The organism is Brachymonas denitrificans, from assembly GCF_907163135.1.
Classification (GTDB): Bacteria; Pseudomonadota; Gammaproteobacteria; order Burkholderiales; family Burkholderiaceae_C; genus Brachymonas; species Brachymonas denitrificans_A.
In genome coordinates, this window is the sequence record NZ_CAJQUA010000001.1 from 2,323,577 (window position 1) to 2,375,925 (window position 52,349).

The following is a 52,349-nucleotide window of genomic DNA, read 5'->3' on the forward strand; positions in this document are numbered from 1 at the left end:
CGGTGATCCGGCAGGCATGCCCAGCACCCGGCCCCTCGGCGAAGCCGGCGCTTTCAACCTATCCCGGAGTCATCTCATGAAACACCTCGCCCTTGCTCTCGCCCTGTTTGGCGCCGCCACACTGGCACAGGCCGATGTCACCGTCAGCGATCCCTGGGTGCGCGGCACCGTGCCGGCACAGCGTGCCACCGGTGCCTTCATGCGCCTGCAGGCCGACCAGGATCTGCGTCTGGTTGCCGCCAGTTCACCTGTGGCCGGCGTGGCCGAGATCCACGAGATGGTGATGCAGGACAACGTGATGAAAATGCGCCGCGTGGACGGCATTGCGCTGGGCAAGGGCAAGCCGCTCGAGCTGAAGCCGGGCGGCTACCACGTGATGCTGATGGACCTCAAGCAGCCGCTCAAGGCGGGCGAGCAGGTGCCGCTGACACTGACCTTCGAGGGCGCAGCCAAGGGCAAGACCATCACCAAGCAGGTGCAGGCCACCGTGCAAAGCCTGGCGCCCCAGGGGAGCCAGGGGCACGGCGCCATGATGAAGCACTAAGCCCGCTCCGTGGCCGGGGGGCTGGCCATGTCGCCCATTCCCCTGGCAAGGGCTTGACGCCCCCAGCGGCTGTTCAGCGCAGCACTTCGCGCAGCGCCTTCAGCGTGCGTGCGCGTGCCAGCGCGTCGGCGGCAGCAGCGTAGTGATCGCCGCGCGGACGCGAGAAAGCATGCTGCACCCCCGGATAGTCGTAAATGGCCACATTCGCACGGCCTTCGGCGGCGGCGCGGATTTGCGCCTGCGCCTCGGGCGGGCAGTATTCGTCATTGCCGGCAAAGTGCAGCACCAGCCGGCCCTGGATGTTGTCCATTTCGTCCAGCCTGTTCTCGATGCCGGTACCGTAGTAGCCGACCGACACCGCTGCGTCGGTACGACAGGCTGCCAGATAGGCCATCTTGCCACCCAGACAATAGCCGACTACGCCGGCCTTGTCGTGCTGCTGGCATTCGGGCAGGGCGCGTGCAGCGCGCAAGGTGGCGGCAATGTCCTGCGTCCCCACGTCCTGGTCGAAGCTGTTGAAGAAGCCGAACGCGCTCTGCCAGCCTTCCGGCGTGTAATCCAGCTCGACGCCGGGCTCCAGGCGCCAGAACAGATCCGGCACCACGGCCACGAAACCCTCCTGTGCAAATCCGTCGGCAACCTCGCGCATGGTGGCGTTCACGCCAAAGATTTCCTGGCAGATGACCAGTGCCGGCCCCTTGCCGGAGGGCGGAACGGCGACATAGGCACTGAACGTGCCGGTGCCGTCGGTGGACTGGATGTCGATGGTCTGGCTGTTGCTCATGGGTGTCTCCTCTCGATGGATGAATGCCGCCGGGGATGGCGGTCTGGGTGCCAGGGCACTTGCGGCTGATTATGCCGGCTGCTTCGCTGCACGGCGCTCCGGGCCGGCAACTCCCGGCAACAGGGCCGTGATTGCACCAAAGCAGTGCAAGCAATTGCAACAAGGGTGTGCATGGGAAACCGGAGCACGGGCTTGCAAGGGGGCAGTCCCGGCGTGGGGCACCGAAAAAATGAAGTTGGCATGTTTTGTGCTTGGCTTGGGATGTCTCTCATCCACATCCTGAAAGGAAGTTCCATGCCGGGAAATTTTGCCCTCCGTTCAAGTGCCGTCCTGATTCCGTCCCTGTTCCTGACGCAAGCCTGCCTGGCGCAGCTTGCCACCAGCCCTGCTCCCGAGGCGGCCCCTTCGCCCCTGAGCGTCAACGTCGGGCTGGTCAGCCTCTACAAGTATCGGGGCCAGGACCAGTATGTCTCCGACAGCGGCAAGACCCGCGCCGTGCGCCCGGCGCTGCAGGGCGGGCTCGACTACAGTTTTGCCAACGGCTTTTATCTGGGCAACTGGAATTCCAGCGTGCGCCTGAACAAGGATGCCCGCGTAGAAATGGATTTCTATGGTGGCTACCGTACCAGCACGGGCCCGGTGAACTGGGATTTCGGCCTATTGCGCTACCAGTATCCGGGAGATGCACGCCTCAACACCACCGAAGTCTACGCGGCCGGCAGCTGGGAAGAACTGACGCTGAAGTACTCGCACACTGTGTCGCGTCGCTATTTCGGACTCGACGGCGGTCGCGGAACCGGCTATGTGAACCTTGCCTGGAGCCACCCGCTGGGTTCCGGCCTGGGCTTGCAGGCAGCACTCGGCCACACCTTCCTGCCTGCGCAGGTGCGCGCCGGCGGCCTGTCGGACTATTCGGACTACAGCCTGGGACTGGCCTGGGAATTCCAGCCGCACCTGACCCTGACTGCCGGGATTGCGGGTGCCGACCGGCGCACCAGCTGGGGCGATATCAACCGTCCGCGCGCCATTGCCGGACTCAAGGCCGTTTTCTAGTCAACATCACATTCACACTCAGGGGAAGCAACATGAAACTCATCACCGCCATCATCAAGCCCTTCAAGCTCGATGAAGTCCGCGAGGCCCTGTCCGAGATTGGCGTGCAGGGCATTACCGTCACCGAAGTGAAAGGCTTTGGCCGCCAGAAGGGCCATACCGAACTATACCGGGGCGCCGAATACGTGGTCGACTTTCTGCCCAAGGTGAAGCTTGAGGCCGCCGTGGATGACGCGCTGCTGGAGCAGGCGCTCGAGGCGATCGAGAGCAGCGCGCGCACCGGCAAGATCGGCGACGGCAAGATTTTTGTCACTAGCCTGGAACAGGTCATCCGCATTCGCACTGGCGAGAGCGGCAGTGTTGCCCTGTAACTGGCAGAAACTCGGGAGGATCCTGATCATGAGAAAGCCCATTTTTTTCCTGCTCGCCGGCCTGTCCGGCATGCTGCTTGCCCCCGCCGTCTGGGCGCAGGCAGCGCCCGCTGCGGTCGCTGAGGCCAGCGTCAACAAGGGCGATGTCGCCTGGTTGCTGACGGCCACACTGTTGGTCGTGATGATGAGCATTCCCGGTCTGGCGCTGTTCTACGGCGGCATGGCGCGCGCCAAGAACATGCTGTCGGTGCTGATGCAGGTTTTTGTCGTGTTCGCGCTGGTCAGCGTGCTCTGGCTGGTATTCGGCTACAGCCTGGCCTTCAGCGGTGGCAATGCCGTGCTGGGTGACTTCGGCAAGCTGTTCCTCGCCGGTGTGAACGCCGCCAGCCTGTCGGACACCTTCAGCGCGCAGTCCAAGCTGCCTGAACTGGCATTCGTTGCCTTTCAGGGCTCGTTTGCCGCGATCAGTTGCGGCATCATCGTCGGCGCATTTGCCGAGCGCGTCCGCTTTTCTGCGGTACTGGCGTTCATCGTGCTGTGGCTCACGTTCAGCTACCTGCCGATTGCCCACATGGTGTGGTCGGGGCAGGGCTATCTGTTCGGCAAGGGCGCGCTGGATTTTGCCGGCGGCACCGTGGTGCACATCAATGCCGGCGTGGCCGGCCTGGTGGGAGCGAGACTGGTGGGCCGGCGTATCGGCCTGGGACGCGAAGCGCTGATGCCGCACAGCCTGACCCTGACCATGGTGGGCGCTGCGCTGCTGTGGGTGGGCTGGTTCGGATTCAACGCCGGTTCCGCACTCGAAGCCAGCGGCGTGGCGGCGCTGGCATTCGTCAACACGCTGGGTGCGGCCGCTGCAGCCACCCTGTCGTGGATTACCACCGAACGCCTGCTGGGACGCAAGCCGTCCATGCTGGGTGCCGCCTCGGGCGCCATCGCCGGCCTGGTGGTCGTCACGCCGGCTGCCGGTACCGTCGGCCCGATGGGCGCCATTGTGCTGGGCATCGCCGCCGGCCCCGTGTGTTTCTGGGGCGTGACCGGACTCAAGCGCCTGCTGGGCGTGGACGATGCCTTTGATGCTTTCGGCGTGCACGGCGTGGGCGGCATTCTGGGGGCCTTGCTCACCGGGGTGTTCAGCGCTCCGGCACTGGGCGGCACGGGCGCAGCCGATTACGCCATGCTGCACCAGTTGTGGGTGCAGGCCGAGGGCGTGCTGATCACGCTGGTCTGGTCTGCAGTGGTCTCGCTACTGGCCTTTGTGCTGGTCGACAAGCTGATCGGACTGCGCGTGAGCGAGGAGGACGAACGCGTCGGTCTCGACATCAGCAGCCATGGCGAATCTGCCTACGTCCGTTGAGGGCATGTGCGGCCGGCCACGCGCCGGCCGCCGGAATAAAAAAAGCCGATACCGTTCAGGTATCGGCTTGGTGCATGGTGCACTCGATTTGGTTTGTCTCCTCATCCCTCGCCACTGCTGCGGATTGCCGAAGCAGCGAGTAACTCAACTATATCCACTGGGCTTACATGGGCCTGTCAAGGTTTTCCCTGAATTACCCTGAATACCACATGGGGATTACCCGGGATCGCCATCTCGGGCGTGTGTTGCGGCAATCCATTGCGCCGCCTTCTCGGCAATCATCAGCGTCGGGCTGTTGGTATTGCCGCTGGTGATGGTGGGCATGATGCCGGCATCCACCACGCGCAGACCGGCAATCCGGCCGCCGCGCCCGTCGCGCACGCGCAGGCGGCTGTCCACCACGGCCAGGGGATCGTCGTCGCGTCCCATTCTGGTGGTGCCTACGGGGTGGAAGATCGTGCTGGCAATATCGCCGGCCAGCCGCGCCAGCTCCTCGTCCGTCTGGTATTGCACGCCGGGCTTGAATTCTTCCGGCGCATACGGCTGCAGCGCCGGCTGCGCCACGATGCGCCGCGTCACGCGCAGGCTGTCTGCGGCCACCTTGCGGTCTTCTTCGGTAGCGAGATAATTGGGTGCGATTGCCGGCGCATCGCTGAAGCGCGGGCTCTTGATGCGCACCGTGCCGCGGCTGCCGGGGTTCAGGTTGCAGACGCTGGCGGTGAAGGCATCGAAACCGTGCAGCGGTTCGCCGAAAGCCTCCAGCGACAGCGGCTGCACGTGGTATTCGATATTCGGCCAGGCATAGTCCTCGCTGCTGCGGGTGAAAGCGCCCAGCTGGCTGGGTGCCATGCTCATCGGGCCGCTGCGCCGCAGCAGGTATTCCAGCCCGATGCCGGCCTTGCCACGCAGACTGGCCGACAGCGTATTGAGCGTGCGCACGTCGCGCACCTTGTAGACCGAGCGGATCTGCAGGTGGTCCTGCAGATTGGCGCCGACACCGGGCAGCTCGGCGACGGGTGCAATGCCGTGCTGCTGCAGCAGGTCCGCCGGCCCAACGCCCGAGAGCTGCAGCAGCTGGGCCGAGCCGATGCTGCCGGCGCTCAGGATGACCTCGCCGGCAGCCATGGCCGTTACGCGTTCGCGCCCGTTCCAGACCTCCACACCGGTGCAGCGCGGGGGCTGGTTCCCCTGGGCCGGCTCGAACAGCAGGCGTGCCACCTGGCTCCCGGTCCACAGCGTGAAATTGGGTCGGCGCAGGCAGGTCGGGCGCAGAAAGGCCTTGGCCGCGTTCCAGCGCCAGCCGGCCTTCTGGTTGACCTCGAAATAGCCGACCCCCTCATTGCTTCCCCGGTTGAAATCCGTGCTTTCGGCAATCCCGGCCTGGCGTGCCGCCTGAGCAAAGGCTTCGAGGATGGGCCAGTGCAGCCGCTGCTTGTCCACCCGCCATTCGCCGCCTGCCCCCTGCTCGCGCAGGGTGCGAAAGTAGGGCGTATCCTGCTGCAGCAGCTCGGGAAGCGTGCCCTGGGCGCCATGGTGCGCATCGGCGCCCTTGTGATAGTCCTCGTGCAGGCGGAAGTAGGGCAGGCACTGGTCCCAGCGCCACGCCGCGTCGCCCGTCAGTTCGGCCCACCGGTCGTAGTCGCGCGACTGGCCACGCATGTAGATCATGCCGTTGATGCTGCTGCAGCCGCCCAGCGTCTTGCCGCGCGGATAGCGCAGCACCCGGCCGTTCAGTCCCCCATCGGGCTCGGTCTGGTAGAGCCAGTCGGTACGCGGGTTGCCGATGCAGTACAGGTAGCCGACCGGAATGTGGATCCAATGGTAGTCGTCCTTGCCGCCGGCCTCGATCAGCAGCACGCGGCGCTTCGGGTTGGCGCTGAGCCGGTTGGCCAGCAGGCAGCCGGCGGTGCCGGCGCCGACGATGATGGTGTCAAAACTTGGACTTGACGAAGAGGATGCAGCAGGTCGGGCCATCGGCACATGCTAGCGCGCCAAGCGCTCCCGATTCCTCGGGATTCACCCTGTGGGGCAGCGCGGTCCTCACCGATCCGAATCCAGGTAGCGCTTGCGCCAGAACCACAGGCTCAGCCCCAGCGCAATCAGTGCCATGGTGCCGGTCGCTACCCAGAAGCCGATGCGCCAGTCCAGCAGCGGCATTTCCTTGAAGTTCATGCCGAACACGCCGGCGATCAGATTGAGCGGCAGGAAAATGGCCGTCAAGGTGGTGAGCACGCGCATGATGTCGTTGGTGCGGTTGCCCTGGGCGCTGAAGTGGATCTGCACCACGGTTTCGGCCGACTGCTGCAGCCGGCGTGCATGCTGCATCACGCGCTCGATATGCTCCACCACGTCGCGCGCACGAGCCACCAGCATGTCGCGCTGTTCCTGGGCCTGGGCAGGCTGGCTGTGGAAGGACTCCAGCGGCTGCTCGCGCAGGCTGTCCAGCCATTCCTGCATGGCATCGAGCTGTTCTTCGCACAGGTCTTCCAGCACGTGCAGCTGGCTGCGCGCATGCATCAGCGCGTTCCAGTCGGTATTGCGCGCATCGTTGCGCAACAGGTGCGCCTGCCAGCGTTCCAGTTCGGCCGTCAGGTCGCGGCGCAGCTCGAGGTAGCTGTCCACCATGCCGTTGATCATGCGCAGCACCAGATCGGCCGGGCTGGTGGGGCGGCGCGAGCGTGCCGTAGCGGCATCCATGCCCTGCTGGATATCTGCCAGGAAGCGCTTGACGAAGCCGCGCGCCGTCGGGCAGCCCGCCGGATGCACGCTGATCAGCAGCCGGTCGAAAATCACGAAGCCCACCGCCTGCGAGCGGATGCGGCCGAAGGTGGCCAGCCGGCTTTGTGACTGGCCCGGCGTGCCCGGTGGAGCCTCGCTGCGGTCGCCGGCCAGGTCGTCCCCGCTCTCTCCGGGCAGTGCCAGCCGCCGGAACACGATCAGATCGTAGACCGAGGTGTAGTCGTAATTCGAGGGGTGGATGTCCAGCCCCAGATCCAGGGTGTGCAGATCGAGCAGCTGCGAGCCTCCCAGCGTCTGCGCTGCCCGCTGCAGCAGCGGCAGGGCGAGGTCCAGCTCGTCGCGCTCGAGATAGATCCACACGAAGCCGTCCTCCGGCGCTGCCTGCGGCAACCGGTCGGCCACACGCAGGCTGCCGGCGGTGAACTCGATGACCTTCAGCGAGTCCGGTGCCCCCGAATCAGGAGCTTCAGCCATGCTGGCGCAGCCACTCGGCTGCCTCGAGCGCAGAATAGGTCAGGATGCCGTCGGCACCCGCGCGCTTGAAGGCCAGCAGCGATTCCATCATCACCGCATCATGGTCGATCCAGCCATTCTGCGCCGCGGCCTTGAGCATGGCGTATTCGCCGCTCACCTGGTAGGCAAAAGTCGGCATCCGGAAGGCCTCCTTCACGCGCCAGACGATGTCCAGATAGGGCAGCCCGGGCTTGACCATCACCATGTCCGCGCCTTCGGCAATGTCCAGCGCCACTTCGCGCAGCGCTTCGTCGCCATTGGCCGGGTCCATCTGGTAGTTCTTCTTGTTGCTCTTGCCCAGGCTGGCGGCAGAGCCTACCGCCTCGCGGAACGGGCCGTAGAAGGCACTTGCATACTTGGCGCTGTAGGCCATCAGGCGGGTGTTGACCAAGCCTTCCTCCTCCAAAGCGTCGCGCATGCTCAGGATGCGGCCATCCATCATGTCGCTGGGCGAGATGATGTCGGCACCCGCCTGCGCATGCAGCACCGCCATGCGCGTCAGGATCTCCACCGTGGTGTCGTTCAGGATATAGCCGCTCTCGTCGATCACGCCATCCTGGCCGTGGCTGGTGTAGGGGTCCAGTGCCACGTCGGTCATCACGCCCAGTTCGGGAAACTCCTTCTTCAGCGCCTGGATCGCGCGCGGCACCAGCCCGTCCGGATTCAGCGCCTCGCTGCCGTCCACATCCTTGCGTTCGGCATCGATCGCCGGGAACAGGTCGATGCAGGGCACGCCCAGCTCCAGGCAGCGCTCGGCTACCGGCAGCAGCAGGTCGATCGACAGGCGTTCCACACCGGGCATGCTGGCCACGGCCTGGCGCCGGTTGCTGCCCTCGTGCAGGAATACCGGGTAGATGAAGTCATCCGGCGTCACCTGGTGCTCGCGCACCATGCGGCGGGTGAAGTCATCGAAGCGCAGACGGCGCGGGCGGCCAAGCGGGTAGGGGGCGTAGGGAGTCATGGGCAATCCATCTCGGTAAGGAGCATGGCCGTGAGTGGCCGTCCCTGATTCTATGTCGCACCTGCAATCAAAGGCATGGTCGGGGATCAAGCTCGGCACAAGTCGGCATTTGGACCGCATAATGAATCGCTCACAACCTTTCCGTTATGGAGTTCCGACTCATGCACATCCCGCACGCATTCCGTTTCGGCCTGGCTGCCGCCGCGGCCCTGGCATTGGCACCGGCCCAGGCGCAGCCCGGCTTCCAGGCGGCCGATCCCAACACCTTCGTCAACGCGGCGCAGGCGGCACTCAACGACGTGTCCCAGGGCAAGGCTGCCGACATCTGGAAGGAAGCCAGCGCCCAGATGAAGAAGCTCGACAAGCAGTCCACCTTCGTCAAGAACAGCGCCGAGCGCTACAAGGAGCTCGGCCCGGCGCAGCAGCGGGTCTGGGTCGCCGTCAACCGCCTGATCCTGCCCGAGCCGGCCAAGGATGCCAAGGGCCCGCAGGCCCCTGCCGGCCAGTATGTCAACGTCACCTTCCTGAGCCAGTTCGCCAACAACCGCAGTGGGTTCGAGCGCGTCACCTACTTCCTCGATACCGACAACCAGTGGCGGGTGATGGGCTTTGCCCTGCGCTGAGGCATATCCTGCAAGTAAATGCAACAGCTTGCAACTTGCTTGAACAGAAGAAAAAAGGGGGCGTAACCCGCCGCAAACTTGATACATTGGACTCCGGGCCCTGTGCCCCCCGCCTTCCTCCCTGGGCGGGATTTTGCTGGCCACCCCGCCAGCAAGATGCATTTGAACCCCGGCCGCGTGCCGGGGTTTTTTTTGAACTCCCCGGGCCCTGCCGGCAGAGCCCCGGCTATCATCAGCGGCGCGGATGCATTCTTCGCCGCCCGCAGGCCCGTGACCCGGCATGGCACCTTCCACCCAGCCTTCCACCCACAAGCCCATCTCCCATCCCCCGGCCAGCAGCACGGCCTGGCCGCTGGCGGCTGCCTGGCTGGCGCTGATCATCTACGCCTCGCTGTTCCCGTTCCGGGGCTGGCACGACCGTGGCGTCGGCTGCTGGGAATTCGTCGCCGCGCCGCTGCCGCACTACTGGACCTGGTTCGACATCATCGGCAACGTGCTGGCCTACCTGCCGCTCGGCTTCCTGCTCACGCTCGGCCTGCTGCGCGATGGGCAGGACACGCTGCGCCGCTGGAGCGTGCCGCTGGTGCTGCTCGCGGCCACGCTGCTCTCGCTGACCATGGAGAGCCTGCAATGCTGGCTGCCCAACCGCATCCAGTCCAACCTCGATACCCTGCTCAACGCCGGTGGTGCGCTGCTGGGCGCACTGGCCGCCCGCGGCATCGACCGCCTCGGCGCCGTCGGCCGCTGGAGCGTGCTGCGTGCCCGCTGGTTCACCCCCGATGCCCGCGGTGCCATGGTGCTGCTGGTGCTCTGGCCCTGTGCCTTGCTTTATCCGTTGGAAGTCCCGTTCGGCCTGGGCCAGGTGCTCGAGCGTGCTGAACTGTGGCTCGCCAGCTGGCTGGCCGGCACGCCGTTCCTCGAATGGCTGCCTTTGCGTGCCATCGAATTCCAGCCCATGCTGCCCGGCATCGAGCTGATGGTGATGACGCTGGGCCTGTGGATTCCCAGCCTGCTGGCCTACGCCATCATCCCTTCGCGCCGCCTGCGCGTGGTGGCGCTGCTCGGTTGCCTGCTGGCAGGGCTGGGCGCGACCGCCCTGGCGCAACAGCTCGCATTCGGCCCCGAACTGGCGGCAGAATGGCCGCCGGGCCTGCTCGAGCGCGCCGTTCCCGTTGCCGTGGTGCTGGGTCTGGCCTCGCTCTGGCTGCCGCGTCGCGTGCTCTGGCTGCTGGCCTTGCTGGCACTGATTGCCCAGCTGCAGGTCGTCAACGATGCCGCGGTCTCCGTCTACTACCGCTGGGCCGTCGAGAACTGGATGCAGCGCAGCTTCATCCGCCTCTACGGCCTCACGCAGTGGCTCGGCTGGCTCTGGCCCTATGCGGCGCTGGCCTACGTCATGGTGCGGCTGGTGCGCCGCCCCGCTGCAATCCCCGCATCCCCGCCAGCGCATGGCGCTTGAACCTACAATGTCCGCATGAACGATTCCCCTGCCCAGACTGCCGACGCGCCGGATCCGGCAGCGCCCGCGTCCTACTTTCAGCGCCACGTCTTCTTCTGCCTCAACAAGCGCGAGAACGGCGAGGCCTGCTGTGCCGACCACAATGCCGACGCCATGTTCACCTACTGCAAGGAGCAGGCGAAGCAGCAGGGCCTGAGCGGCCCCGGCAAGGTCCGCATCAACAAGGCAGGCTGTCTGGACCGCTGCTCGGCCGGCCCGGTTGCCGTGGTCTACCCCGAAGCCGTCTGGTACACCTATGTCGACCAGGCCGACATCGACGAAATCATCGAGTCGCACCTGAAGAACGGCAAGGTCGTGGAGCGCCTGCTGGTGCCGCCCGAAGCCGGTCGCTGAAAGGGCTCCAGCGCATGAATGCCCAGACCGAAGCCCTGCAGTTGCAGGGCGCCGCCGGCGCCATCGAGGCGCTGCGCGACCAGCCCGAAGGCACGCCGCGCGGCGTCGCCGTCATCTCGCATCCGCACCCCCTGTTCGGCGGCAGCATGACCAACAAGGTGGTGCAGACCCTGGCCCGCGCCTTCGTGCAGGATGGCTGGATCGCGGTGCGCTACAACTTCCGCGGCGTCGGCGCCAGCGCCGGCACGCACGACGAAGGCCGTGGCGAAGCGGACGACCTGATGCAGGTCATCGATCAGGTGGCGCCCCAGGGTGCGCTGGCGCTGGCCGGCTTCTCCTTCGGCGCCTTCGTCACCAGCCATGGCGCCGCCCGCCTGCAGCAGCAGGGCCGCCACCTCGACCAGCTGGTGCTGGTCGGCACTGCCGCCAGCCGCTTCACGGTGGCGCCGGTCGCCGCCGAACTGCAGCCGCGCACCCTGGTGGTGCACGGCGAAACCGATGACGTGGTCCCGCTCGCCTCGGTGCTCGACTGGGCCCGCCCGCAGTCACTTCCTGTCACAGTTGTGCCCGGAGTCGGTCATTTCTTTCATGGACAATTGCCGCTGCTGAAGAACATCGTGCTACATCATTTGCACGCCGCGCCCTGAGGGGCGCGCCATGCCAGCCTTCTCCTGCGGGCGCTCCTGCCCGTACCGTTCCCCGTTTGCCTGATCCCTGCTGTTCCCCGCCATGCCCACGCTGCCCCGTTTCCACCGTACCTCGCTCCTGCTGGCGACCTGCCTGATGCTGTCTTCCGCGCCCGTGCTGGCGCAAAAGGCGCCTGCCACCCGGGCCGTCCAGACCCAGCCGGCGGCTTCCGCCCCGGCAGCCCCGGTGGCAGCCGTGCAGCCCGGCTTCCCGGCCCCGCCCGACATCGCCGCGCGCGGCTACCTGCTGGTCGATATCACTGCCGGCAACCAGGTGCTCGCCGCCAAGGACATGGACGCTCCCATGGAGCCCGCCTCGCTGACCAAGCTGATGACGGCCTACATCGTGTTCGATGCGCTCAAGAGCCACAAGATCACGCTCGACCAGACCTTCGGCGTCAGCACCAAGGCCTGGAAGATGCCCGGCTCGCGCATGTTCATCGACCCCAAGATGCAGGTACGTGTCGAGGACCTGGTCAAGGGCATGATCGTGCAGTCCGGCAATGATGCGACCATGGCGCTGGCCGAGGGCCTGGCCGGCAGCGAGGAAGCCTTCGTGCAGAAGATGAACGACACGGCCAAGGCGCTCGGCATGACGCACACCGGCTACCGCAACCCCGAAGGGCTGACGGCCGACGGCCACATCACCACGGCGCGCGACATGGCCATCCTGTCCACGCGCCTGATGAGCGACTTCCCCGAATACGTGGGCTACTACGCCACCAAGGAATACGCCTATCCCGGCACCCCGGCCTCCAACGGCACCAACCGCAACACCCTGCTGTTCCGCGATCCCACCGTCGACGGCCTCAAGACCGGCCACACCGATGCCGCCGGCTACAACCTGATTGCCACCGCCAAACGTCCGTTCCCCAACCTGCCCGAAGGCCGCCGCCTGCTGGCCATCGTGTTCGGCACGGCCAGCGAGAATGCCCGCGCCAACGAAACGCAGAAGCTGCTGAACTGGGGCTACACCGCCTTCGAGGGCATCCAGCTGTTCGGCGCCGACCAGGCCGCCGTCAAGGCCCGCATCTGGAAGGGCGACCAGCGCGAGGTCGGCCTGGGCCGCCACCAGGCCATCACCGTCGCGGTGCCGGCCGGCAAGGCGCAGCAGCTCACCACCCAGGTCGAGCGTCCCGATCCGCTCGTCGCCCCGGTCGCCAAGGACCAGGCAGTCGGCACGCTCAAGGTCATGCTGGAAGGCCAGCCGATCAACACCGTGCAGCTGCTGGCGCTCGAGGCGGTGCCGCAGGCCGGCTTTTTCGGCCGCCTCTGGGACAGCCTGCGCATGTGGTTCGGCAGCCTGTTCTGATCCCCGCAACTGCCCCGAAGGCCTGTCAGCGTCGTGCTGCCAGGCCTTTTTTCATGCCCGGCTGTGGCCTGCGTGCCGCAGATTGCCTGCGCAAACCGGCACGGAGGCCGCATCCCCTCTTGCCAAACCCCCGGCATTGCAGATAAACTGGCAGGCTCTCCGCATTGCGGCGGCACCATGCTGCGCGCGTGCCGGGAGAAATCACGTATCGTCAACCCGTAATTCATTCACGTTTAGGGAATTACACAGAGTCAGAAGGAGGCCTGAGTGCCAACCATCAACCAGCTCGTGCGTCAGGGACGCACGGTCGAAGTCATCAAGTCCAAGAGCCCTGCGATGGAAAACTGCCCGCAGCGCCGTGGTGTGTGCACCCGTGTGTACACCACCACTCCCAAGAAGCCGAACTCGGCCATGCGCAAGGTTGCCAAGGTGCGCCTGACCAACGGCTTCGAAGTCATCTCCTACATCGGTGGTGAAGGCCACAACCTGCAGGAACACTCCGTGGTGCTGGTGCGCGGCGGCCGTGTGAAAGACTTGCCGGGTGTGCGTTACCACATCGTGCGCGGTTCGCTGGACCTGCAGGGTGTGAAAGACCGCAAGCAGGCGCGTTCCAAGTACGGCGCCAAGCGTCCCAAGAAGGCCTGATTGCCTTCTGCGGCTATGGAGCACAGCCGTTAAACAGTTCCAACGGTGTCTGGCCGGCCTGGCAGGCTGGTGCAGACGAAGTGACCCGCAAAGTGCAGCAACTCTTTTTTGTGCCGGGTCGAGTAAGTGGGTGTCCTGATGGCACTCGCGGTACCTGAAATGGTGCCAACTGAAGCAATGAGGTTTACAAAATGCCACGTCGTCGTGAAGTCCCTAAACGTGAAATCCTGCCGGATCCCAAGTTCGGCAATGTCGAGCTGTCCAAATTTATGAACGTGATCATGGAAGGCGGCAAGAAGGCGGTCGCAGAGCGCATCATCTATGGCGCCCTGGACATCATGGAACAGAAATCCGGCAAGGAGCCGCTGGAGCTGTTCATCACCGCCATCAACAACGTCAAGCCGATGGTGGAAGTGAAATCCCGCCGCGTCGGTGGCGCCAACTACCAGGTGCCCGTGGAAGTGCGCCCGGTCCGTCGCCTGGCCCTGTCCATGCGCTGGATCAAGGACGCTGCCCGCAAGCGTGGCGAAAAATCCATGGCACAGCGTCTGGCCAACGAGATGCTGGAAGCCAACGAAGGCCGTGGCGGCGCCATGAAGAAGCGTGACGAAGTGCACCGCATGGCCGAAGCCAACAAGGCGTTCTCGCACTTCCGCTTCTGATCAGGCTGGCTCCGCAGATGCGTCGGTACAGGGCTTCGGCAGGCGTTTCCTGCTGCAAGCCCTGTCGCGTATCCGGCAGTGCCTGTCATGCCGCTGCAAAGCGGCAACCCTAAAATTCTCCTCTTTTCGAATTCATCCAAAGGTTCATCATGGCTCGCAAGACCCCCATCGAGCGCTACCGCAACATCGGTATTTCTGCGCACATTGACGCTGGCAAAACCACTACGTCCGAGCGTATCCTGTTCTACACCGGCGTGACCCACAAGCTGGGCGAAGTGCACGACGGCGCGGCCACCACCGACTGGATGGAGCAGGAACAGGAGCGCGGCATCACGATCACCTCGTCTGCCGTGACCTGCTTCTGGAAGGGCATGGACCTGTCCCGCCCCGAGCACCGCATCAACATCATCGACACCCCCGGCCACGTGGACTTCACCATCGAGGTGGAGCGTTCCATGCGCGTGCTGGATGGCGCCTGCATGGTCTACTGTGCCGTGGGTGGCGTGCAGCCCCAGTCCGAAACCGTCTGGCGCCAGGCCAACAAGCACAAGGTGCCGCGTCTGGCCTTCGTGAACAAGATGGACCGTACCGGCGCCAACTTCTTCAAGGTCGTCGACCAGATGAAGCTGCGCCTGAAGGCCAACCCCGTGCCGATCGTCGTGCCGATCGGTGCCGAAGACAACTTCCAGGGCGTGGTCGACCTGATCAAGATGAAGGCCATCATTTGGGACGACGCTTCCCAGGGCATGAAGTTCGAATACAAGGACATCCCGGCTGACCTGGTCGACACCGCCAACGAGTGGCGCGAGAAGATGGTCGAGTCCGCTGCCGAAGCCAGCGAAGAGCTGATGAACAAGTACCTGGAAGAGGGTGACCTGAGCGAAGAGGACATCATCACCGGTCTGCGTCAGCGTACCATCGCCACCGAAATCCAGCCCATGCTGTGCGGTACCGCGTTCAAGAACAAGGGTGTGCAGCGCATGCTGGACGCCGTGCTCGACTTCCTGCCCTCTCCGAAGGACATCCCGCCGGTCGCAGGTACCGACGAGGACGAGAACCCGATCACGCGTGAAGCCGACGACAACGAGAAGTTCTCCGCGCTGGCATTCAAGCTGATGACCGACCCCTTCGTCGGCCAGCTGACCTTCGTGCGCGTCTATTCCGGCGTGCTGAACAAGGGCGACACCGTCCTGAACTCCGTCAAGGGCAAGAAGGAACGTATCGGCCGTATCGTGCAGATGCACGCCAACGAGCGCCAGGAGATCGAAGAGATCCGCGCCGGCGACATCGCTGCGTGCGTGGGCCTGAAGGACGTCACCACCGGTGAAACCCTGTGCGACCCAGCCAACCCCGTGGTGCTCGAGCGCATGGTGTTCCCCGAGCCCGTGATCGCCCAGGCCGTCGAGCCCAAGACCAAGAGCGACCAGGAAAAGATGGGTATTGCCCTGTCCCGCCTGGCTGCAGAAGACCCGTCCTTCCGCGTGCGTACCGACGAGGAATCCGGCCAGACCATCATTGCCGGCATGGGCGAACTGCACCTCGAGATCATCGTGGACCGCATGAAGCGCGAATTCAATGTGGAAGCCAACGTGGGCAAGCCCCAGGTGGCCTACCGCGAAACCATCCGCAAGTCCGTGTCCGACGTCGAAGGCAAGTTCGTGCGCCAGTCCGGCGGCAAGGGCCAGTACGGTCACGTCGTGTTCCGCATCGAGCCGAACGAGCAGGGCAAGGGCTTCGAGTTCCTGGACGAGATCAAGGGCGGTGTGGTTCCGCGCGAATACATCCCCGCGGTGCAGAAGGGTGTGGAAGAAGCCCTGAACGCCGGCGTGCTGGCTGGCTACCCGGTGGTCGACGTGAAAGTCGCCCTGACCTTCGGTTCCTACCACGACGTTGACTCCTCCGAGCAGGCGTTCAAGATGGCCGCCATCTTCGGCTTCAAGGAAGGCTGCAAGAAGGCCAACCCGGTCATCCTCGAGCCGATGATGGCCGTGGAAGTCGAGACGCCCGAAGAATACGCCGGTACCGTGATGGGCGACCTGTCCTCCAAGCGTGGTATGGTGCAGGGCATGGACGACATGGTCGGCGGCGGCAAGGCCATCAAGGCCGAGGTGCCGCTGTCCGAAATGTTCGGCTACGCCACCTCGCTGCGTTCCATGACGCAGGGTCGTGCCAACTACACGATGGAATTCAAGCAGTACGCGGAAGCTCCGCGCAACGTGTCCGAAGCCATCATCGCTGCACGCGCCAAGTAATCGGCTGCGCCTTGCGCCATCGCCCCGGCGGTGGCTGCAGGGCCTGCTTTTTTCGATGGTCTGCGATGCTGCACCCCCGGCTGCCCGTGGCTGGGGATCCAGTGACAGCATGCAGACCTTAAACCCGTCACGGGCAAAGCTCTTTTTGTAAAGGAAGCCAATCATGGCCAAGGAAAAGTTTGAACGGACCAAGCCGCACGTGAACGTCGGCACGATCGGTCACGTGGACCACGGCAAGACCACTCTGACTGCGGCAATCGCCACGGTGCTGTCCAAGAAGTTCGGCGGCGAAGCCAAGGACTACAGCCAGATCGACAACGCGCCTGAAGAGAAGGCCCGCGGCATTACCATCAACACCTCGCACGTCGAGTACGAGACGGCCAACCGCCACTACGCGCACGTTGACTGCCCCGGCCACGCCGATTACGTGAAGAACATGATTACCGGTGCTGCCCAGATGGACGGCGCCATCCTGGTGTGCTCCGCCGCTGACGGCCCGATGCCACAGACGCGTGAACACATCCTGCTGAGCCGCCAGGTGGGCGTGCCCTACATCATCGTGTTCCTGAACAAGTGCGACATGGTCGATGACGCCGAGCTGCTGGAACTGGTCGAGATGGAAGTGCGCGAACTGCTGAGCAAGTACGACTTCCCCGGCGACGACACCCCGATCATCAAGGGTTCCGCCAAGCTGGCGCTGGAAGGCGACACGGGCGAGCTGGGCGAAGGCGCCATCATGCAGCTGGCCGAGGCGCTGGACTCCTACATCCCTGCTCCCGAGCGTGCTGTTGACGGCGCGTTCCTGATGCCGGTGGAAGACGTGTTCTCCATCTCCGGCCGCGGTACCGTGGTGACCGGTCGCGTCGAGCGCGGCATCATCAAGGTCGGCGAGGAAATCGAGATCGTCGGTATCAAGGAAACCCAGAAGACGACCTGCACGGGCGTGGAAATGTTCCGCAAGCTGCTGGACCAGGGCCAGGCTGGCGACAACGTCGGTATCCTGCTGCGCGGCACCAAGCGTGAAGACGTCGAGCGCGGCCAGGTGCTGTGCAAGCCGGGCTCCATCAAGCCGCACACGCACTTCACCGCCGAGGTGTACGTGCTCTCCAAGGACGAAGGTGGCCGTCACACGCCGTTCTTCAACAACTACCGTCCCCAGTTCTACTTCCGTACCACGGACGTGACCGGCGCGATCGAGCTGCCGGCCGACAAGGAAATGGTGATGCCGGGTGACAACGTGTCGATCACCGTGAAGCTGATCGCCCCGATCGCCATGGAAGAAGGTCTGCGCTTCGCCATCCGCGAAGGCGGCCGTACCGTCGGCGCCGGCGTTGTTGCCAAGATCATTGCCTAATCCGAAGGAAACAAGAACATGTCCAAGCAAAAAATCCGCATCCGTCTGAAAGCCTTCGATTACAAGCTGATCGACCAGTCCGCAGCCGAAATCGTTGACACTGCCAAGCGCACCGGCGCCATCGTCAAGGGTCCCGTGCCCCTGCCGACGCGCATGAAGCGTTTCGACATCCTGCGTTCCCCGCACGTCAACAAGAGCAGCCGCGACCAGTTCGAAATCCGCACGCACCAGCGTCTGATGGACATCGTCGACCCGACCGACAAGACGGTCGACGCCCTGATGAAGCTGGACCTGCCGGCTGGCGTGGACGTCGAGATCAAGCTGCAGTAATCACCCGGGGCGCAAGCCCCCTGCGTGATGCAGTTCAGGGCCGGGTAGCGATACCCGGCCTTTTTCATTCCGGGATGTGGCTTTTTCCTGCATTTCGCCATGCAGGCTATTGCAAAACATCGGCCGTCGTCCTAGAATGCAAGGCTTCGTGCACTTTTGCGCGCGTTTTTTGCGTGCATTCCAACAGGGCATGGAGTTTTATTAACAGTCTTTCACACCCAACACGTGGCTGGCCAATTGCAGTCGGTCGCGGTGAAAGTTACGGAGAAAACAATGAGTCTGAGCAAACACTTGGGTTTGCTGGGCCGCAAGGTGGGCATGATGCGTGTCTTCACCGATGAGGGGGATGCAATCCCCGTCACGGTGGTGGACGTGTCCGACAACCGCGTGACCCAGGTCAAGACCGACGCCAACGACGGCTATGTGGCCCTGCAGGTCACTTTCGGCAAGCGCCGCGCCTCCCGCGTGACCAAGCCGCAGGCCGGCCATCTGGCCAAGGCCGGCGTCGAAGCCGGTGAAATCACCCAGGAATTCCGCGTGACCGACGAGGTCGCCGGCAAGTACGCCGCCGGCGCCACGCTGCCTGTCGCCGAGCTGTTCTCCGTTGGCCAGAAGGTCGACGTGCAGGGCACCTCCATCGGCAAGGGCTACGCCGGTACCATCAAGCGCCACAACTTCGGTTCCCAGCGCGCTTCCCACGGTAACAGCCGTTCCCACAACGTTCCGGGTTCCATCTCCATGGCCCAGGATCCGGGTCGCGTGTTCCCTGGCAAGAAAATGACCGGCCACATGGGCGACGAGACCGTGACCACGCAGAACCTGTCCGTGGTGCGCATCGATGAAGCCCGCCAGCTGCTGATGATCAAGGGTGCCATCCCCGGCGCCAAGGGCGGCTTCGTGTCCGTCCGTCCGGCAGTCAAGGCCAAAGCAGTTGAAGGAGCCAAGTGATGCAAATCGAACTCCTGAATGACCAGGGCCAGTCCGCATCCAAGGTGGATGCACAGGACACCGTGTTCGGCCGTGCCTACAACGAAGACCTGGTGCACCAGATCGTCGTTGCCTACCAGGCCAACGCCCGTCAGGGTACGCGTCAGCAGAAAGACCGTGCCGAAGTCAAGCACAGCACGAAGAAGCCGTTCCGCCAGAAGGGCACCGGCAACGCACGTGCCGGTATGACGTCTTCCCCGATCTGGCGTGGAGGCGGTCGCGCTTTCCCGAACAGCCCGGAAGAAAACTTCAGCCAGAAGGTCAACAAGAAGATGTACCGCGCCGGCATGGCCGTGATCCTGTCGCAGCTGGTGCGCGACGGTCGCCTGTCCGTGGTCGACTCCATGAAAGTGGACAGCCCCAAGACCAAGGGTCTGGCTGCCAAGTTCAAGGCCATGAATCTGGATTCCGTACTGGTGATCACCGACGAAGTCGATGAGAACCTGTACCTGGCTAGCCGCAACCTGGGCAATGTGCTGGTTGTGGAGCCGCGTTACGTCGATCCGCTGTCCCTGGTGTACTACAAGAAAGTGCTGGTCACCAAGCCCGCCCTCGACAAACTGCAGGAGATGTTCGCATGAGCGCCAACAAGTTTGACGAAGGCCGTCTGATGGCCGTCCTCGTGGCTCCCGTCGTGTCCGAAAAGGCCACCCTGGTTGCCGAGAAGTCCAACGCTGTCACCTTCAAGGTGCTGCAGGACGCTACCAAGCCCGAAATCAAGGCCGCTGTTGAACTGCTGTTCAAGGTCGAGGTGACTGGCGTTTCCGTGGTCAACACCAAGGGCAAGGTCAAGCGCTTTGGCCGTTCCATCGGCCGTCGCAACAACGTGCGCAAGGCCTATGTGACGCTGAAGGAAGGCTCTGAACTGAACCTGTCCGGGGAGGCTGCTTAATCATGGCTGTTATCCAGATCAAACCGACTTCCGCTGGCCGTCGCCATGCCGTGAAGGTCACCCGTGACCACCTGCACAAGGGTTCCGGTTACGCCCCCCTGCTGGAACCCCAGTTCCAGAAGGCCGGCCGCAACCACAATGGTCACATCACCGTGCGCCACAAGGGCGGCGGTCACCGTCACCACTACCGCGTGGTCGATTTCGTGCGCAACGACAAGGACGGCATCCCGGCCAAGGTCGAGCGTATCGAATACGATCCGAACCGTACCGCGCACATCGCGCTGGTGGTCTACGCCGATGGCGAGCGCCGCTACCACATTGCTCCGCGCAACCTGGAAGTGGGCGCCAGCATAGTGAGCGGCTCCGAAGCGCCGATCCGCGTGGGCAACACCCTGCCGATCCGCAACATTCCGGTCGGTTCCACGATCCACTGCATCGAGCTCAAGCCGGGCAAGGGCGCGCAAATCGCACGTTCCGCCGGTACTTACGCCACGCTGCTGGCCCGTGAAGGCGTCTACGCCCAGGTCCGCATGCGCTCCGGCGAAGTGCGCAAGATCCACATCGAGTGCCGCGCCACCATTGGTGAAGTGGCCAACGGTGAACACAGCCTGCGTCAGCTGGGCAAGGCCGGTGCCAAGCGCTGGATGGGTATCCGCCCGACCGTGCGTGGCGTGGCCATGAACCCGATCGACCACCCGCACGGTGGTGGTGAGGGCCGTACCGGCACCGGCAAGGCGCCTGTCGACCCGTGGGGCAACCTGACCAAGGGTTATCGTACGCGTAACAACCGCCGCACGCAGTCCATGATTGTGTCGCGTCGCAAGAAATAAGGGGTAGACAATGGCTCGTTCTCTCAAAAAGGGTCCATTCGTAGACCATCACCTGATGGCCAAGGTTGAAAAGGCCGTCGAAACCAACGACAAGAAGCCCGTCAAGACCTGGTCGCGTCGCTCCATGATCCTGCCCGAGTTCATCGGCCTGACGATCGCCGTGCACAACGGCAAGCAGCACGTGCCTGTCTACGTGACCGACCAGATGGTCGGCCACAAGCTGGGTGAATTTGCCCTGACGCGTACCTACAAGGGTCACGCGGCAGACAAAAAAGCGAAGAAATAAGGAAAGACCATGGAAACACGTGCAATTGTTCGTGGCGTCCGTCTGTCGGTCGACAAGGGCCGTCTGGTCGCCGACATGATTCGTGGCAAGAAGGTGGATCAGGCCCTGAGCATCCTGACGTTCACGCAGAAGAAAGCTGCCGTGATCATCAAGAAGGCCTTGGAATCCGCCATCGCCAACGCCGAGCACAACGACGGTGCCGACATCGACGAACTGAAGGTGAAAACCATCTACGTCGAGCAGGGCCCGACGCTCAAGCGCTTCACCGCCCGCGCCAAAGGCCGCGGTAACCGCATCAGCAAGCCCACGTGCCACGTGTACGTGACGGTCGGCAACTGAAAGGTGTAAGCAATGGGACAGAAAATCCATCCTACCGGTTTCCGCCTGGCGGTGAGCCGTAACTGGAACAGCCGCTGGTACGCCAACAACCGCGATTTCGCCGGCATGCTGGCCGAAGACATCAAGGTGCGCGAGTACCTGGCCAAGAAACTGAAGAACGCTTCCGTTTCCCGCATCCTGATCGAGCGCCCCGCCAAGAGCGCCCGCATCACCATCTACTCGGCGCGTCCGGGCGTGGTGATCGGCAAGAAAGGCGAGGACATCGAGAACCTGAAGCGTGAACTGAACGCCATGCTGGGCGTGCCGGTCGCCGTGAACATCGAGGAAGTGCGCAAGCCCGAAATCGATGCCAAGCTGATCGCCGACAGCATCACGCAGCAGCTCGAGAAGCGCATCATGTTCCGCCGCGCCATGAAGCGCGCCATGCAGAACGCCATGCGCATGGGTGCCCAGGGCATCAAGATCATGTCTTCCGGCCGTCTGAACGGCATCGAAATCGCCCGTACCGAGTGGTACCGCGAAGGCCGTGTGCCGCTGCACACCCTGCGCGCCGACATCGACTACGGTGTGAGCGAAGCCGAAACCACCTACGGCATCATCGGTGTCAAGGTGTGGGTCTACAAGGGCGACAACCTGGGCCGCAATGACGTGCCCGTGGCTGCCGAACCGCGTGAAGACGAGCGCCGCCCGCGTGGCCGCCGCGATGGCCGCGACGACCGCCGCAGCGACCGTCCGCGTACCCGCCGCATCGCCGGTGCAGGCAACACTGCTCCTACCGATGGCAGCGACAAGCCGGCTGAAGCCTCTGGCGCAGCCACCCCCGCCGTTAAGCGCGTTGCGAACGCGCCCGCTGCAGCAGCGGACGGCACCGCAGCCGAATAATCCGTTCGGCTGATCCAGGAGAAAACACATGCTGCAACCTGCACGCAGAAAATACCGCAAAGAGCAGAAAGGCCGCAACACCGGCATCGCTACCCGTGGCAACACGGTGGCGTTCGGTGACTTCGGCCTGAAGTCGACCGACCGTGGTCGCCTGACTGCCCGTCAAATCGAAGCTGCACGTCGTGCCATTTCCCGTCACGTCAAGCGTGGCGGCCGTATCTGGATTCGCGTGTTCCCCGACAAGCCGATCTCCCAGAAGCCTGCTGAAGTGCGTATGGGTAACGGCAAGGGCAACCCCGAGTACTACGTGGCAGAAATCCAGCCCGGCAAGGTCATCTACGAGATCGTGGGTGTGCCCGAAGAACTGGCCCGTGAAGCGTTCAAGCTGGCTGCTGCCAAGCTGCCGCTGCGCACCGTGTTCGTGTCCCGCCAACTGGGCGCCTAATCAGGAGAAGAGAAAATGAAAGCTGCTGATCTGCGCAACAAGGACGTGGCCGGCATCGAAGCCGAAATCAAGGACCTGCAAAAGGCCCATTTCGGTCTGCGCATGCAAAAGGGCACCCAGCAACTGAACAACACGGCTGCACTGCGCCAGACGCGTCGTGACATTGCCCGTGCCAAGACCATTCTTGCTGAAAAGCAAGCCGCCAAGTAATCAAGGAGTGACCAAAATGACGGAAGCAAAAACCTCCCTCAAGCGCACCTTGATCGGCAAGGTGGTGAGCGACAAGCGTGCCAAGACAGTGACCGTGATGATCGAGCGTCGCGTGATGCACCCGATCTACGGCAAGATCGTGATCAAGACCAGCAAGTACCACGCCCATGACGAAAATGGCGAGTACAAGCTGGGCGACATCATCGAGATTACCGAAGGCCGCCCGATCTCCCGTACCAAGAGCTGGGTTGCCACCCGCCTGGTGCAGAAGGCTGCCGTGGTGTAATTCACAGCCCGCCGATGGCAGGGATGCGCGCATCCCTGCCGTGCGAAAGAACGCCTCACGCAAGTGGGGCGTTTTTTTTTCATCCCTGCAAAGCCGGCATAATGGAAACAGACAGGGGCCCGGCCCCTCATGGCCTTGCGGCCCCGTTCTTGCCAAGGAATTGCCCATGATCACCGCGCTGGTCCAGTTCAGTCTGCCCGAAGCCATCACGCGTGCCCAGGCGCGCGAGATTTTCCGCAATACCGCCCCGCGCTATCTCGACATGCCGGGTCTGGTGCGCAAGTACTACATCCTGTCCGAAGACGGCCGCACCGCGGGCGGCATGTACCTGTGGCGCACGCGTGCCGATGCCGAGCGCGTCTACGATGCTGCGTGGAAGCAGTTCGTGCAGGAGAAATACGGTGCGCCGCCCCAGCTCACCCTGTTCGACAGCCCGGTGCAGGTCGACAACTTGACGCACGAGATCCTGATCGACGAAAGCTGAGCGCAGGACGGACGCTCAGAGCTCCGCCATCAGGTAGTGCGAGCCCGCCACCGGATTGTGGTAGTAGGGCGGGATCTCCACGAACCCCAGTTCCTCGTACAGCGCGCGCGCCGACTCCATGTCGTCCAGCGTGTCCAGCAGCACATGCTGGTAGCCGGCCATGCGTGCCGCATCGAGGATGCCCTCGGTCAGCAGCCGGCCCAGGCCGAAGCCGCGAAACATAGGACGCACGTACAGGCGCTTCATCTCGGCCGCATCGGCATAGTCGGTTTCGGGCAGGGGGCGCAGGGCGCAGCCTCCGGCCACGGCGCCGTCCACCAGTGCCAGCAGCAGGGTGCCCTGCGGCTGTGCATAGGCACCCGGCAATGCGGCCAGCTCCTCGGCAAATCCCTGGAAATCCAGATCGATATCCAGGCTGTCGGCATATTCCTGCATCAGGCGGCGCGCCTCTTGCAGCAGTTCCGGCGTGTCGACCGGCTGCAGGCGGATTTCGGGGGGAGGGTGGTGCTCGCTCATGGTCTTACATGTAGCTCGCGCTGACCTCGCCCGCCAGCGAGCTGACCCAGACCATGAAGCCGGCACAGGCGGCAAACAGCAGCAGGGCGAGCAGACGCGTGCCGGCGGAATCGCGGCTGGCTGGGGTGCCCGGTGGCAGCTGCTTGTCGCCCAGCAGCATGGGGCCGACCAGGTTGCGCTTGCGTGCCACCCGATAGAAGACGATGGCACCCACATGCAGCAGCACCAGCGAGATGATCAGCGGCTTGGCGAGCTTGTGCAGGCCGGTGAGCGTGCTCACGGTGTCATTGGATACCAGGTGCGCCAGCGGGCCCGAGAAGGCGATGTCGTCGTAGGCGAACAGGCCGATCACGCCTTGCACGCCCAGTACCAGCAGCATGGCCCAGACGGAAAGCGCACCCGCCGGGCTGTGCCCCACTTCGTCGAGTGCCTGTCCATCGCCGCGCAGGTAGCGCAGCATGCGCGAGGGGCTGTAGAGAAAGTTGGCGAAGCGCGACCAGTGGCCACCGATCACGCCCCAGACCAGGCGGAACAGCAGCAGGGCGAGCACGCCCATGCCGGCGCGCAGGTGCCATTCCATCCACAGGCCTCCCACGGTGCCGCTCACCACCAGCACCACCACCAGCAGGGCCAGGGCCCAGTGGAACAGACGGGTGGGAAGATCCCAGACGCGGACAGGAACGGTGGAAACCGGCTCGACAGACATGTAGCAGTGCGGGGCAATCAGGTAATGGATGGACGCACGGCAGCCTTGCAGACGGCCATGCCAAAATAACTGTAGCACGGTGCGCGGCACTCGTGCCAATGCAGGGAAACCTCCATGCCTTCGCAAGTGGGCGCAACGGTGCCCGCTTCAACCCCCTACCAAGACGACGAGGAAACTGTCCCATGAAGAAACTCGCCTGCCTGACGCTGGCTGCCGGCCTGTTCGCAGCCCTGCCGGCCGCTGCCCAGTCCTTTGCCAAGGCCGAAGACGCCATCAAGTACCGCCAGGGTGCGTTCAACGTGATCGGTGCGCATTTCGGCCCGATCGGTGCCATGGCCACCGGAAAGGCCCCCTACAACGCCAAGTCCGCAGCGGCCAACGCCGAAGTGGTGGCCTACATGGCGCGCCTGCCGTTCGCCGGCTTCACGCAGGGCAGCGACAAGGGCCAGACCCGTGCCAAGGCCGAAATCTGGAAAGACAGCGCCAAGTTCAAGGCCGGTGCCGAGAAGTTCCAGGCCGAGGCAGCCAAGCTGAACACGGCGGCCAAGAGCGGCGACCTGAACCAGCTCAAGGCGGCTTTTGCCGATGCCGCCCAGACCTGCAAGTCCTGCCACGACAACTTCCGCAACAAGTAAGTCCTGCAGACGGCCACAAACGAAACAGCCCGCGAAAGCGGGCTGTTCTGCGTGGGCTGCTACTGGCGGATGATGCGGATCAGCTCTCCGCCAGCAGCTTCTCGATCAGCGTGTGCAGCTCCTTCTCGTTGGGCGCACCCACGTATTGCTTGACGATTTCGCCACGCCGGTTCAGCAGGAAGGTGGTGGGGGTGATGGTGATGTTGCCCCAGTCGCGCGCCACCTGGCCGGTGTTGTCCAGAGCCACCTCGAAGGGCAGCTGGCGTGTCTTGACGAAGTTCAGCACATAGGCCGGCGGATCGTATTCCATCGCCACGGCCACCGTGCGGTAGCCCTTGGCCTGGTATTTGTTGTAGGTGCTCACCAGCATGGGCATCTCGGCCACGCAGGTGGTGCAGCTGGTGGCCCAGAAGTTGACCAGCGTGACATTGCCGTTCCATGACTGGGTAGTCTTTTGGCTGCCGTCGAGCATCACGAAGTTCGACTGGGGCGCGGCATCGGGGCGCAGCGAAAAATAGGTGGCGGCGGCCACACCGAACAGGGCCAGGAAGCCCATGATGGAAAACAGGCGTTTCATGCAAGCGTTCTCGAATGACTGGACACGGGCCGCACGCACAGGCGACCCGGACGCCTAGTGTATGCGCATTGCGGTGCAGTCCCTGCGGGAAAGCTGCAACAGGGCAGGACGGCGCAGGGTTTTTCATGGGCCGCTGCTGCGGGAGGCGCGTGCTACATTGCTGCCACACCGTCCGCCAGCCGTGACGGGATTGCCGGCTTTAGTTCCATGTCCCTGCTTGATCGCCGCGGCGCCATCCTGGTGTTCCTGGTGTGCGCCTTCTGCTATTTCCTCTCGACCCTGCTGCGCGTGGTCACGGCCACCATTGCCCCGCAGCTCACGGACGAGTTCCAGCTGGGCGCGGGCGCACTGGGCCTGCTCTCCGGCGCCTACTTCCTCGGCTTCACGCTGACGCAGCTGCCGCTCGGGCACTGGCTCGACAAGCTGGGTCCGCGCGCCATCCTGTCGCGCTTTCTGGTGCTGGCGGTACTCGGCACGCTGCTGTTTGCCTGGGCACAGGGCCTGGGCAGCCTGTTCGCGGCACGCCTGCTGGCGGGCATCGGCCTGAGTGCCTGCCTGATGGCGCCGCTCGCCGGCTACCGGCGCTGGCTGGATGGCCCGATGCAGCTGCGTGCCAATGCCTGGATGCTGATGACCGGTTCCTTCGGTATGGTGGCCGCCACCCTGCCGGTGCAGTGGCTGCTGCCGGTGACGGGCTGGCGCCTGCTGTTCGTGGCGCTGGCGATCCTGATGGCGTTGGCCATGCTGCTGGTGCTGCGCGTGCTGCCGGCCTGGCAGCTGCCCTCCGGTGCGCCAGTGGCGGCTGGCAATGGCAGGCCCGGGCTGCGCGCCGTCTGGACGCATCCGCAGTTCATCCACTACATTCCGATCGCCCTGGTCAACTACGGCGCCATGACGGCCACGCAGACGCTCTGGGCCGGCCCCTGGCTCAGTCATGTGGCCGGATTCACTCCGGAGCAATCGGCGCGCGGCATGTTCATCATCAACCTGCTGATGCTGCTGGCGTTCTGGCTCTGGGGCCTGCTGATGCCGCGCCTGCTGCGCGCCGGCATGGAGGTGGAATCCATGATCCGCCGGGGCCTGCCAGTCAGCATGGCCATCCTGCTGCTGGTGATCCTGGGCGGCACGCAACTCGGCGATGCAACGCCCTGGCTGCTGGCCGCATTCTGCGTGACCTCGACCGTGGTCTCGCTGGCGCAGCCGGTGCTGACGCAGCGCCTGCCGGTGCATCTGGCCGGCCGTTCGCTCACTTCCTTCAACCTGCTGGTGTTTGCCGGCGTGTTCCTGGTGCAGTCCGGCGTGGGCCGGCTGGTGGATGCGCTGCAGCAGCGCGGCTGGCAGCTGGCGGATGCCTACCGTGGGGCTTTCGGGGTGTTGCTGGCAGCCTGCGTGCTGTCGTATCTGCTGTTCCTGTGGTACAAACCGGGCCGCGTCGAAGTATCATCCTTGCAATGACCAATCCGTGTCCGTCCGCGCGCCGGCCGCCTGCGCGTGCCCGAACACCGTTTCCTGCATGAACCAGATCCTCATCATCGCCCACGAACCGCTGGCGCAGGCGTTCCGGGCTGCGGCCTTGCATGTCTTTCCCGACTGCGGCGACCGTGTCCATGCGCTCGACGTGCTGGCGCACGAAACGCCCGAGCAGACGCTGGAGCGCGCCCGCCTGCTGATGCAGGACATGGTCTGTGCCGGCACCCTGGTGATGACGGACGTGCTGGGTGCCACCCCCTGCAATGTGGTCACCCACCTGCTCGAACGGCAGGAAGCCATCGGCTGCCAGGCACCGCTGCGCGGCGTCACCGGCCTGAACGTGCCGATGCTGCTGCGGGCCGTCTGCTATGCCGGGCTGCCGCTGGACGAGATGCAGGAACGCGCCCTCAGCGGCGGTGCGCAGGGCATCATGCCGATCGCCTGCGATCCGGATGCCTGCAGCCAGGACGAGAAAGAATGATTCAGCAAGCCATCACCATCAGCAACCGGCTCGGGCTGCACGCCCGCGCCTCCGCCAAGCTCACCAAGCTGGCCGGCTCCTTCCCCTGCGAAGTCTGGGTCACGCGCGGCAGCCGGCGCGTCAATGCCAAGAGCATCATGGGCGTCATGATGCTGGCCGCCGGCATCGGCACCGAGATCACGCTCGAGACCAATGGCGAGCGCGAGGAGGAGGCCATGCAGGCGCTGGTCGACCTGATCAACGACAAGTTCGGCGAAGGCGAGTGAGGAAACGCGGATGACGATCTCGATCCACGGCATCGGTGTCGGCCGGGGCGTCGCGATTGGCCGCGCCGTGGTCATCGCGTCCAGCCGCTCCGATGTGGGGCATTACTTCATCGAACCGGAGCAGGTCGAGGCGGAAATCGCCCGGGTGCACGACGCGCGCGACTCGGTGGTGCAGGAAATCCAGTTGCTGCTGGCGACCATGCCCAAGGAAATGCCGGGCGAACTCGCCGCGCTGCTCGAAGTGCACATGATGCTGCTGCAGGACGACGAGATCTTCAGCGGCGTGCGCTACTGGATCGCCGACCGGCTCTACAACGCCGGCTGGGCCCTGTCCACCCAGTTCGAGCGGCTGGCACGCCAGTTCGACGACATGGAGGATCCCTACCTGCGCGAGCGCAAGCTCGATCTGGAGCAGGTGATCGAGCGCATCATCAAGCGCATCCAGGGCCAGCAGACGTTGCTGGCGGTGCAGGAAAACGGCCGCCACGAGGGGGGCGAGGCCAATCTGCTGGGCGAGGACGCCATGGACGTGCCGCTGGTGCTGGTGGCGCACGACCTGAGTCCCTCCGACATGCTGCAGTTCCGCCAGAGCGTGTTCAAGGGCTTCGTCACGGATGTGGGCGGCAAGACTTCGCACACCGCCATCGTGGCGCGCAGCATGGGCATCCCGGCCGTGGTGGGGGCACGCACTGCCAGCCAGCTGGTGCGGCAGGACGACTGGATCGTCATCGACGGCGATGCCGGCGTGATGCTGGTCAACCCGTCCACCATCACCCTGGACGAATACCGCTTCCGCCAGCGCCAGGACGCGCTGGACCGCTCGCGCCTGCTGCGCCTGGTCAATACCCCGGCCGTCACGCTCGACGGCGAGAAGATCGAGCTGCTGGCGAACATCGAGTTGCCCAAGGATACCGAAGCCGCGCTGGCGGCGGGCGCCGTCGGCGTCGGCCTGTTCCGCAGCGAATTCCTGTTCATGGGCCGCAAGCAGCATCTGCCTGGCGAGGAGGAGCAATACCAGGCCTATGTGCGCGCGCTCGAAGGCATGCGCGGCCTGCCGCTCACCATCCGCACCATCGACGTGGGCGCCGACAAGCCGCTGAATGACAGCGTGCCCGATGCCGCCCACCTCAACCCGGCGCTCGGCATGCGCGCCATCCGCTGGAGCCTGGCCGAGCCGGCCATGTTCCTCACGCAGTTGCGCGCCATCCTGCGCGCCGCCGCCCAAGGCCGCATCCATGTGCTGATCCCCATGCTGGCGCATGTCAGCGAGATCCGGCAGACCCTGCAGATGCTGGATATGGCGCGCAGCCAGCTCGATGCCCGCGGTGTGGCCTACGGTCAGGTGGATCTGGGCGCGATGATCGAGGTGCCGGCAGCCGCGCTCACGGCGCGCCTGTTCCTGAAGTATTTCGATTTTCTCTCGATCGGCACCAACGACCTGATCCAGTACACGCTGGCCATCGACCGGGCCGACGAATCGGTGGCGCACCTGTACGACCCCATGCATCCTGCCGTGCTGCAGCTGCTGGCCGACACCATCCGGGCGGCGCGCGAGGCGGGCAAGCCGGTGAGCGTGTGCGGGGAAATGGCCGGGGACACAGCCTTCACCAAGCTGCTGCTCGGCCTCGGCCTGCGCAGCTTCTCCATGCATCCGGCGCAGATCCTGGCCGTGAAGCAGGAAATCGTGCGCTCGGATACCGGCAAGCTGGTCGACTGGGCACAGTCCGTGCTGCAGAGCGAGGATCCGGCCGCTGCCATGGCGCAGAAGCCCTGAGGCCGGGAGCCGGCTGGATCAGGCAGAAACGATCTGCAGCGCCGGCAAGTTCTCGGGATCGAGGCTTGGATCGTCGAGTGCATCGCCGGCCACGATCGGCTGGGCCGGTTGCGCCAGCAGCTCGCGCAGGAAGTTGGGCTGGGCCAGCAGCGCCTGATGCATGGCGCCGTTGTACAGCTGCAGCTCGCGCAGTCCCAGTTCGGCAATGCGTGCATCCACGGTAGCGGCATCGAGCGCCAGCGGATCGGCACTGTCCGACGCGACGGCCATGGCCCAGAGCGTGCCATACAGCGGCACATACTGCAGGTAGGGACGCACCACGCCAAACACGCTGCGCAGCGAGGCCATGATGCGGGCCAGTGTTTCCGGACGGTGGATGGGCGACTGGATATGCAGCGACAGCACGCCGCCTGGCGTCAGCTTGCTGCGGCAGGCTGCATAGAACTCGCGCGTATACAGCTCTACCGCCGGCCCGAACGGATCCGTCAGGTCCAGCACGATCTGGTCGAAGCGTTCCTCGCACTGTTCGACAAAGGCGCGGCCATCGCCGATCAGCAGTTCCAGCCGCGGATCGTCAAAGGCGCCACGGTGGATGGAAGGCAGCCAGGTGCGCGCCATGGCGATCACGTCGGCGTCGAGCTCGGCCAGCACCACGCGCTGCATGTCCGGGTGCTTGAGCAGCTCTTCGGCGGCGCCGCCGTCGCCGCCGCCAATGATCAGCGCCGAACGCGGCCGACCGAAGGTGACGGCCGGCAGGTGGATCATCGGCTCATGGTAGAAGAACTCGTCGCGCTCCGAGGTCATGAAACAGCCGTCGATGCGCATGGCGCGGCCGAACAGCGGCGTGTCCACGATCTCGATGTGCTGCATGGGCGAGCGGCATTCGGCCAGCAGCGCGCTGGTGCCGACGTAGAAGCCGAAATCGCCGCTCAGGGCTTCCAGTGCGTAGCGGCCGCGGGCGGCCGGGGTGGCGGCGCTCATGCGCGCACGACCCGGTGCAGGTGCGGCTCGGTCGGCTGGAAGGCGTCCATCAGTTGCTTGAACAGCGCTTCGGCCTTGCCGGAGTTGTCCTGCGAGTAGCTGCACACGTACACGTCCAGCGTGACGTAGTCGTCTTCCGGCCAAGTGTGCAGCGACAGGTGCGACTCGGCCAAGACCACCATGCCGGTCACGCCACCGCCTTCGCCAAAGCTGTGGAACAGGCTGCCCACGGAGGTCAGGCCGGCTTGCTCCACCGCCTGCAGGCAGAAGTTTTCGATGGTGGCGGCGTCGAGCATCAGGCGCTCGTCGCAATGGCAACCGTACAGGTCGCCGATCAGGTGCAGACCCGGCGCCTTGCGCGCCACATGTGCTGCGGCCGTGCGTGCCGGCTGGCCGAGAAGGGTCTGGGAGGAAGTGTGCATACGCATCTCCACGATGAGGGTGGCAACAGAGACCGTGCCGGGACACGATCGCGAAGCAGCGTCGCGGGACACTGACTGGCGTCTGCCGCGGCGTCAGCAGCGGCAAAAGATGGCCGGCTCAAGGGAGCCGAGAAAGCCCATCAGTCTAACATGGGAATTAAGTTGTGCAAAATCAAGGGCTTATTTGCAGGTCGAGCGTAGGGGTATGCCCCTAGCCGGGGTGGCGCCGCGCACCGACAACGGCTGCGCCCACGATCAACAGGGTGGCCAGTGCCAGCAATTCGCTCGGCGCCTGCCCCCGGCTCCACAGCAGCATGCCGGTCGACAGCAGCGGCGTGAGAAAGGCCAGCAGGCCCACGGTGCGCGGATCCGTGCGCTTGAGGGCCGCATCCCAGACAAAGAAGGCGCCGCCCAGCGGGCCGATGCCGAGCAGGGCGATCAGCCCCCAGTCGCGCGGCGAGAGCGTCACCGGTGCTTCGAAGGCCCGGTGGAACAGCAGCGAACCCATCCCCGCCAGCAGGCAGAAGCCGCCGATCGCCGCCGTGCGGAACGGGGGCACGCGCTGGCTCAGCAAGGAGTAGCAGGCCCAGGTCAGCGCGGCCGCCAGCGCCAGCAGATAGCCGGTGAGGGTACTGCCATCCAGCGCGGCCGTGAACGAGCTGCCACCGGCACGGGCGCCATCCAGCAATGCCAGTACCGCACCGGCAAAGCCGATCAGCGCCGCCGCCAGATGCTGCCAGCGAAAGCGCATGCCGCGCAGCAGCAGCGGCGCCAGCACCACGATGCCGAGCGGCCACAGATAGTTGAGCAGATTCACCTGCACCGGCGGCGCCAGCCGGAACGCTGCAAACAGCAGCGCGTGATAGCCGAGCAGCCCGACAAAGCCCAGCAGCAGCGTCGGCAGTGGCACCTTCCAGTCCGCCCAGCGTCCGCGCGACAGCGGCAGTGCCACCAGCGAGCCCACCAGCAGCCCGAGCCCGGTCAGCAGAAACGGCGGCACATGGCGCAGGCTCACCCCCAGCGTGGCCAGGCTGGCCCACAGCACGATTGCCGCCAGGGCAAACAGCACGCCCTGCCGTCCCTGGGTGCGATGCACTCAGACGGTCTCGCCGGAGGGGGCAGCGCCAGCGGCCATGGCCTGCTGATCGGCATGGTAGGAACTGCGCACCAGCGCGCCCACGGCGGCGTGGCTGAAGCCCATCTCCCTGGCCTTCTCCTCGAACATCCTGAAGGTATCGGGATGCACATAGCGCTTGACCGGCAGATGGCTGTTGCTCGGTGCCAGATACTGGCCGATGGTCAGCATGTTGATACCGTGGTCGCGCATGTCCTGCATCACTGCGAGAATTTCCTCGTCGGTCTCGCCCAGGCCCACCATCAGCCCGCTCTTGGTCGGCACATCCGGGAACAGCGCCTTGAACTTCTTCAGCAGGTTCAGCGAGAACTGGTAATCGCTGCCCGGACGGGCCTGCTTGTACAGGCGTGGCACCGTTTCCAGGTTGTGGTTCATCACATCGGGCGGCGCGGCCTTGAGGATTTCCAGCGCGCGGTCATCGCGGCCGCGGAAGTCGGGTACCAGCACCTCGATCTGCGTGGTTGGCGACAACTCGCGCGTCTTGCGGATGCAATCCACGAAGTGCTGCGCACCTCCATCGCGCAGATCGTCGCGGTCCACGCTGGTGATCACCACGTATTTCAGGCGCAGCGCGGCAATCGTGCGCGCCAGATTCTCCGGCTCGTTCACGTCCAGCGGGTCGGGGCGGCCATGGCCCACATCGCAGAACGGACAGCGGCGCGTGCACTTGTCACCCATGATCATGAAGGTGGCGGTGCCGTGGCCGAAGCATTCGCCAATGTTCGGACAGCTCGCCTCCTCGCACACCGTCACCAGCTTGTTCTGGCGCAGGATGTCCTTGATCTCGTAGAAGCGCGTGCTCGGGCTGCCCGCCTTCACGCGGATCCAGTCCGGCTTGCGCAGGATCTCGTGCTGCTCCACCTTGACAGGAATGCGGCTCAGCTTGGCTGCGGCTTTCTGCTTGGCGGAGGGGTTGTAGGTGTCGGTGCTCTGCGCCTCGCGCACGACAGGGCTGCTGCCGGCGGGAGCGGAAGGGTTCTGGCTGCTCATGGTTGTCTCTGTTCTTGAATGCCGCAGTGTAAACGCTGCGGCTGCTCTGCTCCAAGCCGCGCGTGCCAGCCCGCCGGCGCGCAGGGATAAGCCGTATCGCCCGTCCCGCCGCGGGGCACCCGGACACCCCGCCTGGCTAGGGAGCCAGACGGGCGGCCAGCATCTCGCCCAGGCGCCGTGCGGCCTCGTCCCAGGAGGTGGAGACGCCGCAGTGCGCCAGATCCACCGTCTGCAGGCCCTGATAGCCACACGGATTGATCCGGTGGAACGGTTCCAGATCCATGTCCACGTTCAGCGCCACGCCGTGGTAGCTGCAATGCCGACTGATCTTGATGCCGAGGGCCGCAATCTTGCCCAGCCCGGCAAATTCCTGCCCGGGCACGCGCGGGCCGCTCAGCGCGCTGTGGTCGAACGGATTGCTCAGCCGCACATAGATGCCCGGTGCTCCCGCCACGCGATGGCCGGTCACGCCATAGCTCGCCAGCGTGCGCAGTACCGCCTCCTCGATGCGGTACACCAGCTCTTTCACGAAATAGCCGGCACGCTGCAGGTCGATCAGCGGATACGCCACCACCTGCCCCGGGCCATGGTAGGTTACCTGCCCGCCGCGGTTGGTCTGCACCACCGGAATGTCGCCGGCGGCCAGCACGTGCTCGGCCTTGCCGGCCAGGCCCTGCGTGAATACCGGCGGATGCTCGCACAGCCAGATCCGGTCCGGCGTGTCTGCCGTGCGCGCATCGGTGAACGCGCGCATCTCCTCGAACGCGGTGACATAGTCCAGCCGGCCGCGCCACACCAGGTCGGGCTGCATTTACAGCACCACCTTCACCATCGGATGGCTGGTCAGCGTGCGGTAGAGCTCGTCGAGCTGCTCGCGGCTGGTGGCGCGCACCGTGATGGTCACGCCCAGGTACTTGCCGCTGGAGCTTTCGCGCAGCTCCACCGTGCTGGCGTCATAGCCCGGATCGAACTGCCTGGCGATGTGGGTGATGGCATGGACAAAGCCGTCCACGCGCTCGCCCATCACCTTGATCGGGAAATCGCAGGGGTAGTCGATCAGGGAAGGGCGGTCTGCAGGGTTCTCGGAGGTCGGTTCAGACATGGCAAGTCGGTCGGGTAATGGTTGACGTGTGCGTAAAAGGCAACAGGCTCCGCATGCAGCAGCCTGCCGGCCGCAGGGACCACGCAACAGGGCAATCCGCTGCAAATGGGCACGAATCATGCCAAATACAAGCCCTGCAAGGCCCTTGAGCGCCGAAATGACGGGTGCCGGCAGTGTACTCCTCATGCAGCAAGACGCCCATTCGTCACCGAAAACCCGGTTTTGCCGACACTTGCGTGCAGTTCCTTCAACGACACTTTCAAAAAATGGATGCCAAGGTGTTTACCTCCGGGGTGGCCTGCGTATAATGCCGGTCGACGGTATGTGCCCAACTGTATGCGGGGTAGCGCTTTGTAAATAGGCAGGATCCCGTGGACAAATACCAGCCCTTCGACGACGAAACCGAACAGGAAGAGATCATTCCCTGGACTGCAGAGCAGGCCCGGGCCTGGCGGGAAGCCAACCCCACCCCCTCGCTGTGGCGCTTGTGGCGGGTGCAGGTAGCGGTCGGTGTCGTGCTGGTGCTTGTTGTCTGGTTGCTGCAATTGCGGGCCGGGTGGCAGTGGGGCGTGGTACCGTCAGCGGCGTACGGCGTGCTTGCCGTGCTCCTGCCTTCCGCACTGGCCACTGGTGGCGTGCTGCGGGGCTGGGGCCGGCAAATGCAAGCGCAGCGAAAGGTTGGTGGTGCAGGATTGAGCTTTGCCACGATACTGATGTGGGAAGGCTTCAAGGTCCTCTTCAGCATCCTGATGCTCGTGCTGGCGCCGCAACTGCTGCGCGAATGGATGAGCTGGCCAGCCCTGCTGGCGGGCTTCGTGGTGACGCTGAAGGCGTACTGGTGGGCGTGGATACGCGGCCAGGCGCGGGCGCACTGACAGGATTTGGTATTAGACGGATTGAACACTATGTCTGGAAACGTTGATCAAGCGGTAAACCACGCGCCTACGGCAAGTGAATACATCGTTCACCACCTGCAGCACATGCAGTACAACTTCAATCTGGAGGCGGTCAAGCAATCCAAGATTGTCGATTTCAGCCTGTTCAACCTCGACTCGGTGTTCTGGTCCGTCCTGATGGGCGTGCTGGGTTGCTGGCTGCTGTGGCTGGGTGCCCGCAAGGCCACCTCCGGCGTGCCGGGCCGCTTCCAGGCTGCCGTCGAAATCATGGCCGAAATGGTCGAGAACCAGGCCAAGGGCGTGATCCACAACGCCAAGAGCCGCAAGCTGATCTCCCCGCTGGCCCTGACCGTGTTCGTCTGGATCTTCCTGATGAACGCGCTCGACCTGCTGCCGGTCGACCTGGTGCCCGAAATCTGGGCCAAGACCTATGCGGCTGCCGGCCACGACCCGCACCACGCCTACATGCGTATCGTTCCCACCGCCGACCTGTCCACCACGCTGGGCCTGTCCATCGGCGTGCTGCTGGTCTGCCTGTTCTACAACATCAAGATCAAGGGCCTGGGCGGCTGGGCGCACGAGTTGGTCGCTGCCCCCTTCGGCAACCATCCGCTGCTGTACCCCATCAACTTCCTGATGCAGATCATCGAATACGTGGCCAAGACCGTTTCCCACGGCATGCGACTGTTCGGCAACATGTTTGCCGGTGAACTGGTGTTCATGCTGATCGCGCTGATGGGTGGTGCCTGGGCACTGAACGCTACCGGCATCGGTCTGGCCATCGGTCATATCATTGCAGGTTCGGTGTGGGCCATCTTCCACATCCTGATCATCACGCTGCAGGCCTTCATCTTCATGATGCTGACGCTGATCTACACCGGTCAGGCCCACGAAGCCCACTGATCCTTTTTCCCTCGTTTTTTCCTTTCTTACTTTTCCACCAACCTTTAGGAGCTTTTCATGGAAAACATTCTCGGCCTCGTCGCACTGGCTTGTGGTCTGATCGTCGGTCTGGGCGCTATCGGCGCATCGATCGGTATTGCGCTGATGGGCGGCAAATTCCTGGAGTCCTCCGCTCGCCAGCCCGAGCTGATCAACGAACTGCAAACCAAGATGTTCATTCTGGCCGGTCTGATCGACGCGGCATTCCTGATCGGCGTTGCCATCGCCCTGCTGTTCGCATTCGCCAACCCCTTCACCGTCTAATTCTGTTCACCTTTCATGACCGAAAGGGGGTAACATGAATATCAATGCAACAATAGTTATCCAGGCGATCGTCTTCGGTATCCTCGTGTGGTTCACCATGAGCTACGTGTGGCCGCCGATCATGAAAGCGCTGGACGAGCGGGCGCAGAAAGTCGCCGACGGCTTGGCTGCGGCCGACAAGGCCAAGGCAGACCTCGCCTCGATGAACAAGAAAGTCGAGCAGGAGTTGTCCGCTTCCCGCAATGATGCCGCCGTGCGCCTGGCTGATGCCGAGCGCCGTGCCCAGGGCATCATCGAAGAAGCCAAGGCCAAGGCCGTCGAGGAAGGCAACAAGATCATTGCTGCCGCCCAGGCCGAAGCCCAGCAGCAGGTGTCCCGTGCGCGTGACTCCCTGCGTGACGAAGTCGCCAGCCTGGCTGTCAAGGGCGCCGAACAGATCCTCCGCAAGGAAGTCAATGCCAGCGTGCATGCCGATCTGCTCAACCGCCTCAAGGCCGAGCTGTAATTAAGGGAAGAACATGGCTGAACTTGCAACCATTGCTCGTCCTTATGCGCAGGCGCTGTTCGAGGCCAGCACCGGCAAGCTTGGTGAAACCGCCCAGTGGCTGGAACCCCTGGCTACTGTGGTCGGCAATCCCGAACTGCAACAGGTCGCTGCCAGTCCGAAACTGGGCAGCAACCAGCTGTTCGAGCTGATTGCAGGTTTGATGCCCGTGGCCCTGCCCGCAGACGGCAACAATTTCCTGCGCACGGTGCTGCAGAACGGGCGCCTTGCGGCGCTGCCCGAGATCGCACGCCAGTACGAGGCCCTCAAGAACGCCGCCAGCGGCGCTTCCAATGCCACCATCTACAGCGCTTTCCCCATCGAAGGCGCCGAACTGGCAGACCTGACGGCCCGTCTGGAACAACGCTTCAAGGCCAAGCTCAATGTGAGCGTGGTGCAGGACAGCGATCTGATCGGCGGTGTACGCGTGGTCGTGGGTGACGAAGTGCTCGACACCTCGGTCAAAGCCCGTATTGAACAAATGAAACAGGCGCTGACTGCGTAAGCGGGCCGGGTCTGAGGCTATTAAAGAAAGAAGGAAAGAGTCATGCAGCTCAATCCCGCAGAGATTTCTGAACAAATCAAGAGCCGCATCCAGGGTCTGGTGGGTTCCACCGATGTGCGCAACCAGGGTACCGTCATCTCCGTGACCGACGGTATCTGCCGCATCTATGGCCTGTCTGATGTGATGCAGGGCGAAATGCTGGAATTCCCGGCCACCAAGGATGGCGCAGCCACCTATGGCCTGGCACTGAACCTGGAGCGCGACTCCGTCGGTGCGGTGATTCTGGGTGAATACGAACACATCTCCGAAGGCGACACGGTCAAGTGCACCGGCCGCATTCTGGAAGTGCCGGTGGGTCCGGAACTGATCGGCCGCGTGGTGAACGCGCTGGGTCAGCCGATCGACGGCAAGGGCCCGATCGACGCCAAGATGACGGACGTGATCGAGAAGGTTGCCCCGGGCGTGATCGCACGTAAATCCGTGGACCAGCCGGTGCAGACCGGCCTGAAGTCGATCGACTCCATGGTGCCGATCGGCCGCGGCCAGCGTGAACTGATCATTGGTGACCGCCAGACCGGTAAAACCGCCGTGGCAGTGGACACCATCATCAGCCAGAAGGGTCAGAACATGACCTGTATCTACGTCGCCATCGGCCAGAAGGCGTCGTCGATCAAGAACGTGGTGCGCGCCCTGGAACAGGCCGGCGCCATGGACTACACCATCGTGGTGGCTGCTTCCGCCTCCGAATCCGCTGCCATGCAGTACGTTTCCGCGTACTCCGGCTGCACGATGGGCGAATACTTCCGCGATCGTGGCCAGGACGCCCTGATCATCTATGACGACCTGTCCAAGCAGGCCGTGGCCTACCGCCAGGTTTCCCTGCTGCTGCGCCGTCCCCCGGGCCGCGAAGCCTTCCCCGGCGACGTGTTCTACCTCCACAGCCGCCTGCTGGAGCGTGCCGCCCGCGTGAACGCCGACTACGTCGAAGCCTTCACCAAGGGTGAAGTCAAGGGCAAGACCGGTTCCCTGACCGCACTGCCCGTGATCGAGACGCAAGCCGGTGACGTGTCCGCGTTCGTTCCGACCAACGTGATCTCCATTACCGACGGCCAGATCTTCCTGGAAACCAGCCTGTTCAACGCCGGTATCCGTCCCGCCATCAACGCCGGTATCTCCGTGTCCCGCGTGGGTGGTGCTGCCCAGACCAAGCTGATCAAGGGCCTGTCCGGCGGTATCCGTACCGACCTGGCACAGTACCGTGAACTGGCTGCGTTCGCGCAGTTCGCTTCCGATCTGGACGAAGCCACCCGCAAGCAGCTGGACCGCGGTGCCCGCGTGACCGAACTGCTCAAGCAGCCCCAGTACAGCCCGCTGCCCATCAGCCTGATGGCCGCTTCCCTGTTCGCAGTGAACAAGGGCTACCTGGACGATATCGACGTCAAGAAAGTGCTGGCATTCGAGTCCGGCCTGCATGCCCATCTCAAGGACAAGCACGCTGCGCTGCTGACCCAGCTGGAAAACGACAAGGCTTTCGACAAGGAAGGCAAGGCTGAAGCCGAACTGGCCGACGCCATCGCCGCCTTCAAGAAAAACTTCGCGTGATCACGGGAGAGCAACGTGGCAGCAGGTAAGGAAATTCGCGGCAAGATCAAATCGGTGGAAAACACCAAGAAGATCACCAAAGCCATGGAAATGGTCGCCGCATCCAAAATGCGCAAGGCGCAGGATCGCATGCACGCGGCCCGTCCGTACGCCGAAAAGGTGCGTGACATTGCTGCCAACCTCGGCATGGCCAACCCGGAGTATGTGCATCCGTTCATGAAAAAGAACGATGTCAAGACCGCCGGTCTGATCGTGGTGACAACCGACAAGGGACTGTGTGGTGGCCTGAACACCAACGTCCTGCGTCAGGTGACCAACCAGATCCGTGACCTGCAGTCGGCCGGTGTGTCCACCCGTGCCGTTGCGATCGGCAACAAGGGCTTCGGCTTCCTGAACCGCGTCGGCGCCCCCGTGGTGGCCAACGCGATCCAGTTGGGGGACACCCCCCACCTGGAGAAGCTAATCGGTCCGGTCAAGGTGCTGCTGGATGCCTACGAACGTGGCGAGCTGAGCGCGGTGTACCTGAGCTACACCAAGTTCATCAACACCATGAAGCAGGAGCCGGTGGTGCAGCAGCTGCTGCCCCTGTCGCACGAAGAAATGGTCGCGGAAACGCGTGCCAGCGGCAAGGCCCACTCCTGGGACTACATCTACGAGCCGGATGCGCAGAGCGTGATCGACGACCTGCTGCGCCGTTACGTGGAGGCCCTGGTCTACCAGGCAGTCGCCGAGAACATGGCGTCCGAGCAGTCTGCACGCATGGTGGCCATGAAGGCCGCCACCGACAACGCCGGCAACGTGATCGATGAGCTCAAGCTGGTCTACAACAAGACGCGCCAGGCTGCGATTACCAAGGAACTGTCCGAGATTGTGGCCGGTGCCGCTGCGGTGTAACCATTAAATTATTGGAGCAAAAGATGGCTCAAGAAAATCAAGTACAAGGCAAGATCGTGCAGTGTATCGGCGCGGTGGTGGACGTGGAGTTCGCCCGTGACCAGATGCCCAAGATCTACGACGCACTGAAGATGGAAGGCTCCGAGCTGACCCTGGAAGTGCAGCAGCAGCTGGGTGACGGCATCGTGCGTACCATTGCGCTGGGTTCCTCCGACGGTCTGCGTCGCGGCATGATGGTGTACAACACCAAGGCCCCGATCACCGTGCCGGTCGGCAAGGCCACGCTGGGCCGTATCATGGACGTGCTGGGCAACCCGATCGACGAGCGCGGTCCGGTCGACCAGGCCCTGACGGCTTCCATCCACCGCAAGGCTCCCGCTTACGACGAGCTGAGCCCCTCCCAGGAACTGCTGGAAACCGGCATCAAGGTGATCGACCTGGTGTGCCCGTTCGCCAAGGGCGGCAAGGTGGGTCTGTTCGGTGGCGCCGGTGTGGGCAAGACCGTGAACATGATGGAGCTGATCAACAACATCGCCAAGGCGCACAGCGGTCTGTCCGTGTTTGCCGGCGTGGGCGAGCGTACCCGTGAAGGGAACGACTTCTACCACGAGATGGCCGATTCCGGCGTGGTGAACCTGGAGAACCTGGGCGAGTCCAAGGTTGCGATGGTGTACGGCCAGATGAACGAGCCCCCGGGCAACCGTCTGCGCGTGGCCCTGACCGGCCTGACCATGGCCGAGTCCTTCCGTGACGAAGGCCGTGACGTGCTGTTCTTCGTGGACAACATCTACCGTTACACGCTGGCCGGTACCGAAGTGTCCGCTCTGCTGGGCCGTATGCCTTCCGCCGTGGGCTACCAGCCGACGCTGGCCGAGGAAATGGGCCGCCTGCAGGAGCGTATTACCTCCACCAAGGTGGGTTCCATCACGTCGATCCAGGCCGTTTACGTGCCGGCGGATGACTTGACCGACCCGTCTCCTGCCACGACCTTCGCCCACCTGGACTCCACTGTGGTGCTGAGCCGCGACATTGCCGCCCTGGGTATCTACCCCGCAGTGGATCCGCTGGACTCCACCAGCCGTCAGCTGGACCCGAACGTGGTCGGCGAAGAGCACTACTCCGTGGCCCGCGCCGTGCAGGGTACCCTGCAGCGCTACAAGGAACTGCGTGACATCATCGCGATTCTGGGCATGGACGAACTGGCTCCGGAAGACAAGCTCACCGTGGCCCGCGCCCGCAAGATGCAGCGTTTCCTGTCCCAGCCGTTCCACGTGGCCGAAGTGTTCACGGGTTCGCCGGGCAAGTACGTGCCGCTGTCGGAAACCATCCGCGGCTTCAAGATGATTGTGAACGGCGAGTGCGATCACCTGCCGGAGCAGGCCTTCTACATGGTCGGCACCATCGACGAAGCCATCGAAAAAGCCAAGAACCTCGGCTGATAAGGGGTAGTGTATGAGCACCCTGCAAGTCAATGTGGTCAGCGCGGAAGAGTCGATCTTCTCCGGTCGTGCCAAGTTCGTGGCACTGCCGGGCGAGAGCGGCGAGCTGGGCATCCTGCCCGGTCACACGCCGCTGATCTCCCGCATCAAGCCGGGTTCCGTGCGCATCCAGACTGAAAAAGGCGACGAGGAGTTTGTCTTCGTGGCTGGCGGCATCCTGGAAGTGCAGCCCAACGTTGTCACCGTGCTGTCCGACACCGCCATCCGCGGCAAGGATCTGGACGAGGGCAAGGCCAAGGCAGCACAGCAAGCCGCGGAAGAAGCCCTGCGCAACGCCAAGACCGATTTTGACGTTGCCATGGCCCAGTCCGAACTGGCTGTGATGGCAGCCCAGATCGCTGCGCTGCGCAAGTATCGCCAGAAGCGTTGATCATGTGTCGCCGGCCTGGCCGGCGATGCTGAAAGACCCGAAAACCCTGTTCGCAAGAACAGGGTTTTTTCATGCGCGGCTCTTTGTGTTGCTATTGTGTGGCAGCAGGCAGCAGGCAGCAGGCAGCAGGCAGCAGGCAGCAGGCAGCAGGCAGCAGGCAGCAGGCAGCAGGCAGCAGGCAGCAGGCAGCAGGTGTTGCGCTCAGCCCAGGATCACCGGGGCATCCGGCAATTCGTTCAGGCGCGGGCGGTGGGGGTCGGGCGGGAAATGTGCTGCGAGCAACGCCGTCACGTCCTCCAGCGCGATCTCCAGCGCCTCTTCATAGCGGCCCTCGCGCAGGGGCTCGCACATGCGTTCCGTGATGCGTGCCCAGGCGGCCTGGGGCACGTGGCGGTTGAAGCCGCGATCGGCAATGATCTCGATGGCGTGCTCCTGCAGCAGCAGGTAGATGAGCACGCCGTTGTTGTGTTCGGTGTCCCACACGCGCAGCTTGCCGAACAGGGACAGCGCACGTTCGCGGGGCGGAGCATTGCGCTCGGTGTAGCTTGGCGGCATTGCTGCCTCGATGCACAGGCGGATCTCGCCGCAGTGCAGGCGCTCGCTGTCCGAGACGCGCAGGGACAGGCGCTGCTGGGCGTCCGCAGGCAGCACGGCTGCGACCGTGCTGGAGGGCGTCGGAGAGGCGCCAGAGGGTTTGCCGAAGAGTCGCCTGAGTAGCATGCTTACCAGTCTCCCGAGGCGCCGCCACCGCCAAAGTCACCGCCACCACCGGAGCCGAAGCCTCCACCAAAGCCGCCACCGCCACCCCAGCCGCCACCCCGGCCCCAGTCGGATGGCGGGCCGGGAAGAATGATGGGACCGCCACGGCCGCGTCCACCGCCGCCCGGGGGCAGCATGCCGCCTCCGCCGCCCATGCCGGTGACGAGAGCAATGAACAGCCCGGCGAGCCCGGCCAGACCGGCAGCCAGCAGCACGCCGGAAAGCACGAACATGAACCCGCCTGCCACGGCACCGGTTGCGATGGAGCCGAGCGGACGGCCCATGATGGACTTGAGGATGCTGCCGCCGATCAGGCTGATCATCAGAGTGATCATGATGGCGCTCATCCAGTCGAAGCCGTCCTGCCCCTGGGACTGTGAGGGGGCGCTGCCGGGAGCCGGCAAGGCCTCGCCATTGATGCGCGCGGTGATCTGGTCGATGGCCGCGGAAATGCCGCCGGCGAAGTCGTTGGCGCGAAAGCGCGGCTTCATGGCGTCGTCAATGATGCGGCCGGCCGCAATGTCGGGCACGGCGCCCTCGAGTGCCTTGGCCACTTCGATGCGCATGCGCCGGTCGTCCTTGGCGACGATGATGAGAATGCCATCGCCGACATCGCGGCGGCCGATCTTCCAGGTGCTGGCGACGCGGTAGCCGAAGGAGGCGATGTCTTCGGGTTGCGTGGTGGGCACCATCAGCACGACCAGCTGGCTGCCCTGCTTCTGCTCATAGGCGGCCAGCTTGGCCTCGATGGCCGCCTTGTCGGCCGCGCTGAGCGTGCCGGTCTGATCCATCACGCGCGCCGTAAGCGCGGGAACCGGGACCAGTTGCTGCGCCCAGGCTGCCGGCAGCAGGGCGCACAGGCCCAGCAGCAGGCCCGCCAGCCAGAGGCGCCAGCGGACAGTGTGCGGCAGGGACAGCGCGTTGCTCAGCATGAGGGCTTGCCGGCTGGGTGAGGAGAGTTACTGCTTCTTTTCGCCGCCGAAGTCGACCTTGGGCGGTGCAGAGATCGCAGCTTCGTTCTCGACCGTGAAGTTGGCCTTGGGCTTGTAGCCGAAGATCATGGCGGTCAGGTTGGTCGGGAACTGGCGGGCCAGCACGTTGTACTCCTGCACCGCCTTGATGTAGTTGTTGCGGGCCACGGTGATGCGGTTTTCTGTGCCCTCGAGCGTGACGCGCAGGTCGCGGAAAGCCTGGTTGGCGCGCAGTTGCGGGTATTGCTCGGCCACCACCATCAGGCGCGACAGGGCGCCGGACAGTTCGCCCTGGGCATCCTGGAATTTCTTGAAGGCCTCGGGGTTGTTGACCAGTTCGGGCGTGGCCTGGATGGAGGTGGCCTTGGAGCGGGCCTCGATCACCTTGGTCAGCGTTTCCTGTTCGAAGTTGGCTTCGCCCTTGACGGTGGCGACGATGTTGGGCACCAGGTCGGCACGACGCTGGTACTGGTTGAGCACTTCGCTCCAGGACGACTTGACCTGTTCGTCCAGCGTCTGGAACTGGTTGTAGCCGCAGCCGCTGAGGCTGAACAGGCCGATGATGGAAATCAGGATCAGGAACCAGCGTTTCATGGTGGAGGTCTCCCCGTTGGGTGCAAGAATATTGCAAGCATAGCGTAATTCTTTTCGTGCTTTTTGCAGGAATACGCCGACAACTGCGGCCAGCGTGACGTAGTCGGCATCCGCAAGTGTGCGGCTGCTATGCTGGCAGGCATGGAGTTCAATTACCGTTGCCCGCGCTGGTTGCCGGACGGACACAGCCAGACCATCTGGCCGGCGCTGTATGCGCGCGCATGGAGCGGCGAACGGCCGCGTTATGTACGCACGCGCTGGGAGGCTCCGGACGGCGACTTCGTGGATGTCGACTGGCTGCAGCCCGCGCCGGCGCGGCATGATGGGCAGGGCCGCAGGCCGCGTGCCTTGCTGGTGCTGTTTCACGGACTGGAAGGCTCTTCCGGCAGTCACTATGCGCTGGCCATGGCGCATCGTGCGCGCAGCCTGGGCTGGGCATTTGCGGTGCCGATGTTCCGGGGTTGCAGCGGCGAGCCGAACCGGGCGGCGCGTGCCTATCACAGTGGCGACTGGCAGGAGGTGGAGTGGATCCTGCGCCGCATGCAGGACTGGAAGGACCGGCAGCTGGGTTCGGACGCCACGCTGTTCGTGGCGGGAGTTTCGCTGGGCGGCAATGCGCTGCTGCGCTGGGCACAGCAGCAGGGGGAGCACGCGCGTGGGCGTGCGGCGGCGATTGCGGTGATCAGTGCACCGCTGGATCTCGCGGCCTGCGGGCACGCCCTGCACAGGGGTTTCAACCGCCTCAGCTACGAGCGCATGTTCCTGGCCAGCATGAAGCACAAGGCGCGGCTCAAGGCCAGGCAGTTTCCGGATCTGTTCGACCTGCAGCGGGTGCTGCGGGCGCGCAGCCTGTTCGATTTCGATGACGCCTTCACCGGGCCGCTGCATGGCTTCGGAGGTGCCGACGACTACTGGCGGCGCGCGTCCTCGCGTCCGCACCTGAGCGCCCTGCGCATTCCCACGCTGCTGCTCAATGCACGCAATGATCCCTTTGTGCCGGACTCGGTGCTGCCGGCAAGGGGAGAAGTGCCGGACTGCGTGACGCTGTGGCAGCCGCGCTGCGGCGGGCATGTGGGCTTTGTGGAGGGGCGCTGGCCGGGGCAGCTGTTCGGCATGCCGCGTGCCGTGACGGACTGGATGCTGGCGAGTTGCGCCACAATCGGAACCAAGGGGCCCGGTGGCCCGCAGGAGGAAGGTGATGGATGATCTGGTGAAGCAGGCCATGGCGAAATGGCCGAACGTGCCCCATGCGTATGGCTGGCTGGGCCTGGGCATGCGCGGGGACTGGTATCTGCGGGATGCTGCGGCGCAGGCGGCCGGGCCTTTCAGCGGGCCGGGCAGCAGCGCGGCGAGCCGGGGATCGGTGGTGCAGCTGGACAAGCTGCTGGAGTTCATCGGGCGCAACTACCTGGCTGACGAACAGGGGCGCTGGTATTTCCAGAACGGGCCGCAGCGGGTGTTCGTGGAACTGGAGAGTGCGCCCTGGGTGCTTCGGGTGCAGCAGGAGGCGAGCGGCGCTTATGCCGTCCGCACGCATACGGGCGAGCCGGTACAGGTGGGGCGTGCGCTCTGCGACGAGCACGGCCATGTCTATCTGGCGACGGACCGCGGGCTGGGCCTGGTGCACACGCTGGACACGCTGGTCATGGCGCAGGCGGTCGAGGATGTGGTGTGGCCGCTGGAGGATGTGCAGGCTGACAGCCTGCCGGAGCGCTTCGGCTATCGTCCGAGTCCGCAGCAGGATCAGGCTGCCGCGGGCTGACACCCAAAAAAACACCCCGAGGCCGGCATGCAGCTTCGGGGTGCCTGAGATGGGCGGCTTAGGAAAAGGCCGCCTGCAGGGGCTTATTTGGCCTGGCTGACCATGTACTGGACGGCAGCCTTGATTTCGTCGTCGGAGGCGGTGGAGCCACCCTTGGGCGGCATCACGCCTTTCGCGCCGGTGAAGCCTTCGATGGCGTGCTTGAACAGGGTGGCTTCGCCCTGGGCGATACGCGGAGCCCAGTCGGCCTTGTCGTCCAGCTTGGGAGCGCCGGCAACACCCGCAACGTGGCAGGCCTGGCAGGTGGACTTGTAGAGGGCTTCGCCTGCGCCGGCAGCGACGGCGGTAGCGGCAGCGGCTGGGGCTGCAGCGGAAGCGGCAGGTGCGGCGGCGGCGGGAGCCGCGGCGGAAGCATCGGCAGCCGGAGCGGAGGCGGCGCCGGAAGCAGCACCGGCCGCGCCATCGGCAGCCTTGGGTTCGGCGAAGCTGGCACCGCTCTTGTTGGCCATGAACACCACGGCGCGCTTCACTTCGTCATCGGTGAAGGTGGTGCCGCCGCGCGGAGGCATGGTGCCCTTGGCGCCGGTGAAGCCTTCGATGGCGTGCTTGAACAGGGTTTCCACGCCCTGGCCGATACGCGGACCCCAGTCGGCGGCATCGGCCAGCTTGGGAGCACCGGTCACACCAGCGTCGTGGCAGGCGGCACAGGCAGCCTTGTAGGCTTCTTCGCCGGTCTTGGGAGCGCCACCGCCGGCGGGAGCAGCCTGCAGTTCGATGCTGCCGACTTTCTGGATGCGCTGGGCGGCAGCCATCTGGGCAGCGGGGCTGTGGGCGTTGAAGGAGGGCGTTGCGTAGGTGCTGAAATACACCGACACGGCCAGCAGGGCGAACAGGGCGCCGAAGGTGAGCGCCGCAACAATCGCCAACTGGCGGTTCTTGGTCGCCTCGGAAACATTGTATGTATCAAGAGCGTTCTGGCTCATAACGTCCTCAGGGCTGTGTTGATTGGAAACTAAAAGTGACAGGCAATTATAGTCACCGCTGCTGCAAAAAACACCTACAATTGCCCGTTGCCAAAGAGAACCTGTCATGCTTACCACAACATACGGGACTTTGGCGACTTCCTTTCCGTGCGACTGTAGCTCAGTGGATAGAGTATTGGCCTCCGAAGCCAAGGGTCGTGGGTTCGATCCCCGCCAGTCGCGCCACAATTCAATCCAGCATAGTCCGATGAAGTCCGAAAACCCGCATGTCTCCTAGGCTTGCGGGTTTTTTGTTGTCCGAAGTAGTCCGGCAAGGGACAATGACATACCGTCACTTTGACGGTACTTTTGACGGTACCGGCCAGCAGGCGGCAGAAAAGTACCGTCAGATACCGTCACCCAGATACCGACAAAGGCACTATGGCACTGACAGACACGGCAGTAAAAAACGCACGGCACAGCGGCAGCGCGGCAGGTGACAAGCTATCGGATGGCGGCGGCATGTTCCTGCTGGTGAAGGCATCCGGCAAATACTGGCGCATGGACTACCGCTTTGCCGACAAGCGCAAGACGCTTGCGCTGGGTGTCTATCCGGCTGTATCGCTGGGGCAGGCACGCAAGGCGCGGGAGAAGGCGCGGGAGCTGCTGGCGCAGGGCATAGACCCAAATCTGCACCGCAAGGCCGAGAAGCTGCAGCGGGCGGCTACGCTGGAAAACAGTTTTCAGTCTGTGGCTATGCGCTGGCTGGATCAGTGGAGCATTGGCAAGACACCCCACACCATTGATTACACGGTCAAGCGGCTGGAGCGTGACGTGTTTCCTATCGTTGGTGCATTGCCCATTGGTGAGGTGACTGCACCCATGCTGATTGCCATCGTGAAGAAGGTAGAAGAACGGGGCGCACTGGACATGGCGGCGCGTGCGCTATCGAACTGCGGGCAGATATTCCGGTATGCCGTGGCGCATGGCATCACGGACAGCAACCCGGCCAGCTTCATCAAGCCATCGGACGTGCTGCCGCAGCGCAAGGCCAAACACCACGCGCGGATCACGGCAAAAGACCTGCCCCAGCTACTGCGGGACATGGATGACTATCAGGGCAGCATCCTGACGCGCATCGCCATGCAACTGATGGCCCTGACGTTTGTGCGTACTGGTGACTTGATCGGGGCACGCTGGGATGAATTCGACCTGGTGGGCAAGCGCTGGGACATACCGGCACACCGAATGAAGATGGATACCCCGCACATCGTCCCATTGGCACGGCAGGCGCTGGTGCTGTTGAGAGAGCTGCACACGATCACCGGGCGCAGTGAGTGGCTGTTTCCGCATGAGAGCAACCCACGCAAGCACATGAGCAACAACACGGTGCTGTATGCGCTGTACCGCATGGGCTACAAGGGCACCATGACGGGACACGGCTTCAGGGGGCTGGCTTCCACGATCCTGCATGAGCAGGGGTTTGACCATGCCCACATCGAACTGCAACTGGCCCACTCTGACCGCGACGAAGTAAGCGCAGCGTACAACCATGCCACTTACCTGACCCAGCGCGGCAAGCTGATGCAATGGTGGGCCGACTACCTGCAGGCACGCCGGGCGGATAACGTCATCGTGCTGCCCAAGCGCAAGGCGGGATGAGCGCATGTTTGACCCCACCCCTCTTTGTTTTTCGGGGTTACACGGGTTACACGGGTTACAGCGTTGATTTTATTGATGTTTTCCTGTAACCCCATGGCAAAACGCTGGGGTTACAGGGGTTACACGCTGGGGTTACAGGCGGGGTTACAGGGCGCTATCCATGGCGTGGTGTTGCTCCGCCAGCACGCCGCAGTAAATGGGTAAGATGCAAGCATCCATCCACCGTAGGGAGATGAAATGTTTGGCTGGTTTTCGAGAAAGATATTCGGAAGCAAACCAGTGGACGCCAGAGAAGCGAGTGAGCAAGAGCCAATGCTGCGGCAGCGCGCCAAAGAGTTGGCAATCGCGGCAGGCCCAAAGGTAACGCTTCAACGCGAAGAAGCTGCGTTTACCTACACGATGAAGAGTGTGCAAGGCCTATCAGAGAGAGAAAAGAGCGAGATTTTCAGCATGGTGCAAAGCTGTGGAGGCTTTGGCTTGCCGCACAACTACATGGAGCCTGTTTTTCAGCGGTATTTTGCCGAACGGCCATGGGCATGGTTGGAGATTGCCGAGTGGCGAACCATTTTTGACAAGGCCCGATTGTCTACTCCACTTGATTTCCCAGAAGTATGGGAGATAGACCCCGCCAAGGTTAGCGTGCAGGTGTCGCGCGAGGAAGCGCTGGAACAACGTACCGTGGCAGAGCTAAAGGAAACTCTTGCAAAAAATGCCATTCCCTTTCGTTCGGGGGCAAGAAAGGCTGAGTTGGTTCAGCTCTTGGCTGAATCTGGTTGCTCGGAAGTTGACCGTTTGTACTATCAGTTCCAAGAGCAAAAGCGGCGCTCTGGGGGCTACGGCCTCTATAAAAAATTGATGCGATGCATAAATTTACGCGCCATGGGATTGGGTAGACGGAGCGCGGCAGGGAATACGTTCATCAAAGAGGAGTTAGTAGTTTTTGATACGACTTACGCTAATGTCATAGAACGATATTTGGCAGGAAATCCTGACGCGATGCTGCCACTATTTCCCGGGGATCACAGCTTCTTCCATGTGCAACTGAATTTTCGTCAGAGGTGATGCTAAGGTGCGGCCACTTACGTGAGGCTTTTCCCCCGGCTTCCCAGCGAAATGCGAGGATGCGCTTGCCCAATCTTGCGCCTGCCTGTGCATCACCCCCGCTGGCTAAGTCGGTAAGCTAACCCACCAAAACTGCTCACCGAGGCGGTTCTTTCATGCCATGTCCAATGCCCTTTGACAGGCACGTGGGTGAAAGATCAATCTTTCGCCGGGCGCAGGTACGCGGCGTGCAGGCGCTCCACTTCCAGCAGCAGAGCCAGATGCTTGCCGACCCATTCCGGGATCGGCACGCCTTCAGTGCGCCAGCGGCTGGGCGTATTGCGATGCAGGCCAGTGGCGCGGCAGAAGTCAGAAACCTTCCAGCCCAAGGCGTGCAGGTGGGCGTCGAAGTCTTGAAGGGTGTAGGCGTGTTGCGTCATGGTGTGATTCTAGGCTATTTTTTCCCGGTTATGTGCTTTATTTGACGATAGATTCACATAATTAAACATAACGCTCGTTGTATCAAGTATGCAAAGTGGACAACTTTCTGCACACTATCGGGAATAGTCAATGCAGACGCGGGTTTACCGATGTTATGCACAATGCCCACCATTTAGGCACATCAACGGGAAACCAAACGATCCGGCACCAGAGGCAGTTATCCACAGGGGCCCACCTACTGGAATCCCCGAAATGTGCGGTTTTTGATAGGTTGCGCCAATGGCGGCAAGAATCGACGCCAGCCTAAAACGTCAGGGCGTCATCGACCTGGTGCTGGCGGCGGGTTTCTTGAGTCCCTAAAAAGCGCAGTGCAGATTCTGGCGGCTCAATTTTGAGCCGCGAGATGCGGCAGGATCAGCAAAACGCAAAATTGCGCTCAGCCCAAAAATGGGCTTAGCACAGTCCAAAAGTGGACAGTCCCCAGCGCGGGGGCACCTTGGTACACCTGAATTTTTGGAGCCTATAAAAAGACCGATGCACAGATTTGAGCATCGGCAGGGCGATGTGCGAATCTGCATATCGGGAGCGGCACCATCCAGCCGAAGCTAGTCCCTGCACCTGGTGTTGCAGGCAAAAGAAAAGCCGCACGATGGCGGCTGCTGTGGGGCTGGGCGGGATCAGGCGGGCACTTGATCGCAATCTTCAATGGTGCTTTCCCAGCCCTTGCGCGATTCCTGGATGACGATCTTCTGGTTTACCAGCCGCTCCACTTGGTTGGTGCGCTCCATCACCCGCCGAATCGGCACGTTGCCTTCGGCATGAGCAGCGTAGAGCAGACGCAGCAGCTTGTCTGCCCAGCGCGGCACCTTGCAGTCCTTTTCCCAGCGGGCAACAGTCTGCGCGTCAACGTCCAGAAGGTGGCCCAATGCCGATTGCGAGGCCAGCATGCCAGCGCTGCGCACATAGCGAAATTCAGCACCAGTCATGTGGCTGGGCTTCTTGGTGAGCGCCAAACACACCGCTTTGGTCAGTCCTTCTTGATCGTGAATCGCCACGGCTTCGCCAAAGCGCGTCATACGCACTTCATACCCATTTGCAAGCCATACATTGCGCAGGCCGCCGTCTTTGTACTGGATCATGGCTATTCCTTCGTTATGTCAATCACGGTCACGATGACCAATTCCGGGGCGGGATACTCCACGTTCACCACTACCGCTACGTTCATGCCTGCCACATAGCGCACCATGCGGCAGTTGAGCCCCCCATGTCTGATGTCTGGTTCGGGCGGCAGATTCATGCGCCCCTGCAGCAGCACATCGAACACCATGGGGCGGTTGACGTGGCGCTGGCGCATTCGCACATCTGCATGATCAGTGAATGCCACATTGGCACTGTCTGCGGCCATTCTGCGGATGTGTTTTTCAAGTTGGGGGATGCTTGGATCGGCCACGCTTACCTATCATTTTGATAGGACATCATACTGAAAACGGTATGCCCTATCAAACGTCCTTACATTCTGTTGGCCTTCTATTGTCAACCCGCTACACTGGACGCTTATACAGCCCACCATGGGCGAACGATTGCCAGCCCCTACCGTGGATTGATCCCCACGGCCAGACCTGCACACACCCCGGCAGGCGGGGGCTGGCACCTTGTGCGGGGTGTTGGGGTGAATATGGCGCATCACAAGATCGACTTGGCGCACTTCCGAAGAACCAATATATGGGCGCAGCAGCAATTAGCGCTGACAGCGATAACTGACGGGGAAAACGGCGCGGAACAGCAGGCATTCCACATACTCGCGGGGCTGGTTCTGGATGACGGCGCAATCCATCCGCTTTTCCAGCAGGTAATGAATTTGCTGATGGTCGAAATCGTTCTAACAGGGCGGCTGCCTTATTCCAAAG

General features: G+C 63.6%; 64 protein-coding genes and 1 tRNA gene (1 of these 65 cut by a window edge). 45 read left to right on the forward strand and 20 right to left on the reverse strand.

The genetic code is table 11. From position 1 onward, the window contains the following. Positions 1 to 76: 76 nt before the first annotated feature. On the forward strand, positions 77 to 544 hold the full coding sequence (locus tag KKQ75_RS10830; protein WP_213362178.1) for a copper chaperone PCu(A)C: 468 nt from the start codon (positions 77 to 79) through the stop codon (positions 542 to 544). Between the two features lie 73 nt (positions 545 to 617). On the opposite strand, the gene KKQ75_RS10835 is transcribed toward KKQ75_RS10830, so the two are convergent. After that, positions 618 to 1,328: a dienelactone hydrolase family protein gene (locus tag KKQ75_RS10835; RefSeq protein ID WP_213362179.1), complete on the reverse strand. Its 711-nt coding sequence runs from the start codon at positions 1,326 to 1,328 to the stop codon at positions 618 to 620. 294 nt (positions 1,329 to 1,622) lie between these two features. Here KKQ75_RS10835 and KKQ75_RS10840 point away from each other — a divergent pair, with 294 nt between their 5' ends. The 3 genes from KKQ75_RS10840 to KKQ75_RS10850 are packed head-to-tail and all read left to right on the forward strand — an operon-like array spanning position 1,623 to position 4,109. Then, a complete protein-coding gene (locus tag KKQ75_RS10840; RefSeq protein WP_213362180.1) occupies positions 1,623 to 2,381 on the forward strand; it encodes a TorF family putative porin in 759 nt (252 codons plus the stop codon). A gap of 32 nt (positions 2,382 to 2,413) precedes the next feature. After that, positions 2,414 to 2,752: a P-II family nitrogen regulator gene (locus KKQ75_RS10845; RefSeq protein ID WP_213362181.1), complete on the forward strand. Its 339-nt coding sequence runs from the start codon at positions 2,414 to 2,416 to the stop codon at positions 2,750 to 2,752. Between the two features lie 28 nt (positions 2,753 to 2,780). Further along, positions 2,781 to 4,109, forward strand: a complete 1,329-nt coding sequence (locus KKQ75_RS10850) for an ammonium transporter (protein WP_213362182.1) — start codon at positions 2,781 to 2,783, stop codon at positions 4,107 to 4,109. Positions 4,110 to 4,325: 216 nt separating this feature from the next. On the opposite strand, the gene KKQ75_RS10855 is transcribed toward KKQ75_RS10850, so the two are convergent. The 3 genes from KKQ75_RS10855 to hemB form a co-directional block, all read right to left on the reverse strand. Next, positions 4,326 to 6,083, reverse strand: coding sequence for a GMC family oxidoreductase (locus KKQ75_RS10855; RefSeq protein ID WP_213362183.1), 1,758 nt, complete (start codon positions 6,081 to 6,083; stop codon positions 4,326 to 4,328). Between the two features lie 66 nt (positions 6,084 to 6,149). Further along, on the reverse strand, positions 6,150 to 7,322 hold the full coding sequence (locus KKQ75_RS10860) for a magnesium transporter CorA family protein (RefSeq protein ID WP_213362185.1): 1,173 nt from the start codon (positions 7,320 to 7,322) through the stop codon (positions 6,150 to 6,152). Further along, positions 7,315 to 8,322: a porphobilinogen synthase gene (gene hemB / locus KKQ75_RS10865; protein WP_213362187.1), complete on the reverse strand. Its 1,008-nt coding sequence runs from the start codon at positions 8,320 to 8,322 to the stop codon at positions 7,315 to 7,317. The genes KKQ75_RS10860 and hemB overlap by 8 nt, the downstream gene beginning before the upstream one ends. Before the next feature lie 161 nt (positions 8,323 to 8,483). Here hemB and KKQ75_RS10870 point away from each other — a divergent pair, with 161 nt between their 5' ends. The 21 genes from KKQ75_RS10870 (at position 8,484) to KKQ75_RS10970 (ending at position 23,679) form a co-directional block, all read left to right on the forward strand. Next, entirely contained in the window at positions 8,484 to 8,945 is a 462-nt protein-coding gene (locus KKQ75_RS10870; RefSeq protein ID WP_213362188.1) for a DUF4019 domain-containing protein, read from the forward strand. 280 nt (positions 8,946 to 9,225) lie between these two features. Beyond that, complete coding sequence (locus tag KKQ75_RS10875) at positions 9,226 to 10,404, forward strand: VanZ family protein (RefSeq protein ID WP_213362189.1); 1,179 nt, start codon at positions 9,226 to 9,228, stop codon at positions 10,402 to 10,404. Between the two features lie 15 nt (positions 10,405 to 10,419). Beyond that, complete coding sequence (locus KKQ75_RS10880) at positions 10,420 to 10,797, forward strand: (2Fe-2S) ferredoxin domain-containing protein (protein ID WP_213362190.1); 378 nt, start codon at positions 10,420 to 10,422, stop codon at positions 10,795 to 10,797. Between the two features lie 14 nt (positions 10,798 to 10,811). Beyond that, a complete protein-coding gene (locus tag KKQ75_RS10885; RefSeq protein ID WP_213362191.1) occupies positions 10,812 to 11,444 on the forward strand; it encodes an alpha/beta hydrolase in 633 nt (210 codons plus the stop codon). Positions 11,445 to 11,580: 136 nt separating this feature from the next. Further along, on the forward strand, positions 11,581 to 12,795 hold the full coding sequence (locus KKQ75_RS10890; protein ID WP_213362788.1) for a D-alanyl-D-alanine carboxypeptidase family protein: 1,215 nt from the start codon (positions 11,581 to 11,583) through the stop codon (positions 12,793 to 12,795). A gap of 267 nt (positions 12,796 to 13,062) precedes the next feature. Then, on the forward strand, positions 13,063 to 13,440 hold the full coding sequence (gene rpsL / locus KKQ75_RS10895; protein WP_213362192.1) for a 30S ribosomal protein S12: 378 nt from the start codon (positions 13,063 to 13,065) through the stop codon (positions 13,438 to 13,440). A 191-nt stretch (positions 13,441 to 13,631) separates the two neighbouring features. Then, a complete protein-coding gene (gene rpsG, locus KKQ75_RS10900; protein ID WP_213362194.1) occupies positions 13,632 to 14,102 on the forward strand; it encodes a 30S ribosomal protein S7 in 471 nt (156 codons plus the stop codon). Positions 14,103 to 14,251: 149 nt separating this feature from the next. After that, positions 14,252 to 16,354, forward strand: a complete 2,103-nt coding sequence (gene fusA, locus KKQ75_RS10905) for an elongation factor G (RefSeq protein WP_213362195.1) — start codon at positions 14,252 to 14,254, stop codon at positions 16,352 to 16,354. Between the two features lie 163 nt (positions 16,355 to 16,517). Further along, the gene (tuf, locus tag KKQ75_RS10910; protein WP_213362196.1) at positions 16,518 to 17,708 is read left to right on the forward strand and encodes an elongation factor Tu; all 1,191 of its coding nucleotides are present in this window, start codon (positions 16,518 to 16,520) and stop codon (positions 17,706 to 17,708) included. Between the two features lie 18 nt (positions 17,709 to 17,726). After that, entirely contained in the window at positions 17,727 to 18,038 is a 312-nt protein-coding gene (gene rpsJ, locus KKQ75_RS10915) for a 30S ribosomal protein S10 (RefSeq protein WP_054257904.1), read from the forward strand. Between the two features lie 273 nt (positions 18,039 to 18,311). Further along, complete coding sequence (gene rplC / locus KKQ75_RS10920) at positions 18,312 to 18,986, forward strand: 50S ribosomal protein L3 (RefSeq protein ID WP_213362197.1); 675 nt, start codon at positions 18,312 to 18,314, stop codon at positions 18,984 to 18,986. Continuing rightward, entirely contained in the window at positions 18,986 to 19,606 is a 621-nt protein-coding gene (gene rplD, locus KKQ75_RS10925; RefSeq protein ID WP_213362198.1) for a 50S ribosomal protein L4, read from the forward strand. Before rplC ends, rplD begins: the two co-directional genes overlap by 1 nt. Then, positions 19,603 to 19,917 carry a 50S ribosomal protein L23 gene (gene rplW, locus KKQ75_RS10930; protein WP_091818239.1) on the forward strand — a complete coding sequence of 105 codons (315 nt, stop codon included), beginning with the start codon at positions 19,603 to 19,605 and terminating at the stop codon, positions 19,915 to 19,917. Before rplD ends, rplW begins: the two co-directional genes overlap by 4 nt. Before the next feature lie 2 nt (positions 19,918 to 19,919). Further along, complete coding sequence (gene rplB / locus KKQ75_RS10935; protein ID WP_213362199.1) at positions 19,920 to 20,747, forward strand: 50S ribosomal protein L2; 828 nt, start codon at positions 19,920 to 19,922, stop codon at positions 20,745 to 20,747. A 10-nt stretch (positions 20,748 to 20,757) separates the two neighbouring features. Continuing rightward, positions 20,758 to 21,033, forward strand: a complete 276-nt coding sequence (rpsS, locus tag KKQ75_RS10940) for a 30S ribosomal protein S19 (protein ID WP_091818235.1) — start codon at positions 20,758 to 20,760, stop codon at positions 21,031 to 21,033. 9 nt (positions 21,034 to 21,042) lie between these two features. Further along, positions 21,043 to 21,372 carry a 50S ribosomal protein L22 gene (gene rplV / locus KKQ75_RS10945; RefSeq protein WP_213362200.1) on the forward strand — a complete coding sequence of 110 codons (330 nt, stop codon included), beginning with the start codon at positions 21,043 to 21,045 and terminating at the stop codon, positions 21,370 to 21,372. A 12-nt stretch (positions 21,373 to 21,384) separates the two neighbouring features. Further along, positions 21,385 to 22,254, forward strand: coding sequence for a 30S ribosomal protein S3 (gene rpsC, locus KKQ75_RS10950; protein WP_213362202.1), 870 nt, complete (start codon positions 21,385 to 21,387; stop codon positions 22,252 to 22,254). 28 nt (positions 22,255 to 22,282) lie between these two features. Further along, positions 22,283 to 22,699 (forward strand): 50S ribosomal protein L16, encoded by a 417-nt coding sequence (rplP, locus tag KKQ75_RS10955; RefSeq protein ID WP_213362204.1) that lies wholly within the window; start codon positions 22,283 to 22,285, stop codon positions 22,697 to 22,699. Between the two features lie 15 nt (positions 22,700 to 22,714). Next, positions 22,715 to 22,909 (forward strand): 50S ribosomal protein L29, encoded by a 195-nt coding sequence (rpmC, locus tag KKQ75_RS10960; RefSeq protein ID WP_091818229.1) that lies wholly within the window; start codon positions 22,715 to 22,717, stop codon positions 22,907 to 22,909. 16 nt (positions 22,910 to 22,925) lie between these two features. Beyond that, a complete protein-coding gene (rpsQ, locus tag KKQ75_RS10965; protein ID WP_213362205.1) occupies positions 22,926 to 23,195 on the forward strand; it encodes a 30S ribosomal protein S17 in 270 nt (89 codons plus the stop codon). A 166-nt stretch (positions 23,196 to 23,361) separates the two neighbouring features. Further along, positions 23,362 to 23,679, forward strand: a complete 318-nt coding sequence (locus KKQ75_RS10970; protein ID WP_213362206.1) for a YdhR family protein — start codon at positions 23,362 to 23,364, stop codon at positions 23,677 to 23,679. Positions 23,680 to 23,694: 15 nt separating this feature from the next. On the opposite strand, the gene KKQ75_RS10975 is transcribed toward KKQ75_RS10970, so the two are convergent. After that, complete coding sequence (locus KKQ75_RS10975; RefSeq protein ID WP_213362207.1) at positions 23,695 to 24,195, reverse strand: GNAT family N-acetyltransferase; 501 nt, start codon at positions 24,193 to 24,195, stop codon at positions 23,695 to 23,697. Between the two features lie 4 nt (positions 24,196 to 24,199). Beyond that, positions 24,200 to 24,979, reverse strand: a complete 780-nt coding sequence (locus KKQ75_RS10980; protein WP_349772156.1) for a cytochrome b/b6 domain-containing protein — start codon at positions 24,977 to 24,979, stop codon at positions 24,200 to 24,202. Positions 24,980 to 25,083: 104 nt separating this feature from the next. Here KKQ75_RS10980 and KKQ75_RS10985 point away from each other — a divergent pair, with 104 nt between their 5' ends. Beyond that, the gene (locus KKQ75_RS10985; RefSeq protein WP_213362208.1) at positions 25,084 to 25,536 is read left to right on the forward strand and encodes a c-type cytochrome; all 453 of its coding nucleotides are present in this window, start codon (positions 25,084 to 25,086) and stop codon (positions 25,534 to 25,536) included. Between the two features lie 79 nt (positions 25,537 to 25,615). On the opposite strand, the gene KKQ75_RS10990 is transcribed toward KKQ75_RS10985, so the two are convergent. After that, positions 25,616 to 26,113, reverse strand: coding sequence for a TlpA family protein disulfide reductase (locus KKQ75_RS10990; RefSeq protein ID WP_213362209.1), 498 nt, complete (start codon positions 26,111 to 26,113; stop codon positions 25,616 to 25,618). A 207-nt stretch (positions 26,114 to 26,320) separates the two neighbouring features. Here KKQ75_RS10990 and KKQ75_RS10995 point away from each other — a divergent pair, with 207 nt between their 5' ends. Genes KKQ75_RS10995 through ptsP form a run of 4 tightly spaced genes read left to right on the forward strand, consistent with a single transcriptional unit; the run spans position 26,321 to position 30,104 of the window. After that, the gene (locus KKQ75_RS10995; RefSeq protein ID WP_213362211.1) at positions 26,321 to 27,568 is read left to right on the forward strand and encodes an MFS transporter; all 1,248 of its coding nucleotides are present in this window, start codon (positions 26,321 to 26,323) and stop codon (positions 27,566 to 27,568) included. Positions 27,569 to 27,626: 58 nt separating this feature from the next. Next, on the forward strand, positions 27,627 to 28,064 hold the full coding sequence (locus KKQ75_RS11000; RefSeq protein WP_250131071.1) for a PTS sugar transporter subunit IIA: 438 nt from the start codon (positions 27,627 to 27,629) through the stop codon (positions 28,062 to 28,064). Next, a complete protein-coding gene (locus tag KKQ75_RS11005) occupies positions 28,061 to 28,330 on the forward strand; it encodes an HPr family phosphocarrier protein (protein WP_213362212.1) in 270 nt (89 codons plus the stop codon). The genes KKQ75_RS11000 and KKQ75_RS11005 overlap by 4 nt, the downstream gene beginning before the upstream one ends. Positions 28,331 to 28,340: 10 nt before the next feature. Then, on the forward strand, positions 28,341 to 30,104 hold the full coding sequence (ptsP, locus tag KKQ75_RS11010; protein ID WP_213362213.1) for a phosphoenolpyruvate--protein phosphotransferase: 1,764 nt from the start codon (positions 28,341 to 28,343) through the stop codon (positions 30,102 to 30,104). A gap of 18 nt (positions 30,105 to 30,122) precedes the next feature. On the opposite strand, the gene speE is transcribed toward ptsP, so the two are convergent. From speE to KKQ75_RS11040, 6 genes are all read right to left on the reverse strand, one after another. Continuing rightward, complete coding sequence (gene speE / locus KKQ75_RS11015) at positions 30,123 to 31,085, reverse strand: polyamine aminopropyltransferase (protein WP_213362214.1); 963 nt, start codon at positions 31,083 to 31,085, stop codon at positions 30,123 to 30,125. Continuing rightward, positions 31,082 to 31,507, reverse strand: a complete 426-nt coding sequence (speD, locus tag KKQ75_RS11020) for an adenosylmethionine decarboxylase (RefSeq protein ID WP_250131072.1) — start codon at positions 31,505 to 31,507, stop codon at positions 31,082 to 31,084. The genes speE and speD overlap by 4 nt, the downstream gene beginning before the upstream one ends. Positions 31,508 to 31,718: 211 nt before the next feature. Then, positions 31,719 to 32,603, reverse strand: coding sequence for a DMT family transporter (locus KKQ75_RS11025; protein WP_213362215.1), 885 nt, complete (start codon positions 32,601 to 32,603; stop codon positions 31,719 to 31,721). Continuing rightward, entirely contained in the window at positions 32,604 to 33,632 is a 1,029-nt protein-coding gene (gene lipA, locus KKQ75_RS11030) for a lipoyl synthase (RefSeq protein ID WP_213362216.1), read from the reverse strand. Between the two features lie 136 nt (positions 33,633 to 33,768). Further along, positions 33,769 to 34,443, reverse strand: coding sequence for a lipoyl(octanoyl) transferase LipB (gene lipB / locus KKQ75_RS11035; protein ID WP_213362218.1), 675 nt, complete (start codon positions 34,441 to 34,443; stop codon positions 33,769 to 33,771). Continuing rightward, positions 34,444 to 34,734 (reverse strand): HP0495 family protein, encoded by a 291-nt coding sequence (locus KKQ75_RS11040; protein WP_213362220.1) that lies wholly within the window; start codon positions 34,732 to 34,734, stop codon positions 34,444 to 34,446. A 371-nt stretch (positions 34,735 to 35,105) separates the two neighbouring features. Here KKQ75_RS11040 and KKQ75_RS11045 point away from each other — a divergent pair, with 371 nt between their 5' ends. From KKQ75_RS11045 to KKQ75_RS11085, 9 genes are read left to right on the forward strand one after another with little or no spacing between them, the layout of a single operon-like run. Next, positions 35,106 to 35,609: an ATP synthase subunit I gene (locus KKQ75_RS11045; protein WP_213362222.1), complete on the forward strand. Its 504-nt coding sequence runs from the start codon at positions 35,106 to 35,108 to the stop codon at positions 35,607 to 35,609. Between the two features lie 30 nt (positions 35,610 to 35,639). Then, complete coding sequence (gene atpB, locus KKQ75_RS11050) at positions 35,640 to 36,533, forward strand: F0F1 ATP synthase subunit A (RefSeq protein WP_213362224.1); 894 nt, start codon at positions 35,640 to 35,642, stop codon at positions 36,531 to 36,533. 57 nt (positions 36,534 to 36,590) lie between these two features. Further along, the gene (atpE, locus tag KKQ75_RS11055; RefSeq protein ID WP_091818196.1) at positions 36,591 to 36,836 is read left to right on the forward strand and encodes a F0F1 ATP synthase subunit C; all 246 of its coding nucleotides are present in this window, start codon (positions 36,591 to 36,593) and stop codon (positions 36,834 to 36,836) included. A gap of 34 nt (positions 36,837 to 36,870) precedes the next feature. Beyond that, on the forward strand, positions 36,871 to 37,341 hold the full coding sequence (locus tag KKQ75_RS11060) for a F0F1 ATP synthase subunit B (RefSeq protein ID WP_213362226.1): 471 nt from the start codon (positions 36,871 to 36,873) through the stop codon (positions 37,339 to 37,341). Positions 37,342 to 37,354: 13 nt separating this feature from the next. Beyond that, entirely contained in the window at positions 37,355 to 37,885 is a 531-nt protein-coding gene (locus tag KKQ75_RS11065; RefSeq protein ID WP_091818192.1) for a F0F1 ATP synthase subunit delta, read from the forward strand. 42 nt (positions 37,886 to 37,927) lie between these two features. After that, positions 37,928 to 39,487 (forward strand): F0F1 ATP synthase subunit alpha, encoded by a 1,560-nt coding sequence (atpA, locus tag KKQ75_RS11070; protein WP_091818190.1) that lies wholly within the window; start codon positions 37,928 to 37,930, stop codon positions 39,485 to 39,487. A gap of 15 nt (positions 39,488 to 39,502) precedes the next feature. After that, positions 39,503 to 40,381, forward strand: coding sequence for a F0F1 ATP synthase subunit gamma (atpG, locus tag KKQ75_RS11075; RefSeq protein ID WP_213362228.1), 879 nt, complete (start codon positions 39,503 to 39,505; stop codon positions 40,379 to 40,381). A gap of 23 nt (positions 40,382 to 40,404) precedes the next feature. Next, entirely contained in the window at positions 40,405 to 41,820 is a 1,416-nt protein-coding gene (gene atpD, locus KKQ75_RS11080) for a F0F1 ATP synthase subunit beta (RefSeq protein WP_213362230.1), read from the forward strand. Between the two features lie 13 nt (positions 41,821 to 41,833). Then, entirely contained in the window at positions 41,834 to 42,250 is a 417-nt protein-coding gene (locus KKQ75_RS11085) for a F0F1 ATP synthase subunit epsilon (protein ID WP_213362231.1), read from the forward strand. Between the two features lie 201 nt (positions 42,251 to 42,451). Here the strand turns inward: KKQ75_RS11085 and KKQ75_RS11090 are convergent, their stop codons facing one another. The 3 genes from KKQ75_RS11090 to KKQ75_RS11100 are packed head-to-tail and all read right to left on the reverse strand — an operon-like array spanning position 42,452 to position 44,574. Beyond that, positions 42,452 to 42,970, reverse strand: a complete 519-nt coding sequence (locus KKQ75_RS11090) for a TPM domain-containing protein (protein ID WP_213362232.1) — start codon at positions 42,968 to 42,970, stop codon at positions 42,452 to 42,454. Positions 42,971 to 42,972: 2 nt separating this feature from the next. Continuing rightward, complete coding sequence (locus KKQ75_RS11095) at positions 42,973 to 43,941, reverse strand: TPM domain-containing protein (RefSeq protein WP_213362233.1); 969 nt, start codon at positions 43,939 to 43,941, stop codon at positions 42,973 to 42,975. A gap of 27 nt (positions 43,942 to 43,968) precedes the next feature. Continuing rightward, a complete protein-coding gene (locus KKQ75_RS11100) occupies positions 43,969 to 44,574 on the reverse strand; it encodes a LemA family protein (RefSeq protein WP_213362234.1) in 606 nt (201 codons plus the stop codon). A 141-nt stretch (positions 44,575 to 44,715) separates the two neighbouring features. Between KKQ75_RS11100 and KKQ75_RS11105 the strand changes: the two genes are divergently transcribed. Together KKQ75_RS11105 and KKQ75_RS11110 are read left to right on the forward strand one after the other, a co-directional pair. After that, on the forward strand, positions 44,716 to 45,780 hold the full coding sequence (locus KKQ75_RS11105) for a YheT family hydrolase (protein WP_213362235.1): 1,065 nt from the start codon (positions 44,716 to 44,718) through the stop codon (positions 45,778 to 45,780). After that, entirely contained in the window at positions 45,773 to 46,336 is a 564-nt protein-coding gene (locus tag KKQ75_RS11110; protein ID WP_213362236.1) for a DUF2946 family protein, read from the forward strand. Before KKQ75_RS11105 ends, KKQ75_RS11110 begins: the two co-directional genes overlap by 8 nt. 83 nt (positions 46,337 to 46,419) lie before the next feature. Here KKQ75_RS11110 and KKQ75_RS11115 read toward each other — a convergent pair whose 3' ends face one another. Continuing rightward, a complete protein-coding gene (locus KKQ75_RS11115) occupies positions 46,420 to 47,319 on the reverse strand; it encodes a c-type cytochrome (RefSeq protein ID WP_250131073.1) in 900 nt (299 codons plus the stop codon). A gap of 149 nt (positions 47,320 to 47,468) precedes the next feature. On the opposite strand from KKQ75_RS11115, the gene KKQ75_RS11120 reads away from it, so the two are divergent. From KKQ75_RS11120 to KKQ75_RS11130, 3 genes are all read left to right on the forward strand, one after another. After that, a tRNA-Arg gene (locus tag KKQ75_RS11120) sits at positions 47,469 to 47,544 on the forward strand. Positions 47,545 to 47,739: 195 nt separating this feature from the next. Continuing rightward, entirely contained in the window at positions 47,740 to 48,960 is a 1,221-nt protein-coding gene (locus KKQ75_RS11125; protein WP_213362237.1) for a tyrosine-type recombinase/integrase, read from the forward strand. Positions 48,961 to 49,197: 237 nt separating this feature from the next. Beyond that, complete coding sequence (locus KKQ75_RS11130) at positions 49,198 to 50,022, forward strand: HeH/LEM domain-containing protein (RefSeq protein WP_213362238.1); 825 nt, start codon at positions 49,198 to 49,200, stop codon at positions 50,020 to 50,022. Between the two features lie 197 nt (positions 50,023 to 50,219). Here the strand turns inward: KKQ75_RS11130 and KKQ75_RS11135 are convergent, their stop codons facing one another. From KKQ75_RS11135 to KKQ75_RS11145, 3 genes are all read right to left on the reverse strand, one after another. Continuing rightward, entirely contained in the window at positions 50,220 to 50,441 is a 222-nt protein-coding gene (locus KKQ75_RS11135) for a hypothetical protein (RefSeq protein ID WP_213362239.1), read from the reverse strand. A gap of 678 nt (positions 50,442 to 51,119) precedes the next feature. Continuing rightward, on the reverse strand, positions 51,120 to 51,581 hold the full coding sequence (locus KKQ75_RS11140; RefSeq protein WP_213362240.1) for a helix-turn-helix domain-containing protein: 462 nt from the start codon (positions 51,579 to 51,581) through the stop codon (positions 51,120 to 51,122). 2 nt (positions 51,582 to 51,583) lie between these two features. Next, positions 51,584 to 51,847: a DUF4258 domain-containing protein gene (locus tag KKQ75_RS11145; protein ID WP_284069736.1), complete on the reverse strand. Its 264-nt coding sequence runs from the start codon at positions 51,845 to 51,847 to the stop codon at positions 51,584 to 51,586. A 291-nt stretch (positions 51,848 to 52,138) separates the two neighbouring features. Here KKQ75_RS11145 and KKQ75_RS11150 point away from each other — a divergent pair, with 291 nt between their 5' ends. Continuing rightward, positions 52,139 to 52,349, forward strand: the 5' portion of a protein-coding gene (locus KKQ75_RS11150) for a hypothetical protein (RefSeq protein ID WP_213362242.1). The gene runs 422 nt beyond the window's last position; 211 of the gene's 633 nt are visible here — the first part of the coding sequence; it begins with the start codon at positions 52,139 to 52,141; the stop codon falls past the right edge of the window.

Bases quoted from the DNA above. Each gene is read 5' to 3' on its own strand.
- KKQ75_RS10830 (WP_213362178.1), top strand. From the start codon at position 77: ATGAAACACCTCGCCCTTGCTCTCGCCCTGTTTGGCGCCGCCACACTG.
- KKQ75_RS10835 (WP_213362179.1), bottom strand. From the start codon at position 1,328: ATGAGCAACAGCCAGACCATCGACATCCAGTCCACCGACGGCACCGGC.
- KKQ75_RS10840 (WP_213362180.1), top strand. From the start codon at position 1,623: ATGCCGGGAAATTTTGCCCTCCGTTCAAGTGCCGTCCTGATTCCGTCC.
- KKQ75_RS10845 (WP_213362181.1), top strand. From the start codon at position 2,414: ATGAAACTCATCACCGCCATCATCAAGCCCTTCAAGCTCGATGAAGTC.
- KKQ75_RS10850 (WP_213362182.1), top strand. From the start codon at position 2,781: ATGAGAAAGCCCATTTTTTTCCTGCTCGCCGGCCTGTCCGGCATGCTG.
- KKQ75_RS10855 (WP_213362183.1), bottom strand. From the start codon at position 6,083: ATGGCCCGACCTGCTGCATCCTCTTCGTCAAGTCCAAGTTTTGACACC.
- KKQ75_RS10860 (WP_213362185.1), bottom strand. From the start codon at position 7,322: ATGGCTGAAGCTCCTGATTCGGGGGCACCGGACTCGCTGAAGGTCATC.
- hemB (WP_213362187.1), bottom strand. From the start codon at position 8,322: ATGACTCCCTACGCCCCCTACCCGCTTGGCCGCCCGCGCCGTCTGCGC.
- KKQ75_RS10870 (WP_213362188.1), top strand. From the start codon at position 8,484: ATGCACATCCCGCACGCATTCCGTTTCGGCCTGGCTGCCGCCGCGGCC.
- KKQ75_RS10875 (WP_213362189.1), top strand. From the start codon at position 9,226: ATGGCACCTTCCACCCAGCCTTCCACCCACAAGCCCATCTCCCATCCC.
- KKQ75_RS10880 (WP_213362190.1), top strand. From the start codon at position 10,420: ATGAACGATTCCCCTGCCCAGACTGCCGACGCGCCGGATCCGGCAGCG.
- KKQ75_RS10885 (WP_213362191.1), top strand. From the start codon at position 10,812: ATGAATGCCCAGACCGAAGCCCTGCAGTTGCAGGGCGCCGCCGGCGCC.
- KKQ75_RS10890 (WP_213362788.1), top strand. From the start codon at position 11,581: ATGCTGTCTTCCGCGCCCGTGCTGGCGCAAAAGGCGCCTGCCACCCGG.
- rpsG (WP_213362194.1), top strand. From the start codon at position 13,632: ATGCCACGTCGTCGTGAAGTCCCTAAACGTGAAATCCTGCCGGATCCC.
- fusA (WP_213362195.1), top strand. From the start codon at position 14,252: ATGGCTCGCAAGACCCCCATCGAGCGCTACCGCAACATCGGTATTTCT.
- tuf (WP_213362196.1), top strand. From the start codon at position 16,518: ATGGCCAAGGAAAAGTTTGAACGGACCAAGCCGCACGTGAACGTCGGC.
- rpsJ (WP_054257904.1), top strand. From the start codon at position 17,727: ATGTCCAAGCAAAAAATCCGCATCCGTCTGAAAGCCTTCGATTACAAG.
- rplC (WP_213362197.1), top strand. From the start codon at position 18,312: ATGAGTCTGAGCAAACACTTGGGTTTGCTGGGCCGCAAGGTGGGCATG.
- rplD (WP_213362198.1), top strand. From the start codon at position 18,986: ATGCAAATCGAACTCCTGAATGACCAGGGCCAGTCCGCATCCAAGGTG.
- rplW (WP_091818239.1), top strand. From the start codon at position 19,603: ATGAGCGCCAACAAGTTTGACGAAGGCCGTCTGATGGCCGTCCTCGTG.
- rplB (WP_213362199.1), top strand. From the start codon at position 19,920: ATGGCTGTTATCCAGATCAAACCGACTTCCGCTGGCCGTCGCCATGCC.
- rpsS (WP_091818235.1), top strand. From the start codon at position 20,758: ATGGCTCGTTCTCTCAAAAAGGGTCCATTCGTAGACCATCACCTGATG.
- rplV (WP_213362200.1), top strand. From the start codon at position 21,043: ATGGAAACACGTGCAATTGTTCGTGGCGTCCGTCTGTCGGTCGACAAG.
- rpsC (WP_213362202.1), top strand. From the start codon at position 21,385: ATGGGACAGAAAATCCATCCTACCGGTTTCCGCCTGGCGGTGAGCCGT.
- rplP (WP_213362204.1), top strand. From the start codon at position 22,283: ATGCTGCAACCTGCACGCAGAAAATACCGCAAAGAGCAGAAAGGCCGC.
- rpmC (WP_091818229.1), top strand. From the start codon at position 22,715: ATGAAAGCTGCTGATCTGCGCAACAAGGACGTGGCCGGCATCGAAGCC.
- rpsQ (WP_213362205.1), top strand. From the start codon at position 22,926: ATGACGGAAGCAAAAACCTCCCTCAAGCGCACCTTGATCGGCAAGGTG.
- KKQ75_RS10970 (WP_213362206.1), top strand. From the start codon at position 23,362: ATGATCACCGCGCTGGTCCAGTTCAGTCTGCCCGAAGCCATCACGCGT.
- KKQ75_RS10975 (WP_213362207.1), bottom strand. From the start codon at position 24,195: ATGAGCGAGCACCACCCTCCCCCCGAAATCCGCCTGCAGCCGGTCGAC.
- KKQ75_RS10985 (WP_213362208.1), top strand. From the start codon at position 25,084: ATGAAGAAACTCGCCTGCCTGACGCTGGCTGCCGGCCTGTTCGCAGCC.
- KKQ75_RS10990 (WP_213362209.1), bottom strand. From the start codon at position 26,113: ATGAAACGCCTGTTTTCCATCATGGGCTTCCTGGCCCTGTTCGGTGTG.
- KKQ75_RS10995 (WP_213362211.1), top strand. From the start codon at position 26,321: ATGTCCCTGCTTGATCGCCGCGGCGCCATCCTGGTGTTCCTGGTGTGC.
- KKQ75_RS11000 (WP_250131071.1), top strand. From the start codon at position 27,627: ATGAACCAGATCCTCATCATCGCCCACGAACCGCTGGCGCAGGCGTTC.
- KKQ75_RS11005 (WP_213362212.1), top strand. From the start codon at position 28,061: ATGATTCAGCAAGCCATCACCATCAGCAACCGGCTCGGGCTGCACGCC.
- ptsP (WP_213362213.1), top strand. From the start codon at position 28,341: ATGACGATCTCGATCCACGGCATCGGTGTCGGCCGGGGCGTCGCGATT.
- speE (WP_213362214.1), bottom strand. From the start codon at position 31,085: ATGAGCGCCGCCACCCCGGCCGCCCGCGGCCGCTACGCACTGGAAGCC.
- speD (WP_250131072.1), bottom strand. From the start codon at position 31,507: ATGCACACTTCCTCCCAGACCCTTCTCGGCCAGCCGGCACGCACGGCC.
- lipA (WP_213362216.1), bottom strand. From the start codon at position 33,632: ATGAGCAGCCAGAACCCTTCCGCTCCCGCCGGCAGCAGCCCTGTCGTG.
- lipB (WP_213362218.1), bottom strand. From the start codon at position 34,443: ATGCAGCCCGACCTGGTGTGGCGCGGCCGGCTGGACTATGTCACCGCG.
- KKQ75_RS11040 (WP_213362220.1), bottom strand. From the start codon at position 34,734: ATGTCTGAACCGACCTCCGAGAACCCTGCAGACCGCCCTTCCCTGATC.
- atpB (WP_213362224.1), top strand. From the start codon at position 35,640: ATGTCTGGAAACGTTGATCAAGCGGTAAACCACGCGCCTACGGCAAGT.
- atpE (WP_091818196.1), top strand. From the start codon at position 36,591: ATGGAAAACATTCTCGGCCTCGTCGCACTGGCTTGTGGTCTGATCGTC.
- KKQ75_RS11060 (WP_213362226.1), top strand. From the start codon at position 36,871: ATGAATATCAATGCAACAATAGTTATCCAGGCGATCGTCTTCGGTATC.
- KKQ75_RS11065 (WP_091818192.1), top strand. From the start codon at position 37,355: ATGGCTGAACTTGCAACCATTGCTCGTCCTTATGCGCAGGCGCTGTTC.
- atpA (WP_091818190.1), top strand. From the start codon at position 37,928: ATGCAGCTCAATCCCGCAGAGATTTCTGAACAAATCAAGAGCCGCATC.
- atpD (WP_213362230.1), top strand. From the start codon at position 40,405: ATGGCTCAAGAAAATCAAGTACAAGGCAAGATCGTGCAGTGTATCGGC.
- KKQ75_RS11085 (WP_213362231.1), top strand. From the start codon at position 41,834: ATGAGCACCCTGCAAGTCAATGTGGTCAGCGCGGAAGAGTCGATCTTC.
- KKQ75_RS11090 (WP_213362232.1), bottom strand. From the start codon at position 42,970: ATGCTACTCAGGCGACTCTTCGGCAAACCCTCTGGCGCCTCTCCGACG.
- KKQ75_RS11095 (WP_213362233.1), bottom strand. From the start codon at position 43,941: ATGCTGAGCAACGCGCTGTCCCTGCCGCACACTGTCCGCTGGCGCCTC.
- KKQ75_RS11100 (WP_213362234.1), bottom strand. From the start codon at position 44,574: ATGAAACGCTGGTTCCTGATCCTGATTTCCATCATCGGCCTGTTCAGC.
- KKQ75_RS11105 (WP_213362235.1), top strand. From the start codon at position 44,716: ATGGAGTTCAATTACCGTTGCCCGCGCTGGTTGCCGGACGGACACAGC.
- KKQ75_RS11110 (WP_213362236.1), top strand. From the start codon at position 45,773: ATGGATGATCTGGTGAAGCAGGCCATGGCGAAATGGCCGAACGTGCCC.
- KKQ75_RS11115 (WP_250131073.1), bottom strand. From the start codon at position 47,319: ATGAGCCAGAACGCTCTTGATACATACAATGTTTCCGAGGCGACCAAG.
- KKQ75_RS11125 (WP_213362237.1), top strand. From the start codon at position 47,740: ATGGCACTGACAGACACGGCAGTAAAAAACGCACGGCACAGCGGCAGC.
- KKQ75_RS11130 (WP_213362238.1), top strand. From the start codon at position 49,198: ATGTTTGGCTGGTTTTCGAGAAAGATATTCGGAAGCAAACCAGTGGAC.
- KKQ75_RS11135 (WP_213362239.1), bottom strand. From the start codon at position 50,441: ATGACGCAACACGCCTACACCCTTCAAGACTTCGACGCCCACCTGCAC.
- KKQ75_RS11140 (WP_213362240.1), bottom strand. From the start codon at position 51,581: ATGATCCAGTACAAAGACGGCGGCCTGCGCAATGTATGGCTTGCAAAT.
- KKQ75_RS11145 (WP_284069736.1), bottom strand. From the start codon at position 51,847: ATGGCCGCAGACAGTGCCAATGTGGCATTCACTGATCATGCAGATGTG.